The organism is Yoonia sp. 67-2, assembly GCF_035117555.1.
In the GTDB taxonomy this organism is placed as follows: Bacteria; Pseudomonadota; Alphaproteobacteria; order Rhodobacterales; family Rhodobacteraceae; genus Yoonia.
The window spans coordinates 1-54,982 of sequence record NZ_JAYKPK010000010.1 but is presented as its reverse complement, the minus strand read 5'-3'; the positions used below and the strand labels follow the sequence as shown (position 1 = coordinate 54,982).

The following is a 54,982-nucleotide window of genomic DNA, read 5'->3' as shown; positions in this document are numbered from 1 at the left end:
CGTTATCCAATGCGCCGCCCCGTTTGCCGGGCCATCTGCGATGTCGTCGTAAAACGGGGCGGTTTGGGTCATCAGGACAGGACGCCGGACAATTTCATCGCCAGACCCATATCGCCATCGACGGCCAGTTTGCCGGTCATAAAGGCGGTGGTCGGGTTCTGCTCGCCGTCAAGGATCGCCTTGAACACATCGGCTGTGGCGGTCAGGGTCACATCGGCCTCGTCATCGCTGGCGCGGGCGCCGTTGTGATCGATGATGATCGCACCTTCTTCTTCGATCACAAATTTGGCGACACCGTCGAAACCCGCGCCGCCCATCTTGGCGTTCAACTGGGTGACGGCTTCATTCACGACTTCGCTCATTGATCTAATCCTTTCGTGATCAGCTGCGGCAGGCAGGCTCTGGTGTCTGGCGCGTGATGCGCTACATTACCAATATGATGGCTCACGACTTTCGCTTCAAATGTATCGTTACGGCAATTGTGCTGCTGACCGGCTTTTCCGCGCCTGTCGTCGCACAGACCGAAAGGCTTGATCAGCTTTTCGCAGAATTGTCACAGGCTGATGAACAGAGTTCGCCGGGCATCGAAAATCAGATCATTGACGCATGGGGCAAAAGCGGATCGCCCGCGATTGATCTGCTGCTGCGCCGTGGCTTTGACGCGCTGGAAGCGGGCGCAGCGGATGCGGCGCTGGATCATTTTTCTGCCCTTGTCGATCATGCGCCGGAGTTTGCCGAAGGGTATTTTCAGCGCGCGACGGCCTATTATCTGCTTGATGAGGTCGGCCCCGCCATGGCCGATCTTGAGGAAGTGCTGGCGCGCAACCCACGGCATTTCGAGGCGATGCGCGGGCTGGCCGCGATCATGGAGGAAATGGACCGCCCGTCGGCGGCCCTTGACCTTCAGCGCATGATCATCGAAATCGTGCCACACTCCGCGCAGGCGAAGGCGGATATCGACCGCTTGGAACAACAATTAGAGGGTTTGGCGATCTGATCGCCACCCCAGACGGGGACGAAAATGCAAGGTTCCCGGATTACGGCCGTGCTTGGGCCGACCAATACCGGCAAGACCCATTATGCGATCCAGCGGATGCTGTCTTATCGCTCCGGTGTCATCGGCCTGCCGTTGCGCCTGCTCGCGCGCGAGGTTTATGACCGGATCGTCGCGATCAAGGGGCCATCCGTGGTGGCCTTGGTCACGGGCGAGGAACGGATCGTGCCGCCGCGTGCGGCCTATTGGGTCTGCACGGTCGAGGCGATGCCCGAGGGCATGGGCTGCGATTTTCTGGCTGTGGATGAGATCCAGCTTTGCGGCGATCCTGAGCGGGGGCATGTGTTCACCGACCGTCTGCTGCATGCGCGCGGGCTGCATGAAACGCTGTTTCTGGGGGCCGAAACCATGCGCGGGGCGATTGCCGCCTTGGTGCCCGGTGTGCAGTTCATGGCGCGCGAAAGGTTGTCAGAGCTGACCTATACCGGGTCGAAAAAGATCAGCCGGATGCCAGCAAGATCAGCCATCGTCGGGTTTTCGGTGGATAACGTCTATGCCATCGCCGAATTGCTGCGCCGCACCAAAGGCGGCGCTGCTGTGGTGATGGGCGCGCTGTCGCCCCGCACCCGCAATGCGCAGGTGGAAATGTATCAGAACGGCGATGTCGATTATCTGGTCGCCACCGATGCCATCGGGATGGGGCTGAATTTGGATATCGGCCATGTCGCCTTTTCCTCGCTGACGAAATTTGACGGGCGACGGATGCGGCATCTGGCACCCGAGGAATTGGCCCAGATCGCAGGCCGCGCCGGGCGGCATGTTGAGAACGGCACCTTTGGCGTGACGGGTGAGGCCCCGCCTTTGGATGATGCTGTGGCAGAGGCGATCTGCAATCACCAGTTCCGCCCGGTCACCAAACTGCAATGGCGCAACAGCCGGTTACAATTCGGCTCCATCAAGCGGCTGATCAGCACGTTGGAGGATCGCACCGACAACCCCTGGCTGACCCGCGTGCGCGAAAGCGATGATCTGGCGGCGCTCAAAGCGCTGTCACTGGATGCAGAGGTTGCGGCGCGTGCGACGGACGGGCCGTCGGTCAAACTGCTCTGGGACGTGTGCCGAATCCCTGACTTTCGCGGTGTTTCACCGGCGGAACATGCGGCCCTTCTGACGCAGATTTACAACGATCTGCATCAACTTGGGCATGTCTCGGCCAATTGGTTTGCGCTTCAGGTGCGGCGGATTGACCGCACGGACGGGGATATTGATACTTTGTCCAAACGGCTCGCCTTTATCCGCACCTGGACTTATGTGGCCCAGCGCAAAGGCTGGTTGGTTGACGATTTGCATTGGCGTGATGAAACGCGCGCTGTAGAAGACCGTTTATCAGATGCGCTGCATGGTGCATTGACGCAAAGATTTGTGGACCGGCGGACCAGTATCCTGCTTCGCCGGCTCAAACAAAAGGAGAGCCTGTTGGCCGAGGTGAATGAAAAAGGTGAAGTGACCGTCGAGGGCGAATTCGTCGGTCGTTTGGAAGGGTTCCGTTTCCGCATGGACAAGGCGGGCAGCCCGGACGAGGCGAAAACCCTGCGGCAGGCCTCGGTGCAGGCGATTGCGCCGCATCTGCATCTGCGCGCGGACCGTTTCTATAACGCGCCCGATACCGAGATTGATTTCACCGAACAGGGTGGCCTGATGTGGGGCGATCAGGCTTTGGGCAAACTGGTGGCGGGGTCCGATCCGCTTAAACCCGGCGTCGCGGTGTTCGTGGATGAAGAAGCCGGGCCTGACGTGACCGCCAAGGTGCAGCGCCGGTTGCAGCATTTCATCGACCGCAAGATTGCTGCGGGCTTTGAAGGCCTGCTGGCTTTGCGCAACGACGAGACGCTGACAGGGGCCGCGAAAGGCTTCGCTTTCCGCATGGCCGAAAATTTCGGCATCATCCCGCGTGGCGATGTTGCGGATGAGGTCAAGGCGCTGGATCAGGAGGCACGTTCTGCCCTGCGCAAACATGGCGTGCGCTTTGGTCAGTTCACCATTTTCCAGCCTTTGCTGCTGAAACCCGCGCCGACGCGTCTGCGGCTGGTGCTGTGGTCCCTGGCGAAGAACCTGTCCGAATTCCCCGAAAGCCCGCCCCCCGGTCTGGTGACTTTGCCAGCCGCGAAAGACGCTGTGCCAGGCTATTACGCGATGTCGGGCTACCGCGCTGCGGGCGAAAGGGCGATCCGCATCGATATGCTCGAACGGCTCGCCGATATGTTGCGCGACAAGGACAGCCGTGCGGGGTTCGAGGCGAATGCAGATATGCTGTCGATCACCGGCATGACCTTGGATCAATTCGCCGATCTGATGGCGGGCCTGGGCTACAAAGCCGAGAAAGCCGAACGGGTAAAGGTGAAAGCTGCGCGCGCCGATGTCGCTGGCAAGCCGCCAGTGGAAGTGCCAGTGCAGGACCCGGACACTGCACCAGAGCCGCCGGTAGAAGTGCCGAATGACGCGCCACCCGCTGACAGCCCTGCCGATGTGCCAGTCGAACTGCCCGATGATGCACCGCAGGAAATGCCTGTCGATGACCCCGCCGACGCGCCCGATGCGCCGCAGGAAATCCCGGTTGAAGCGCCCGAGATGGAGGCGTTTTATACTTTCACCTGGGGCGGTCGCGCCGTGCGTCCGGCCCGCCCGGCAGGTGGTGAACGCCCACGCGGCAATCCCAAGCCGAAGGGGAAAGGCAAAGGCAAGCCGCCCGCGCAGGCCAACAAGCCTGAAAGCTTTCAGGCTAAACCCAAGCGGGACAAACCGATTGACCCGGATAATCCCTTTGCGGCCGCTTTGGCGGGGTTCAAAAAGGCTTGACCGACGCGCCCCGGCAGGTGATCCGGCTTGATAAATGGCTCTGGCATGCGCGGTTTTTCAAATCGCGCAGCATTGCCGCCGGGATCGTCTCTGCCGGGAAAGTGCGGGTGGGCGGCAATCCGGTCAGCAAACCGGCCCGCGCTGTCGGGGCGGGCGATGTGCTGACCTTTGTGCAAGCCGAACAGACCAAGGTGATCCGTATCCTCGATTGCGGCACCCGTCGTGGTCCGGCACCCGAGGCGCAAACGCTTTACGAGGATCTGTCACCTGTCCCCGTGCCAACCCCGCAAGGACCGCTCAGCGACCGCAAGGGCCGGCCCACCAAAAAGGATCGCAGGGATATGATGACGCAGCGCGGAATGGATGACCCTTTCAGCCTTGAATGACCGCGCGATCCGCTTTAGCACACGTTCCGAAGCATTACGGATGATCCCATGACCTATATCGTCAACGACAATTGTATCGCCTGCAAATACACCGACTGCGTCGAGGTATGTCCGGTGGATTGTTTCTACGAGGGTGAGAACATGCTGGTGATCCATCCGGATGAATGTATCGATTGCGGCGTCTGCGAACCCGAATGCCCGGCCGATGCGATCCGTCCGGATACCGAGCCTGACATGGAAAAATGGGTCGAGTTCAACCGCAAATATTCGGAAATGTGGCCGGTCATCATCACCAAGAAAGACCCGCTGCCCGGTGCCGCCGAGATGGATGGCGAACCTGACAAGATGCGCCTGTTTTCCGAGACGCCCGGCGAGGGTGGCTGAGCTAAGCCATTGATAGAAGGGGATTTCATCCCGCTGTTACAGGACGCTTCCGAAGGGGGCGTTTTTGTGGTATGATTCCTCAATGACGCGAACGATTTGATCCCGCCTTGATAGGAACATCCCGCCGGTAGCCTTTGTTACCGACGGTTTTTTGTCGCCTGAGCCGCCGGATCGCCTTGAAAGGAAGATCATGACCAAGAAGAAAAGTGAATTCAGCCCCGACCAGTTTGTTGTTTATCCCGCACATGGTGTCGGCAAGATCGTTTCCGTGGAAACGCAGGAAGTTGCCGGTTTCGAGCTGGAAATGTTCGTGATTGCCTTTGAAAAAGACAAGATGACGCTGCGGGTACCGACACATAAGGCGACTGACGTTGGCATGCGCGCTCTGGCGACGCCCGATGTGGTCAACCATGCGCTGAAAACCCTGCGTGGCAAGGCCAAGGTCAAGAAAGCGATGTGGTCCCGCCGGGCGCAGGAATATGAGCAAAAGATCAATTCCGGCGATCTGATCGCGATTGCAGAGGTCGTGCGCGACCTGCACCGCCAGGACGACCAGCGCGAGCAAAGCTATTCCGAGCGTCAGCTATATGAAGCTGCCCTGGAACGCCTGACCCGCGAATTCGCCGCTGTCGCTGGCGATGACGAGAATGCTGCCGCCGCGCAGATTGGTTCTGTTCTGGTCGGTCGCGCCGCCTGATCCCTGCCTGTTGATTTGAAAAGCCGCGCCTAACAGCGCGGTTTTTTTACGGCTGTGTGGAGCGTCGCGTATCTTTGAGGCGATGTGACGGATTGTCTGAAATCTATCGGTGCGGCCCGTCAGCCAAGTGTGGCCCGACCGTCAGGCATTTCTGACCGAACTGGACCTTCGGTGCAGGGAGGTGGAAGGTCCGGTGAGCGGGATGGAGCGGACCTTCGATTTCAATCAACCCGCGGCGATGTAAAAGTCGTCTCGCAGGACCGGGGCGCAAGCCGAAACGTTCAGAGTTGCCGCAGTTTCGACGTCCTGCGGAAAGCCGCGTTCACATAACTCAACACCCGATACGGAGCGCATCAACCGGTCAAGCAATACGGGCCGCGAGGAATGAAAAACATCCCGTGCCACCGCAGCTTCTTGAGAGAGCGTCCCTGTCAATGCCGAGATGACTGCGCCCGCGCCAATCAGATCTTCGATGGCAGGTCGCAAACTACCGTCCTGCCAACGCTCACCGGCTGGAATAACTGCGAGTGTACCATCCTCCACCAAGCGCATGGCTTCTTCCGCGACGGCAGCGGCGTTGCGAAGACAACCAGCAAGAATGGGCTTTCCCTTCGCCGCGAAGGAGATGTGGGACCCGTTTGGAGAAGGGAGCAACAGACGCGTTCTCTTGGCGATACCCCGCAGGGTCGGGGCGGACAGGCTGAAACGTGCGGTCTTGTCGGACCGCCTGCCCGCCAGCACCGCATTTCGCCGATCAGCTTCCTGCTGCGCGGCCTCCTGATCGTGAATTGGGAATGGGAAAACGAGTGCCCCGTTGGCACAGGCTATGTCAACACATGTCGAAAACGATAGCACGTCTACAACAACAAAGGCATCCGCGCGGTCAATGAGAGATTCGACGCCTGATAGACCCCATTCAGAAATAACCTGCATTTGTCTGGCCTCCTACCGCACAACAATTTTTGCAAGACGCCTAATTGCCCCGTCGAACCAATGTCGACCATGATCTCGAAGAGGCGCCCTCGTGCTTCATGACCGGGATGCCCAGCTTGCGGGCCTTGTCGGCGAGGGGTTCGTTCCACCCGTTCTCTGCGATTTGCGCGAAGGTCCCGGTTTCTATTATTGGTCAGTTTATGACCTAAAGGTCAAAGTCATCTGACGTTCAACAGTCAACTTCAATTCTGAAACCCGTTCAATTTTGCAGTCCATTCAACTTTGCAACGCATTCAGCTCTACAGCGCCCGCCAGCCGATATCGGACCGGTAAAACCCGCCCGGCCAATCAACCCCATGTGCCATGGCATAGGCTTGTTCATGTGCCTCGGCCAAAGTCGCGCCGCGCGCGGTGATATTCAGCACACGACCGCCGTTGGATTGATAGTGGCCGTCCACCCGCTTGGTCCCGGCATGGAAAACCATGTGGAAACTATCCTCGGGCTGCGTGTCCAAGCCATTGATCACGCTGCCTTTTGCGTAAGCCTCGGGATAGCCATTTGCCGCCATCACGATGGTCAGCGCATGGTCATCGGCCCAGTTGACCGAGATTTCATGCAGCCGTTCCTCGGCACAGGCTTGCAGCAGGTCAAGGATTTGCCCGCCCAACCGCATCATCAGCACCTGACATTCCGGATCGCCAAAGCGGACGTTATATTCCACCAGCCGTGGCTGGCCGTTCTGGATCATCAGACCGCAGAACAGCACACCTTGGAAGGGCGTGCCGCGCCTGGCCATTTCATCCATCGTCGGCTGGATGATTTCATTGAGGGCTTTCGCTGTCACGGCATCCGTCATCACTGGGGCAGGCGAATAGGCGCCCATGCCGCCCGTATTCGGCCCCTGATCGCCGTCAAAGGCGCGTTTGTGGTCTTGGGCGGTGCCGACCGGCAGGATCGTCCTGCCATCGCAGAGGACGAAGAAGGAGGCTTCCTCGCCTTCCATGAACTCCTCGATCACCACGGATGCCCCGGCATCGCCGAAGGCACCATCGAACATATCGTCAATCGCCGCCAGAGCGTCGTCGAGGTTCATCGCGACGGTGACACCTTTGCCCGCGGCCAGTCCGTCCGCCTTGATCACAATGGGCGCGCCTTGTGCTTGCACATAGGCGCGGGCTGCATCTGCTTCGGTGAAGGTTGCATAGCCCGCAGTTGGCGCATTTGCCGCATCGCAGATGGATTTGGTAAAGGCTTTCGATGCTTCCAACTGCGCCGCGGCCTGCGATGGCCCGAAGACCAGCAAGCCTGCGCGCCGCAGACGGTCGGCAACACCGGCGGCCAGCGGGGCCTCTGGCCCGATGATCACGAAATCCACCGTGTTGTCCTCGGCGAAATTCGCAACGGCGTCACCATCGAGGATATCAAGATCGGCACATTCCGCGATCTGCGCAATACCCGCATTGCCCGGTGCCACGATCAGCCGGTCGCATTTGGGGTTCTGCTTGATCGCCCAGGCGAGGCTGTGTTCGCGCCCGCCGCTGCCGAGGATCAGGATGTTCATGGCGCTCTCCGCTTGGACTTTGGTCATGGGCGTTCTAAGGTCGGGGCAACCATATCACAAGAGCATCCGATGGACCTTTTCGACGATCCCACCCCGGCCGACAACACACCGGAATTTTCCGTGTCCGAGATTTCGGGCGCGGTCAAGAAAGCGATTGAAGGCGGCTTTTCCCATATCCGCGTGCGCGGTGAATTGGGGCGGATTTCACGGCCAGCCTCGGGGCATATCTATCTGGATCTGAAAGATGACCGTTCGGTTCTGTCCGGCATCATCTGGAAAGGCCGTGCTGCCGCGCTGAGCCACCGCCCGGAGGAAGGGATGGAGGTCATCGCCACTGGCAAGCTGACGACCTTTCCGGGGCAGTCGAAATATCAGATGATCATTGAGGATATCGTGCCTGCCGGGGCCGGTGCGCTGATGGCGATGCTGGAAAAACGCCGTGCGATGTTGGCGGGCGAGGGGTTGTTTGATGCGTCACGCAAGCAAAAGCTGCCCTATCTGCCCGAGATTATTGGCGTTGTGACCTCGCCATCGGGTGCGGTGATCCGCGACATCCTGCACCGGCTGCGCGACCGTTTCCCGCGCAAGGTGCTGGTCTGGCCGGTCGCCGTGCAAGGCCAGAAATGCGCAGCAGAGGTGGCGGCGGCGATCAACGGCTTCAACCTTTTGACCCCCGGCGGTGCCTTGCCGCGCCCTGATCTGCTGATTGTCGCACGTGGGGGCGGGTCGTTGGAGGACCTTTGGGGCTTTAACGAAGAAATCGTGGTGCGGGCTGCGGCGGCGTCGGATATTCCGCTGATCTCTGCCGTGGGGCATGAAACCGACACCACGCTGATCGATTTCGCCGCTGATGTCCGCGCGCCGACACCCACGGCGGCGGCAGAACTCGCCGTGCCGGTGCGGATCGAACTCTTGGCCTTTGTGGACGGGCAGGGCGCGCGGTTGGTGCGGGCCTTGTCCAACGGGGTGCAGAACCGCCAGCAGCGTCTGCGCGATCTGGCGCGGGCTTTGCCGCAGGTCGAGACGCTGACCGATGGGCCAAAGCAGCGGCTGGATTACTTGACTGACCGTCTGCCAGCCGCCTTGCGGCAAGCGGCGGCGAAGAAGCGGCTGCAACTCTCTGACGCTGCTTTGCGCCCCGCGATCCTGCAGCGCAAACTGGCAGAGGATCGGCGGCATCTGACCGCCCTTGGCGACAGGCTGGTGCCTGCTTTGCAACGGCGCAACCGCGATGCGGCGGCGACATTGGAACGGGCCGGGCGGGGATTGCGGGCGGATCTGTTGCAGATGCGGCTGGACCGGCAGGGCGACCGGCTGGGCATCGCTTTGCAACGCTTGTCAGACCGCGCGACGCGGCAACAGGCGGAGCGAGCAGCAAAGCTTGCGTCACTCGACCGGCTGCGCGAGACTTTGGGTTATATGGAAACGCTCAAACGCGGCTATGCGGTGGTGCGCGCGGGCGGCGATCTGGTGACGGATAGCCAGACAGCAGCCAAAGCGGGTGATCTGGAAATCCAGTTTGCTGATGGGCGGGTCAATGTCCGCTCAGGATGACAGATCATTGCAGATCAGCGGTTCATCCGCGTCCGTTTCAAAGATCACGGTGCCAAAGGCGCTGTCGGTTGACACGGCCCTGATCCCGCCGGGTTCATCATAAATCGCCCAGCATTTGGGGACCGGGTCGCCATCATAGCGAAAGCAGATATCGCCTTTGCTTTCGAACCAGACGCCATACATGCAGGTGCCTTCGAACGTGGACCACATAACGCGGCGACCTTGCAAATAAGCCTCGACCCCGAAAGCAGGGTTGGTATCGGTGCGGAAAGTGATCGTGCGCCCGGTGACATGGGCGTCGAAGGCGTCCGCATCCATCGTCTCTAGCGCCATGGCCGGGGTTGCGAGGCAGAGCAACAGCAGAAAACTACGCATCGCGCCACCGATCCGCCAGAGGGTCCATGATTCGCCGCCAAAGCGGTGGCACCAGCGCGATACTTGCCATCAGCGGCAAAGGGCGCGGCAGCACCGGCGCATCCGGTGGCAATTCCAGCGCAGGATAGACACGGGCAGGCCGCGCGTGATGGTCGGAATGGCGGGTCGCATTCAGCATCATGGCCGAGGAATAAAGATGCGGGCTGTTCCAGCTATGGCGGGCGGCGACAGGTTCGGCTTTGCCATCGGCGCGGGTTTTGCGCGTCAGACCGTAATGCTGGACATAATCCGACAGCAGCAATTGCATCTGCGCATGACCCGCCAGCGCGATGTAAAGCACCATGCCTTTGGCCCCGCCCAGCAGATAGGCCAGCGCGATGAAACCCGCACCGCCGCCCAGATAGACCCAATAAGGGTTACGCCAAGCGGCGCGTCCGATCCGCGCAAGGCGGTCTTTCTCTGCCCGGTAGCCGCCTTTGAACGACCCGGCCCAGGCGCGGATCATATAACGGTAAAACCCTTCACCTTTGCGCGATGTATTGGGGTCTTGGCGCGTCGCCACATGGCGGTGATGGACCAGCACATGCGCCGATGTGTGATGCCCGAACAAGAGCGAAATATAAACCCACATCCCCAGCCGGTGTAGCACGCGCTGCGGGCGATGGATCAGTTCATGCGCATTGGCATTGCTGACCTGCCCGAAATAAAGGCCTGCGGCAAAAAACAGCCCGACCTTTTCCAGACGGCTGATCGCGTCACCTGCCAAGGCCCAGACCACCAAGGGCACCAGTGCCAGATGCGCCAGCGCCAGGACGACCGCCAGCGCAGTGCCTGTCGCATCTTCATCGCGGCTGCGGTCCTCGGGCAGCAAGCGGTCTGCAAGGCTGGTGACCAATGTCAGCACCAGCACGGCGGCCAGAACCCAAGGCCCGCCTTGCACTGCGCCGATGCCGATCAATCCCGCGGGCAGCAGGGTGGCAAAGGCGAAAAGGGCGGTTTGTCTGCTCATCACCGATAGTCATAGCATGGGTTTATGGACAGATTAAGCGAAACTCTGGGTCTGCGCGCTTTGGCGCAAGGGTGTCGCTTTTGCGTGGTTTGCGGGCGGGGCAACGGCTATGCTGCCGCGAAAGCGGAGGGTTGCATGGCCGAAGACAGCAAGGATGGCATCTGGATTTCCGGCACAGGCAAAGGGCGGCACACGCCTAAGGGCCGCCAGCTTGACGATAAAGCCTGGGACGAGGTGCGTGCGCTGTTGGGCGATCACCCGCGTCGCCGCGATCTGCTGATTGAATATCTGCATCTGATTCAGGACCATTACGGCCATCTCTCCGCCGCGCATCTGCGTGCCTTGGCCGAGGAGATGCGGCTGTCACAGGCCGAGGTTTATGAAGTCGCGAGTTTCTACGCCCATTTTGATATGGTGAAAGAAGGCGAGGTGCCGCCGCCCGCGTTGACGATCCGCGTTTGCGACAGCCTGTCCTGCGAACTGGCAGGCGCACAGGCATTGAAAGCGGCGCTGGAAGACGGACTTGATCCCGCAGAGGTCCGCGTGTTGCGCGCGCCCTGCATGGGGCGCTGTGATACTGCGCCCACGTTGGAAATCGGCCACAACCATATCGACCATGCGAGTGTTGAAAAGGTGCAGGCAGCGATTGCGGCGGGGGATATCCACGCGCAGGTGCCGGAATATCAGACCCTTGCGACCTATCGCGCAGAGGGGGGCTATCTGACCTTGGCCGATCTGCGCGATCATGGTGACTGGGCTTTGGTGCAGGATAAAATCCTCGCCTCCGGTCTGCGCGGTCTGGGTGGCGCGGGTTTTCCGTCTGGCAAGAAATGGGGTTTCGTGCGCGCCCATCCCGGCCCGCGCTATCTGGCCGTGAATGGGGATGAGGGCGAGCCGGGGACCTTCAAGGACCGGCATTATCTGGAGCGGCACCCGCATCTGTTTCTGGAAGGGATGCTGATTGCCGCCTGGGCCGTCGCGGCGGACACTTGTTTCATCTACATGCGCGACGAGTATCCCGCGGTGCTGGCGATTTTGCGGCGTGAGATTGCGGCGCTGGAAGAGGCAGGGATCGTCAGCCCCGGCTATATCGACCTGCGGCGCGGGGCCGGTGCCTATATCTGCGGCGAGGAATCCGCGATGATCGAAAGCATCGAAGGCAAGCGCGGTCTGCCCCGGCACCGCCCGCCATTTGTCGCCGAGGTGGGGATATTTGACCGCCCGACGCTGGTGCATAATGTCGAAACCCTGCTCTGGGTCGCGCGGATTTGTCGCGAAGGGCCGGAACTGCTCAATCAGGTGGAAAAGAACGGGCGCATCGGGCTGCGATCCTATTCGGTTTCAGGGCGCGTAGCGCAGCCGGGGATCTATGTGCTGCCCGCCGGTTCGACGATCATGGATGTGATTGCGGCGGCAGGCGGGATGGCGACAGGGCATGTGTTCAAAGCCTATCAGCCGGGTGGGCCATCGTCGGGCATTTTGCCCGCGGCGATCAATGATGTGCCGCTGGATTTTGATACGCTGCAAGAACACGGCACCTTTATCGGATCAGCGGCGGTGGTGGTGCTGTCGGACCACGACCGCGTGCGGGATGCCGCACTGAATATGCTGCGGTTTTTCGAGGACGAAAGCTGTGGTCAATGCACGCCTTGCCGGGTGGGATGCCAGAAGGCGGTGATTCTGATGCAGGCAGATCGCTGGGACTGCGCGTTGTTGGGGGATCTCTGTGATGCGATGGCCGATGCCTCGATTTGCGGGCTGGGGCAGGCGGCGCCCAATCCGATCCGGTTGGTGATGCAGCATTTCGGCGATGAAATCTGATGCGCATGCGGCTTTGCCGCACGCGCGCCTCCGGCGTGGATATTTATGCTCGGACGATGATGGGGTGTGGTCTTTTCAATTGTTGGCGGAATGGCTAGGTCTTTGGGGATAGTCACGAAAGGCGGATCGCATGGCGTTTTTTAGCAAGCTCAAAGAGAGGATGTTCAAATCCTCGGCCAAGATCGATGCGGGGCTGGATGCGATTGTCACCGAAACGCCGGAGCCTGCGCCGAAACCCGGCCTGATCGGGCGGTTGTTTTCGGATGCCGATGTGCAGCGCCGCGCGCTTGACGATGCGATGCTGGAAGAATTGGAAGACCTGCTGATCGCCGCGGATATGGGGGTGGAGACCGCGCAGCGTGTCACCGCCAATCTGGCCGAGGGCAATCTGGGCAAGCGTTTGTCCGTCGATGAGGTCAAGCGCTTGCTGGCTGCCGAAGTGGTGCGGATCATGGAACCCGTAGCGCGGCCTTTGCCGATTTACGCCAAGAAACCGCAGGTTGTGCTGGTTGTTGGTGTCAACGGGTCGGGCAAGACAACGACGATCGGCAAGCTCGCCAGCCAGTTTCGCGCAGCGGGCAAGAATGTCGTGATCGCGGCAGGGGATACGTTCCGTGCCGCAGCAGTGGAACAATTGCAGGTCTGGGGGCAGCGCGCCGGTGTGCCAGTACTGACCGCACCCGAAGGGTCGGACCCGGCGAGCCTTGCCTTTGACGCGATGACCAAGGCACAAGCGGATGGGGCTGATCTGTTGATGATCGATACTGCCGGGCGGCTGCAGAACCGCGCCGATCTGATGGAGGAATTGTCCAAGATCGTCCGCGTGATCCGCAAGAAAGACCCCGATGCGCCGCATAACACGCTGCTGGTGCTGGATGCGACGACAGGGCAGAATGCCTTGCAGCAAGTGAAGGTGTTTCAGGAACTGGCCGCCGTCTCGGGTCTGGTGATGACCAAATTGGATGGCACGGCCAAAGGGGGTGTGCTGGTCGCCTTGGCCGATAAATTCGGTCTGCCGATCCATGCGATTGGCGTAGGTGAGCAGATCGATGATCTCGCGCCTTTTGATCCCGAAGAATTCGCCGCCGCTTTGGTCGGGCTGGAGTTGTAACCCTGCCAGACCTTGCCGCCTATCTGATCAGCATTGCTGGCACGCCGGAAGGCGCGCGGCTGGCCACATTTCTCGCGCTGATGTCGGCGCTGGCCCATGCGGTGTTCGGCGCTTTGCAGAAAGGCCGCCATGATCCTTGGTTGACGCGCGGTGCGATTGATCTGTGGCTCGTGATTTTCACCGCGCCCATCGCACTGTTCCTTGTGCCTTGGCCCAATGCGGCGACGGCGCTGATCCTTGCGGGCGCTGTGGTGATCCATTTCGGCTATAAGGTCGCGATGGCGAAGGCCTATGAAAAGGCAGCGTTCACAGTCGTTTACCCGGTGGTGCGCGGCACCGGGCCTTTGGTCACGGTGATCGCGGCGTCAATGTTTTTCGGCGAAAGCTATTCCGCCATGCAATGGCTGGGGGTGGCGTTTTTGTCGGGGGGTATTTTGCTGCTCGCGTTGCGCAATCTCAGCGAGGAGAAGCTGGATCTCAAATCCATGCAGACCGGGTTGATCTGGGCACTGATCGGCGGGATGCTGGTGGCGATCTATACGACTTATGATGCGTTCGGCATCCGCCAATCGCCGGACCCGTTCACCTTCCTTGCGTGGTTCTTCTTTGTCACGGCGCTGGATTTCCCGATCATCGCCTTCCTGCGCTATCGCCGAATGGAGAACCCACCCACGCTGACGCCCTTGATGTGGCGCGGGGTCATCGGCGCGCTGGTCGCCTGGGTCAGTTTTGGCGGTGTCATGCTGGCCACCATGGTCGGCAAAGTGGGCGAGGCGGCGGTGCTGCGCGAAACCTCCACCGTTTTTGCCGCATTGATCGGTTGGTTCATCCTGCGTGAAAAGGTAGGGCCACGTCGCTTGATCCTGATGACATTGGTTGCGCTGGGCGCCGTGATCGTGGAAATGGGGGGCTGAAGGAGACCGCAATGACCAAAACCATCAACCCGATCTTGAAACAGGTGCTGGAACTGGGGCCGACGCTGGCGTTCTTCCTGATCTATCTGCGGATCAAGGATGACACCTATCTGATTGGTGGCACGGAATATTCCGGGTTCATTATCGCCGCTGTCGTCTTTGTGCCGATCCTTTTGGTGGCCATGGGCATCCTTTGGGCGCTGACCGGCAAATTGAGCCGGATGCAGGTCTTCACCGCCTTCATGGTGATCTTTTTCGGTGGGCTGACGGCCTATTTCAACGATGAGCGGTTTTTCAAGATGAAAACCACCATCGTCTATGGCGTGATGGCCGGGCTTTTGGGGATCGGGCTGTTGCGCGGGCAAAGCTATCTGCAATTCGTGATGGAAGAATTCCTGCCGATGCAGCGCGAAGGCTGGATGATCTTTACCAAACGTCTGGCGATGATCTTTACCGTTTTGGCGATTGCCAATGAAATCATCTGGCGCACCCAATCGACCGAAACCTGGGTCAAGCTGGAAACCTTTGCCTTTCCCGCCGCCTTATTCGCGTTTTTGTGGTTTCAGATCATTGGTTTGCAGAAATACCTGATCGAGGACCCGAAAACCCCGGAAAGCTGAAAAAACCCGCCTGCGGTTTGCGCAGCAGGTTTTGCAGATAGGGCAAAGGCGTGGTGTCAGGCCGGTGCAGCATCGCACGGTAAAGCGCGCAGGCATCGCGGCGCAGATAGCCGGACCAATGGCAGATCGGCGCGGTTTTTTCGGCAAAGGCGAAACCGGCCTTTGTCAACACGCGCCGGGAATGGCCGTTGTCGATGCACAGATCCAGCAGGTTGCGCGCCTGCAAACGCCCGCGCCCAAGCGTCTTGCCCCAATGCGGCAGTGCCAGCCGCAGCAGGATATCGAACAATGTATTCGCGCGACTGCGGATATTGATGAATTCGGCCTGCTGCCCGGCGGGGCTTGCCATGGCCCTTGTCAATTCGCATTCAAAGGCGGCAGCGGTGATCAGGATGATCCGGTTCACTGACGCCGCAGGCAGCAGCGTCACCGCATGCAGCGCAACGCGCGCACCCAGCGAATGGGCGATCAGATGGATGGGGCGCGCCGGGTCGACATCCTTGATCCGCCGGATCAGATGCGCCAGCGGTGCCGCCGTGCGCCCGGCCCGCCGATGCGCCTGCCAGAGCGTGCCGCGTGCCCGCCAACCGTAACCGATCCCCAGCGCATTGGCCCCGCGCAGCCCTAGACGGCGCGGCCATGACACGATGCGCTTGCTCTGGCTCGCCGGATGCAGGGCGAAGATCTGTTGGAAGGGGTCGCGCAAGGGCAGGTCGGGATCATATTTCAGCCCATGCAGCATGATGACAACCGGCGCGCCTTGCGGCAGATCCGCCAGCGCGCGCGCCAATCTTTGCCGCGTCGGAACACGGTCTTCAGTCACTGCGATAAGTGCCATTTGCCTGTCCTGCCTGCTTTTGTCACCCTGATGCCATGCGGCGGGCACGGGCATGTGACAGGCGCATAAAGGTTTGATGACGCCCGCATTGGCTTGACGCGCCCGCAGGCGGGGATTAAGCCGAAATTCGTGGTGATTTGTTTTCCGGATTGCAGGCCACGTTAAACAGACTGCTAAAAAGGGTTGCGGGTTTCACCCCGATACCTTTGCCGGTGTCGGGGTTTTTGTTATGCGAGGGCAGAATATGACAAATTGGAACAAACGCACCAAAGCCGTGCATGAAGGCATCCGCCGCAGCCAATATGGCGAGGTCAGCGAAGCGATCTTCATGACCCAAGGTTTCGTCTATGACACGGCCGAGGCCGCCGAGGCGCGGTTCATCAAGACCGGCCCGGATGAATTCATCTATGCCCGTTACGGCAACCCGACCGTCGCGATGTTCGAGGCGCGGATCGCCGCGTTAGAAGGGACCGAGGATGGTTTCGCCACCGCATCGGGTATGGCCGCCGTGCATGGTGCGCTGGTGTCGATGCTGAAAGCCGGCGATCACGTCGTCTCTGCCCGCGCCTTGTTCGGCTCCTGTCTTTATATTCTGGAAGAGGTGCTGACCCGCTACGGGGTCGAGGTGACATTTGTCGACGGCACCGATCTGGCCGCTTGGGAGGCTGCGATCCGGCCTGATACCAAGGTCGTATTCTTTGAAAGCATCTCCAACCCCACGCTGGAAGTCATTGATATCAAAGCCGTCTCTGATTTGGCCCATGCGCAGGGTGCGATGGTCGTTGTCGATAACGTCTTTTCAACCCCGGTGTTTTCCGATGCGGCGGCTTTGGGCGCCGATGTCATCGTCTATTCCGCGACCAAACATATCGACGGGCAGGGCCGCGCCTTGGGTGGCGTGATCCTTGGCTCGCGTGAGGTGATCCGCGGCGTGATCGAACCTTTCATGAAACATACTGGCGGGTCGATGTCGCCATTCACCGCCTGGCTGATGGTCAAGGGGATCGAAACCATGGATCTGCGGGTGCGCGCGCAGGCGGCATCGGCGCTGCATCTGGCCAGCGCGCTGGCCGCTGATGGCAAGGTGCGGGTGATTTATCCCGGTCTGCCGGACCATCCGCAACATGCGCTGACCATGGCGCAGATGGGCGCGGGCGGCACAGTCATGGCGATCGATGCCGGATCGAAAGAGGCGGCTTTTGCCCTGCTCAACAAGCTGGAAATTTTCATCATTTCCAACAATCTGGGCGATGCCAAATCCATCGCCACCCATCCTGCGACCACCACGCATCAGCGGCTGCCCGATGACGTCAAACAGGTTTTGGGGATCACGCCCGGTCTGATCCGGCTCAGCATCGGGCTGGAAGATGCCGATGATCTGCTGGCCGATCTGCGCGCAGCGATTGGTTAAGCGCGGCAAGCCGCCGCAGGCTTTGCCCGAAACTGCTGGCGCCAGACTGCGATTTCCCGCAGATTGGCGCCGTGATCCTTGGGATTGCGCCTGACGTGGAGCCTGCCTCATGAACGACCCGCGCCGCGATTTGTCACATATCTACCATATCATCGCTGGACAGGCGGCGGATCAGCGCCATCTACGACAGGCGGATGCACCACAAGAGGGTCTCGATATGAATGTTCACGCGCGCGATATGGACCGCCAGCCAACCCGGTCCGAGGCGGAGGCTGCCCTTGCCCTTTTGCGGCAATGGGCCGGTGACGTGACACCGGAAGAGGTGGCAACACTCGACCCCTTGGTATCACGCCTGATTCCGGGGCAGGAAGTGTCGAATTACCCGGCTTTGGCCCGCGCCTACCCCGAGGATTTCGCGGTGGATGAGGCATATAAAGCCACAATGCCCGATCTGCAGAACGGCCCGTCCAGCCTGATCAAAGGCGCCAAACAGCAGATCCAGCATGTCGGTATTTCCAATTTCCGCCTGCCGATCCGGTTTCGCACCCGCGACAACGGCGATCTGACGCTGGAAACATCCGTCACCGGCACCGTGTCGCTGGAGGCGGAAAAGAAAGGCATCAACATGTCCCGCATCATGCGGACATTCTACAAACACGCCGAGGAAACCTTTAGTTTTGAGGTGATCGAACGCGCGCTGGATGCCTATAAATCGGACCTCGAAAGCTTTGATGCGCGTATCCAGATGCGGTTCAGTTTCCCGATGAAGGTGCAAAGCCTGCGGTCGGGGCTGCAAGGCTATCAATATTACGATATCGCGCTGGAACTGGTGGAAAGTGCGGGTGTGCGCAAAAAGATCGTGCATCTGGACTATGTCTATTCCTCGACCTGTCCCTGTTCGCTGGAACTCTCCGAACATGCGCGGCAATTTCGCGGCCAATTGGCCACACCGCATTCGCAACGCTCTGTCGCGCGGATATCAGTGCTGGTCGAGGATGGCCCCTGCCTGTGGTTCGAGGATCTGATCGACCGCGCACGCGCCGCCGTGCCGACCGAAACGCAGGTGATGGTCAAACGCGAGGATGAACAGGCTTTTGCAGAACTGAACGCCGCCAATCCGATCTTTGTCGAAGATGCCGCACGTCTGTTCACCGAACAATTGCAGATGGAACCGCGCGTGTCGGATTTCCGGGTGATCGCCAGCCATCAGGAAAGCCTGCATAGCCATGATGCGGTGTCGGTGCTGACCGAAGGACCGACCTTTGCGGCAGAGAGCCTTGATCCAAGGCTTTTCGCCTCGCTCTTCCACGTCGGTTAACCAGGAGGGTGGGTCAAGACCCACCTTCCGCCCGCCAGCCCTTGAAGCCCCCGCCGCCCGCGCATAATGTCAGGGGGAAGAATGAAGTCGGACATCCGTCCAGCAGAGAGGCATGAACATGCAAGATCCCGTCGCAACCTATATGAACCTTGTTCCCATGGTCGTGGAACAGACCGCGCGCGGTGAACGCGCCTACGATATCTTTTCGCGCCTGCTCAAGGAACGGATCATCTTCGTCAACGGCCCCGTCCATGACGGGATGAGCCAGCTTGTCGTCGCGCAATTGCTGCATCTGGAATCGGAAAATCCGAAGAAAGAAATCAGCATGTATATCAACAGCCCCGGCGGTGTCGTCACCTCTGGCCTGTCGATCTATGACACGATGCAATATATCAAACCCAAGGTCAGCACGCTGGTCATCGGGCAGGCGGCCTCCATGGGGTCGCTGCTGTTGACCGCAGGTCACCCCGGCATGCGCTTCTCGCTGCCCAACAGCCGGATCATGGTGCACCAGCCATCGGGTGGCTATCAGGGGCAGGCGACGGATATCATGATCCATGCCGCCGAGACGCAAAAGCTGAAAACCCGGTTGAACGAAATCTACGTTCACCATACTGGCCAGCCGCTGAAAAAGGTGGAAGCAGCGTTGGAACGTGACAATTTCATGTCACCGGAGGAGGCGAAGGACTGGGGCCTGATCGACGAAATCGTGGTCAACCGCGAAAAATCCACCGAATAAATACATGGGTTCCCACTGAAAAAGTGACCAAAGCCGTGGTCATTTTGACATTGTGGACCCGGGCGGGCTGTCCTAGTGTTGTTACAAGGCAGCCCGACAGGTTTTGACGGGCCGATAGGCCAAGAGGTTTGATATGGCGACCACGACCGGAAACGACAGCAAAAACACGCTTTACTGTAGCTTCTGCGGCAAAAGCCAGCATGAGGTGCGCAAGCTGATCGCAGGTCCGACCGTATTCATCTGTGATGAATGCGTCGAATTATGCATGGATATCATCCGCGAGGAAACCAAAGCATCCGGCCTGAAATCCGGCGAAGGCGTGCCAACGCCGCTGGAAATCTGCAAGGTGCTGGATGATTACGTCATCGGGCAGGTGCATGCCAAGCGGGTGCTGTCGGTCGCGGTGCATAACCATTACAAGCGCCTGAACCACGCCGATAAATCCGATATCGAATTGTCGAAATCCAACATCATGCTGATCGGCCCGACCGGCTGCGGCAAGACTTTGCTGGCGCAGACTCTGGCCCGCATTCTGGATGTGCCGTTCACCATGGCCGATGCGACGACGCTGACCGAAGCGGGCTATGTCGGCGAAGATGTCGAAAACATCATTCTGAAATTGTTGCAGGCATCGGAATATAACGTCGAACGCGCGCAGCGCGGCATCGTTTACATCGATGAAGTCGACAAGATCACCCGCAAGTCCGACAATCCCTCGATCACCCGCGATGTCTCGGGTGAAGGTGTACAGCAGGCCCTGCTGAAGATCATGGAAGGCACTGTCGCTTCCGTGCCGCCACAGGGTGGGCGCAAACATCCGCAGCAGGAATTCTTGCAGGTCGATACGACCAATATCCTGTTCATCTGCGGCGGGGCTTTTGCCGGTCTGGACAAGATCATTTCGCAGCGCAGCAAAGGCTCTGGCATGGGCTTTGGCGCGGATGTGAAGGACGTCGAAGAACGCGGTATCGGCGAGGTGTTTCAGGATCTGGAGCCCGAAGATCTGCTGAAATTCGGCCTGATCCCGGAATTCGTCGGCCGTCTGCCGGTAATCGCCACGCTGACCGATCTGGACGAAGATGCGTTGATCACCATTCTGACCCAGCCGAAAAACGCGCTGGTCAAGCAATATCAGCGGCTGTTCGAGCTGGAAAACACCAAGCTGACCTTCACTGACGATGCTCTGACCGCGATCGCCAAGCGTGCGATCAAGCGCAAGACCGGCGCACGCGGCCTGCGTTCGATCATGGAAGGTATCCTGCTGGATACGATGTTCGATCTGCCCGGCATGGATACGGTCACTGAAGTTGTGGTGAATGAAGAGGCTGTGAATTCCGACGTCGCGCCTTTGATGATCCATGACGATGTGAAAAAGAAAGAATCCGCTACTGCGGGATGATGATCTGCTGCCGGTGGCCTCCGATCTGTCGGAGCCTCCGGCGGGAGTATTTCGAACAAAGCGAGGGGCATGTGTCCTGAAAACGAGCGGGGCTTGCCACAGCCTCTGCTCTGGACCTTTCGCGCGCGATAGGGCATGAAACCCACAAGTTTTACCGGAGATGCAGCATGGGCCTTGGTCATACATTCAAACGTATCTTTACCTGGTGGGATGGGCAGACCTTTGGCACCCAGCTCTGGACCAGCCGCAAAGGCACCAAGGTGGGTGAGGATGCGCAGGGCAATATCTATTACCGCACGGCTGATGACAGCCGCCGCTGGGTGATTTACAACGGCGAAATGGAAGCATCCCGCATCAGCCCCGACTGGCATGGCTGGCTGCACCGGACTTGGGATCAGCCGCCGACAGAGCTGGCGCTGGTGCATAAGGCTTGGGAAAAACCACATCAGGCAAACCTGACCGGCACGATGGCGGCCTATGCGCCAGCCGGGTCGATCCGTCGCACGATGCCCGTGGCGCGGAAGGATTACGATTCCTGGAAACCTGAATAAGATCGTGATGCGCCTGACTGCCTGTCTGATCGCCTTGCTGATCGCGGCCCCTTTGGCCGCGCAACAGGTGATGTCCGGGTCGGGGGCCGAGATCCGTTTGCTGGACCGGTTGACCGGCGCGGTCACCGATCTGACCATGAACTCTGGTCAGTCAGAGAATGTCGGCGCCTTGTCGATCACTTTGACCGATTGCCGCTATCCGGCGGAAAATCTTGCCGGTGAGGCCTATGCCAGCCTGCTGATCCATTTCCGCGAAAGCGTGACGCCGATCTTTTCCGGCTGGATGCTGGCGTCATCCCCGGCGTTGAATGCGCTGGATCATCCACGCTATGATGTCTGGGTATTGCGCTGCACGACCTGATCGCCGGATGGCACCGTACCTGCAAATGACGCAGGCCGGGGCAGGGCCGCTTGCAACAACTGGTGATAGCGCGTGCGGGTGATTTCGACACCGCCAAGGCTGGCCAGATGTGGCGTGAGGAATTGCGTGTCAAACAAGGTGAACCCGCCCGCGCGCAGCCGGTCGACCAGATAGGCAAGAGCGATTTTGGAGGCATCTGTCGCGCGGCTGAACATGCTTTCGCCAAAGAACGCAGCGCCGATCCGGATGCCGTAAACCCCGCCGACCAACCTGTTATCCTGCCAGATTTCAACCGAATGCGCATTGCCCTGATAATGCAGTGCCAGATAAAGCGCATGGATCGTCGGGTTGATCCATGTCTCCTCCCGGTCCGCACAGCCATGCAGCACATCTTCAAAGGCCGTATCAAAGGTGACGCTGAATTGTTCGCGCCGCAGTTTGCGCGCCAAAGACCGGCTGATGCGAAAGCCATCCAGCGGAATGATCCCGCGCAGCTTTGGATCAACCCAGAAGATTTCGGGGTCATCGCGGCTTTCGGACATCGGGAACACGCCCTGTCTGTAGGCAAACAGCAACATATCGGGCGTCAGCGCTGTCACAGGGCTTTCCTTGGCTTACGGTGCAGATATCCTGCGTGACTAGGGTGTTTTGGCACAAGCTGCCAATGAAAAGGATGAGTGATGGGTTTTTTTGATTTTCTGCAAGGGATGCGCGCCTATCAGGACCGCGCGCAGGCCGGGCCACGGATGAACCGGCGGCATGATTTCCTGATCAAGGATTTCGCCAAGGATATCACCGATGCGCGGGTGCTGGATCTGGGTGCGCATGATGGCCGCTGGGCCTATGCCTTTGCCGGGGCAGGTGCGGCGGAGGTGGTGGGGATCGAGGCGCGGGCAGATGCTGTGGCAGGTTTCACCGCCTATCCTGATGCTGCGTTGCGGGCCCGTGTCACATTGCGGGTGGATGATGTTTTCGAGGGGCTGGAAAAGGCGGTGGCTGCCGGTGAAACCTATGACATCGTCGCCATTTTCGGTCTGTTTTACCATATCATGGATCAGTTCCGGCTGCTGCGCCTGATCCGGAAACTGGGGCCCCGGCTGATCATCATCGACGGGGAATTTTCGCAGCGCCCGAAACCTGTCCTCGTGCTGGATACTGAACGCAGCGACAATCCGATGAATGCAATCGCGCAATCTGACGGTCAGCAGATGGCTCTGGTGGCGATTCCCAGCTTTGCCGCGATGGAGCTGATGGCCGAGGCACTGGATTACAATCTGATCTGGTCCGACTGGGCCAGCTTGCCGGACAACAAACGCCGCGGCGTGCAGGATTACTTCCGCCCGCAGGGGCAGGGGAAAAAGCGCGCGACCTGTGCTTTGCGGCCGCGCGCGGGCTGATTATTTGGATAGGTTCTGCTCCAGCCAATGTTCCAGCCAGTGGATATTGTAATCGCCTGATTGCACCGCAGGGTCCGCCAGCAGCGCGTGGAACAATGGAATGGTCGTATCGACACCATCGACGATCAATTCACCCAAAGCGCGCGCGAGCCGGGCGAGCGCCTCTGGCCGGTCGCGGCCATGCACGATCAGCTTGCCGATCAGGCTGTCGTAATAGGGCGGGATGCGGTAGCCATCGTAAAGCGCGCTATCCATCCGCACGCCCAGACCACCCGGCGCATGATATTGCGTGATCGTGCCGGGGCAGGGCGCGAAATTGGGCAATTTTTCGGCGTTGATCCGCACCTCGATCGCATGACCGTTGATCTTCAGATCATCCTGCGTGAAGGACATCGGCAGGCCAGAGGCCACGCGCAATTGTTCGCGCACCAGATCGACGCCAAAGATCGCCTCTGTCACCGGATGTTCGACCTGCAGACGGGTGTTCATCTCGATGAAGAAAAACTCGTCATTCTCGAACAGGAATTCGATGGTCCCCGCACCGATGTAATTGATCGCGGCGACCGCATCGGCGCAGACCTTGCCGATCCGCGCGCGCAATTCGGGGGTGATGACGGGGCCGGGGGCCTCTTCAAACACTTTCTGGTGGCGGCGTTGCAGCGAACAATCACGCTCGCCCAGATGCACTGCATTGCCTTTGCCATCGCCAAAAACCTGAATTTCGATATGGCGCGGCGTGGTCAGGTATTTCTCGATATAGACTTCGTCATTGCCGAAGTTTGATTTCGCCTCGGCCCGGGCGGAATGGAACGCCTTTTCCATGTCATCCGCCGTCAGCGCGACTTTCATGCCGCGCCCGCCGCCACCTGCGGTGGCTTTTATGATGACGGGATAACCGACCTCTTCACCCACGCGCTGCGCGTCTTTCAACGTCGGCACGCCGCCGTCAGAGCCCGGCACGCAAGGCACGCCCAAGGCTTTCATGGTTTCCTTGGCGCTGATCTTGTCGCCCATGATGCGGATATGTTCGGCGGTGGGGCCGATGAATGTCAGGCCGTGATCTTCAACCGCCTGCACGAAGGCCGCGTTTTCCGACAGAAACCCATATCCGGGGTGGATCGCCTGCGCGCCGCTGATTTCACAGGCGGAGATGATCGCCGGAAACGACAGATAGCTTTGCGCCGATGCCGGGGGGCCGATACAGATCGCCTCATCCGCCATGCGCACATGCATCGCATCGCTGTCGGCGGTGGAATGGACCGCGACGGATTTGACACCCATTTCACGGCAGGCGCGCACGACACGCAGGGCAATTTCGCCCCGGTTCGCAATCAGGATTTTATCAAACATATTGTGGCCTATTCGATGATCACAAGCGGCGCGCCGAATTCGACCGGTGCGCCATCTTCGACCAGAATGCGCTTGATCGTGCCTGCGCGCGGGGCGGGAATATGGTTCATCGTTTTCATCGCTTCGATGATCAGGATCGTGTCGCCTTCGCGCACGGCTTGGCCGACGCTGACAAAGGCGGGGGCAGAGGGTTCGGGCGACATATAGACCGTGCCGACCATGGGCGAGGCCACGACACCCGGCAAGCTCGCCGGATCGGTATCGACGCTGACAGCAGGCGCAGCGGCGGCGGCAGGGGCCGCTGCGGCCATGGGTGCGGCGGGGCTGGCCTGCTGCACCATCATCTGCGTCTGGCGGCTTACCCGCACGTTCAGGCTGTCGTTTTCGCCATAATCCCGCTTGACCTGCAATTCGGTCAGATCGTTCTGCCGCAGCAGTTCTGCCAATGCCTGAATAAAGCTGACATCGCTGTCATGAGAGGTTTTGTTGCTCATTTGATCCTCGGCCTATTGCCCATCGTTTGTTGCCCGCAAAACACGGGTGCACTATTTCCATCGCGCTTATAGGCTAACCGGGCCAAGGTGGGAAGCGGCAGCGGCGCAAAATGCGCAACCTTACGTCAGCTTTGCCGGCTTCGGCGGGTGTCAAAGCTGTGACAGATGGCCTGTCAATCTTGTCAAACACCGCTGTCATCGTCACATTGCGCAAGGCCAAGCCGCGAAAGGATCAGATGAATATTCCGCCAATGACCGGCACCCGCATTCGTGAAAAGCGGGTCGATCTGGGGTTGCGACAGGCCAGTCTGGCGGCTGCTGTCGGGATTTCGCCGTCCTATCTGAACCTGATCGAACATAATCGCCGCCGGATCGGGGGCAAATTGCTGGCCGCTTTGGCGCGCGAATTGGGGATGGAGGCTGCGACCCTGTCTGATGGTGCCGATAGCCACCTGATCGACCAGCTGCGCGCTGCGGCCAGCCTGATCGGTGAGAAGGCTGAAATCACCCGCGCCGATGACCTTGCCACCCGCTATCCGGGGTGGAGCGCTTTGATCACCACGCAGGCGCGCCGGATCGCCGTGTTGGATGAACGGCTGCGCGCGCTGTCGGACCGGATGGCGCATGACCCGTTTCTGGCGACCGCGCTGCATGATGTGATTTCCGCCGTGACCGCGATCCGGTCGACAGCGGCGATTCTGGTCAGTCAGGAACAGATCGACGCCGATTGGCAGCGCCGGTTTCACGAAAATATCCATAATGACAGCCTGCGCCTTGGCAAAAGCAGCGAGGCGTTGATTGCCTATCTGGAAGCCCCCGATGACGCCAGCCAATCGCCCGAAACCCCGATGGGGCAGGTTGATGCTTATCTGGCGCAGAACGGCCATCATCTGGCCAGCCTTGAACAGCCCGGTGCCGATGTCCGCGCCATGGTCACAGCCTCGGGGCTGAAGGGGGCAGCGGCGGCCTTGCTGGGCGGGATCGGCAAGCAATATGCCGATGATGCCCGCGCCTTGCCGATGGGGCCATTCGTGCAGGCCTGCCAGGAACTGGATTATGATCCCGCGAAACTTTGCGCACGTTTCGGGGTCGATTTTGCCACAATTCTGCGCCGTCTGCCCTGCCTGCCGCCTGACGGGGGTCATCCGCTGATGGGGCTGGCGGTCTGTGATGCCGCAGGCGTGCTGATGTATCTCAAACCCGTGCCGGGCTTTGCGATGCAGGCCACTGGTGGGGCCTGTCCTCTCTGGCCTTTGTTCACGGCATTGAGCCGCCCCAGCCAGCCGCTACGCGCCATGGCAGTCCTGCCCGGCCCTGCCGCAGCCCCGCTGCTGTGCTATGCGATCGCTTTGCCGATCACCCAGCACCAGTTCGACATGCCGCCGGTTCTGCGCAGCTATATGCTGGTGCTGCCCGGCCCCGCTGACAGCACAACGCCCGCCATCCCTGTCGGCGTCTCTTGTCGGATCTGTCCGCGCGCCGCTTGCGCCAGCCGCCGTGAACCGGCCATCGTCGGGTTAAGTCCCGACGCAACCACGCTTTGACACCTTGGAATGAAAGGAGGATAGTCGCGCCAAGGGGAGCCCGCGCGCCAAGCGCGGTGCAGAATTTTGGGAGGCAACAGGATGGCCAAGCGTGTCCTGCTGATCGAGGATGAACCAAACATCATCGAAGCGATCTGTTTCATTCTGTCGCGTGACGGTTGGACCGTCCACACCCACGAAGATGGCGCGACGGCCATGGCCAAGGTGCTCGCCCTGCCACCCGATATGATCATCCTTGATGTCATGCTGCCCGGTCGCAGCGGGTTCGAGATTCTGCGCGAATTGCGCAGCACCGATGCCACCCGCGACATTCCCGTGATGATGCTGACCGCACGCGGGCAGGACAAGGACCGTGAACTGGCCCTGCGGCTGGGGGCCACGCATTTCATGACCAAGCCCTTTTCCAACACCGAAGTGCGCGAACACGTGCGCGCCATGATGGACGCATGACACCGCAAGGCAAACCTGCGGTTTTCCTTGAACGCGCCCACTACCGGCAGCGCAGGCTGGGCGATGCCGCGCGCTGCCTGCCGGTGCTGGGTGTGGTGCTCTGGCTGATCCCGCTTTTGTGGCAGACAAACGGCGATGCGGCGCAGTCGAATGCGGGCACCTTGACCTATATCTTTGTGATCTGGGTCGTGCTGATCGTGCTGGCGGCGGTGCTGGCACGGGTCCTGCCCGATGCCGACACGACACCTGATCCCACGCAGCGCTGATGGTTTCGTTCAACGTCCTGATCCTTGTCTCGCTGACCTATGTGGCGGCCTTGTTCTTTGTGGCCTTTCTGGCCGAACAACGCGCCGCCGAAGGTCGCGGCAACTGGCTGCGGTCGCCGGTCATCTACACCCTGTCGCTCAGCATCTATTGCACCGCCTGGACGTTTTACGGTGCGGTCGGCTATGCCGCGCGATCAGGGCTGGAATTCGTGACGATCTATCTGGGGCCGACTTTGGTCATGGTCGGCTGGTGGTGGCTGTTACGGCGTCTGGTGCGGATCGGGCGGGCGCAAAGGATCACCTCGATTGCCGATCTGATTTCATCCCGCTTCGGCAAATCGCGCCGTTTGGGTGTGATTGTGACGCTGATCGCCGTCATCGCCGCCACCCCCTATATCGCGCTGCAAATCCAGTCGGTCACTCTGTCGCTCGCGGTCTTTGCCGAGGCCGAAGGGGCGATCTGGACCGACAGTGATTTCGCGCGCGCCGCGATGTGGTTCGCAGGCGGTCTCGCGGTTTTTACCATCCTGTTCGGCACCCGCAATCTGGATGCCAATGAGCGCCACCACGGCATCGTCATGGCCATCGCGGTCGAGGCTGTCGTCAAACTGATCGCCCTTCTTGCCGTCGGGATCTTCGTCGTCTGGGGCTTGGGCGGCGGTCCATCCCAGATGATGGCGACAATCGATGCCGCCGATTTGGATCTCTGGGATCAGGATGCTGGGCGTTGGGTCGGGCTGATCTTTGTGTCCAGTGCAGCTTTCATCTGCCTGCCACGGATGTTTCAGGTCATGGTGGTGGAAAACGATGACGAAGGCCATCTGCGCTTGGCGAGCTGGGCCTTTCCCGCCTATCTTTTCGCGATGAGCCTGTTTGTCGTGCCGATCGCCGTGATCGGGCTGGAACTGATGCCGGCAGGCAGCAACCCCGATCTGTTTGTGCTGACACTTCCATTAAGTCAGGGCGCTAATGGTCTGGCAATGCTGGCCTTTCTGGGTGGATTTTCATCCGCCACATCCATGGTGATCGTCGCGGCAATTGCGCTGGCGACGATGGTGTCGAACCATATCGTGGTGCCTTTGTGGCTGGCGATGCGCGATGACAGCCAGGGGGCAATGTCGGGGGACGTCCGCCAGATCACGCTTTTGGCGCGGCGGCTGTCGATTGCAGGCGTGCTGGCCTTGGGCTTTGTCTATTACCGCCTGTCGGGCGGCGGCACGGCGCTGGCGGCCATCGGTCTGATCTCTTTCGCGGGGTCGGTGCAGGTCCTGCCCGCGCTAGTCGGTGGGATCTTCTGGCGCGGCGCGACCCGGCCCGGTGCGGCGGCAGCTTTGCTGACCGGGCTTCTGGTCTGGCTCTGGGCGATGTTCCTGCCCAGTTTCGGCCCCGGTGCCGTGATCCCGCAGGGGGTGATGGATGCCGGGCCTTTCGGCATCGCATGGCTCCGGCCGCAGGCCTTGTTCGGCATCACCGGGCTTGACCCTTTGGTGCATGGTATCCTGTGGTCGATGCTGCTCAACACCGGTGCCTTAGTGGGTGTGTCGCTGGTGACCTTTCCGACGCCGCTCGAACGGTTGCAAGGCGCGCAATTTGTCAATGTCTTTGACCATTCCACCGGCGCGCGAACATGGTCGCGATCCGTCGCCGATGCCGAGGATCTGTTGCTGATGTCCCAGCGCATCATCGGCAGCACCGAGGCGCAGCGCATCTTCGCCCGCGAAGCGATCCAGCAAGGCAAGCCCGGCCAATTGCCCGAGGCGACGCCGGATTTCATCGCCCGGCTGGAACGTGACCTGGCAGGCTCTGTCGGTGCCGCCACCGCGCATGCGATGATCGGGCAATTGACCGGCGGCAGCGGTGTCTCGGTCGAGGACCTGATCGCCGTGGCGGATGAGGCCGCGCAGATCCTTGAATATTCCAATAGGTTAGAGGCGAAATCAGCCGAACAAGAGGCGACAGCCCGCGCCCTGCGCGAGGCCAATGCCAAGCTGACGGCGATTTCCATCCAGAAAGATGCGTTTCTAAGCCAGATCAGCCATGAATTGCGCACGCCGATGACCTCGATACGGTCGTTTTCTGAAATCCTGCGCGATGCCGATATGTCAGCTGCAGATCACAGCCGCTATGCCGGGATTATCCTGGAGGAATCTATCCGCCTGTCGCGCCTGCTGGATGATCTGCTGGACCTGTCGGTGCTGGAAAACGGGCAGGTCGTGCTGCGGCCGCAGACCGGGCGTTTGCCGGCCTTGCTCGACCGGGCTGTGTCAGCCGCCGGTCTGCAAGGGCGCAACCTACATCTGCGGCGCGACCCGGCAGCAGAGGATATCGACATCACCACCGATCTGGACCGGCTGGTGCAGGTCTTTATCAACCTGATTTCCAACGCCGCAAAATATTGCGATGCTAAACAGCCCGAACTGACGATCCGCGTTAGCAGCGCCAAAGGCCAGCACCGGATCGATTTTCTGGATAATGGCATCGGGATCGCGGCGCAGAATCAGGATCTGATCTTTGAGAAATTCTCGCGCCTCGCCGACGAATCAAAGGCCGGTGGCGCAGGCCTTGGCCTTGCGATCTGCCGTGAGATCATGCACCGGCTGGGTGGTGATATCACCTATCTGCCCGGCACATCCGGCACCGCGTTCCGGGTGACTTTGCCACTGGCTGTTTAGGGAAAAAGTAACCTCTGCTGCGGTAAGGTCGCTCAAACCCACGGCAGGCGGATGACACAAAGCTCTCACATCTCCATTCTGCGCCGGATGGCGGGGCAGGCCGGTGACGCCGCGCCTGCCACCCCGCTGACGACGTCGCGTGCCATGCGGCTGGCGCTGGTCAAGGCGGCCAATGATGCTGTCGGGCTGGCGCTGGATGTGGTCAGCATCGGTGAAGACTCCGGCAGGCTTGATGACCTGCTGGCGCAGCTTGACGCCGGGCTGATGCTGGTCGGCCTGCACCGGCATGGCACGTTGGCCGGGTTTGTGGCGCTGGATATGCAACTGCGCGCGGCCATAGTGGAAATGCAGACCATGGGGCGGCTCAATGATCAGGCTGCTGACAACCGTCCTGCCACCGGCACGGACAAGGCGCTTTGCGATCCATTGTTGGCGGCTTTTCTAGCCTCTTTGCCTGCCGCCGTCAGCGGGACGCGATTTGAAGACTGGGTCGATGATCTCGCCCCAGGTGACAGGCTGGCAGACAGCCGCGTTGCGGGATTGCAGCTGCGCGACGGTGACTACCGCCTGTTGCATATGAATGTCGGTCTGGGGGCAGACGACCGGCAGGGGGCGGTGCTGCTGGCGCTGCCATTGCTCGCGCAGCCCGCCGATCCGGTCATGCCGGTCACCACATCTGCGGATTGGCATACCGCCTTTGCCGCGGTCGTGCAGGATGCACCTGCCAGCCTGACGGCGCGGTTGCACAGATTCACCCTGCCCTTGGGACAGGCGCAGGCGCTGAAAGTGGGGCAGGTGCTGCCCTTGCCGGGCTGCAGCGTTACATCGGTCCGCTTGATCGCAGCCGACGGGCGCAGCGTGGCGCGCGTGAAACTGGGGCAGATGGGCGGCAAACGGGCGGTACGGATCACGCTAGAGCAGATTGAAAAGATGCATGACCTGGTTGTCGATACCGGGGGCGACGTGCCGCTCGCTTTGCCATCTGACCTGCGGCTGCCGAACGAGGTGCCGGATGGCGGTTGAGCCGTGCCAAGGTCGGGAAACGCGCCACGGTGCTGCTGTCCGGAATGATTAAGCGTCTTTGACCGAAAGCACGTCGTCATCAGGAATCTTTATGCGGCCCGACGAAATGGCAACAGCCGTACCGCCGATCCGCACCTGACTGAGCTGCCCATCGGTCATTGCGACCACGGCCTTGATCTCTGACCTGCGGCCCATTTCGACCCCTTGTAGGACGCTGAACGGCGTTTCCTTGCCGGTGCAATGGCCATGATGCGCCAGAAGACCCGCAAACGTCACCACGGCAGAGCCAGTGGCAGGATCCTCAGGGATGCCGCCTGCAGGCGAAAACATCCGCGCCCGAAATCCATGCGTGTCGTCAGGCACGAAAAGCCAGGCGCTGATCGTCTGCGCCTGATCGGTCAGTTTCTCCCAATGGGCGCCCATCGGTCTGGCGCGCGCCAGCGCCGCGCGTGTCGCGACGGGGATCAGCAGGTAGGATGGCCCTGCCTCCCAGACTTCGGGAGTCGCCACGATAGCATTGCCAATCTCCCCGGCCTCAAGCCCAAGGGCGCGGGCTGTCAGCGCGATGTCGTCTAATGTTCGCTGCAGCTGCGGCAGAACAGGTGCGCAGAATTCGGCCGACACGACACCATTGACCCGCTGCACGGTGACCGGCACCGGACCTGCGGCCTCTTCCAGCACCATCTCGACCACGGAATCATCACGGCTTTCGGTCAGTCCTGACAGATAAATCGCGCAGCCGATGGTCGGATGCCCGGCAAAGGGAATCTCTGCTGTAGGAAAAAAGATCCGCACTTTCGCCCGGTGCGCTGGATTTTCGGGTGGCATCACGAAAATCGTCTCGGACAGGTTCAATTCGCGCGCCAAAGTCTGCATCTGGTCGGTCGACAGCCCCGCCGCATCTGGCATGATCGCCAGCGGATTGCCCAGAAACGGCGTATCGGTGAAGACGTCAAAGGTGATTATCTCGCGCAAATCACCGATCCTTTCGCAGATATGGCGCGGGTCGTGCCAAAGGTCATTTTTGCGCCAACCCATCCAATTGCCCGCGCATGCCTGCCAGATCATAGCCTGCCTTGGCGGTGGCTTCGATGATCGCATCTGTCGCCATCTGGCCTGCTTGCCCCAGCGACCAGACAATCGACGACCTTGTGCCGGAGGCGCAATAGGCCAGCACCGGCCCTGTGGCATCTTCCCAAGCGGCTTTTTGGACAGCGACCATGTCCATGTTCAGCGTCTGATGCGTGACCGGATTGACGGTAAAGCTGAGCCCGGCTGCCTTGGCTGCCGCTTCAATCGCAGCGGCCTGATGGCTGGGCGGCACTTCGCCATCGGGGCGGTTGCAGATGATCGCAGTGAAACCGGCAGCGGCGATGGCCGGGATGTCTTCTACCGCGATCTGTGGGGTCACGGCATAGTCTTGGGTGATGTGGCGGATATCCATGATCTTGTCCTTATGCGGGGGCCAAAGCGCGATCCATGCGCAGACGCAGGCCCGGTGTCAGTATCATACCTGCCAGCATCGCGACCAGAAAGACAAGACCACCGGTCCCGCCATAAGACAGCGAGGCCAGCGCCGGCCCGGGGCAGAGCCCGGCCAGACCCCAGCCCATACCGAACAGCGTCGAACCGATCACCAGATTGCGCCCGATCTTAGGTTCCGGCGGGGTCGGGAAATCTGCGGCCAGCACCGGCTTGCGCCCGATCGTGAACCGCCATGCGATGGCCATGGGGATGATCGCGCCACCCATGACAAAGGCCAGCGTCGGGTCCCAAGTGCCGAACACATCCAGCCAGCCCTGCACCTTGGTCGTATCGGTCATGCCGGAAATCAACAGGCCCAGCCCGAACAGGCTGCCGGTCAGGAAAGCAACGAAGGCGCGCATCAGATCACTCCTAAAATATGGCGGAACAGGACCACGGTCAGACCGCCCGCGCCGATGTAGAACACTGTCGCGACGATGCCGCGCAGCGACAGCCGCGAAATCCCGCAGACGCCATGGCCGGAGGTGCAGCCATTGGCGAGCCTTGTGCCGACACCTACCAGCAAACCGGCGGCGATGATCACCGCCCAATTGCCGGTCAGATTGGTCTGCGCGCCGCCCAGCGCCAATGCCGCCAGCGCCGGCACCATGACCAGCCCCGCGATCAGTGCGGCACGTTCGGCCCAATCATGCCGCCCGCTGCCATCGACCAGCCCGCCGATAATGCCCGAGGCCCCCATGACGCGCCCATTCACCAGCAGGAACAAAGCCCCCGCCAGCCCGATCAGCCCGCCGCCGATCAGGCCCATGATCCAATCGCTTTGCATCGTAAATCCTTGATATTCCGCTGATCACAGCTGGTTGATCGGCACTTTGAAATAGCGCGTGCCGTTATCTTCCGGCTCTGGCAGGTTGCCTGCGCGCATATTGGTTTGCAGCGATGGCAGGATCAGCCGGGGCATGCCCAATTGCGCATCGCGCGCCTGCCGCATCGACACGAAATCTTCCAGCGGCTTGCCCGCGCCGACATGCACATTCAGTGCCTTTTGTTCGCCCACCGTGGTTTCCCAGGCGAAATCATCGCGCCCCGGTGCCTTGTAATCATGGCCCACGAAAATCCGCGTCTCATCGGGCAGGGCAAGGATTTTCTGGATCGAGTGATACAGATCCTCCGCCGATCCACCCGGAAAGTCACAGCGAGCGGTGCCGAAATCGGGCATGAACAACGTATCCCCGACAAAGGCCGCATCGCCGATCACATAGGTCAGGCAGGCTGGCGTATGGCCCGGCGTATGCAAAACATCGGCGCGTAATTGCCCGATGTGGAACGCGTCACCATCGGCAAACAGCGCATCGAATTGCGATCCGTCACGCTGGAATGAGGTGCCTTCATTGAATATCTTGCCGAATGTATTCTGCACCACGGTGATATTGGCCCCAATGCCGATCTTGCCGCCCAGATGCTCCTGCAAATAAGGCGCGGCTGACAGATGATCCGCATGGACATGGCTTTCGAGGATCCATGCGACCTGCAGCCCCTGCTCTTTGACCCAGGCGATGATCGCATCTGCCGATGTCGTATCGGTGCGCCCGGCAGCGGGATCATAATCCAGAACCGAATCGACAATCGCGCATTGGCTGCCCTGCGGGGCGCGCACGACATAAGAGATTGTGTTGGTGGCCGCGTCGAAGAAGGCTTTGACTTCGGGTTTCATGTTGATTCTCCTTTGTAAGAAGACAATAAGTATTTCTGAAAACATTTCAATGTTGGAATGTATAAAAAAGACCTGTAGAGTGATGCCATGAGCCAAGCAATTGATTTCCAACTCGATCCGATGGATGCCGCCGCTGCGGAAGCGGCGGAATTGCTCAAGGCCTTGTCGAATCCCGGCCGCTTGCGAATTCTCTGCGCGCTGGTGCCGGGGGAAATGTCAGTGGGTGAGCTTGAAAAAGCCTTGGGCGCCAGCCAATCCTATGTCTCGGGTCAGCTGTTGCGCCTGCGCGGCGAAGGTCTGGTCGCCTGCACCCGAGAGGGGCGCAATATCCGCTATCACCTGTCGGATCCGCGGGTGCGGCCTTTGCTGGAACGGATTTACGAGGTTTTCTGCCCAGAGGCATAACCCGCCAGTTCCGCCCGCGCCACCTGCCTGCGATGCACCGCATCCGGCCCATCGGCCAGCCGCAAGGTGCGCAGATGCGTCCATTGCCGCGCCAGTGGCGTATCCTGCGACACGCCTGCGGCACCAAACATCTGCACCGCCATATCGGTGATCTTCAGCGCGACAGCGGGGGCCACCACCTTGATCTGGCTGATCCACGGGGCGGCGGCGCGTTTATCGCCCTGATCCATCATCCATGCCGCTTTCAGACACAGCAGGCGCGCCTGCTCAATCTCCATCCTTGCCGTGGCGATCAGATCGTAGTTTTCGCCCAGTTCCGCCAGACGTTTGCCAAAGGCGTCACGGCTGACGCTGCGTTCACACATCAGCGCCAGCGCCTTTTCCGCCTGCCCGATGGCGCGCATGCAATGATGGATGCGCCCGGGGCCAAGCCGGCCTTGCGCGATCTCGAAACCGCGCCCTTCGCCCAGCAACAAATGATCGGCAGGCACGCGGACATTGTCATAACGGAAATGCATATGGCCGTGCGGCGCGTCATCATGGCCGTAAACCTGCATCACGCGCAGTTTGACGATACCGGGCGTATCGGCAGGCACCACGATCATCGAATGGCGCTGGTGTTTGGGCGCGTCATCGCTGCTGCGCACCATCACGATATGCACGGCACAACGCGGATCACCGGCCCCCGTCGCCCACCATTTCTGGCCGTTCAGCACATAATCATCGCCGTCCCGCACACAGGTCATCGCGATATTGGTGGCGTCTGAACTGGCCACATCGGGTTCGGTCATCAGATAGGCCGACCGGATCTGCCCCGCCATCAGCGGTTTGAGCCAACGCTCCTTCATGGCGTCGGTGCCGTAGCGGGCGAACACCTCCATATTGCCGGTATCGGGGGCGTTGCAGTTGAACACTTCAGCTGCCAGATGGCTTTTGCCCATCTCCTCGGCCAGATAAGCATATTCGACGGTATTGAGGCTGGGACCATCACGGAACGTATCCCAGAAATTCCACAGACCACGGTCGCGCGCCTTGGCCTTCAATCCTTCGAGGATGTCAGTCTGGCGCGGGGTGAATTGCCAACGATCCCCGATATCCACCTCGGCCAGAAATTCCGCATCCAGCGGTGCGATGTCATCAGCAATCATCGCCTTGACGGCGGCCAGCACCGGTTTCAGCCGCGCGGTTTGTCCCAGATCCATGATGATCCTCCCGGCACTCATGGTGCATCCGGGCGGGCCTATGTCAATCAAAGGCTTGCCTAAATTGGCATCACATGGGCGTAATAGCACCATGACAGAGGCTGCCAAAGATCTGGGACTGACCCTTGCCGCGCTCGACAGCTATCTGTCCGGTGCCGTGCCGGGCTTTGCAGGCGCGCAAGAGGTCAGCAAATTCGGCACCGGCCAGTCCAACCCGACCTATCTGATCAAAGCTGCCAGTGGGCTTTATGTATTGCGCAGCAAACCGCCCGGCAATCTGCTGCCTTCGGCCCATGCGGTGGAACGGGAATTCCGCGTGATGCAGGCCTTGGCCGACACGGCGGTGCCTGTCCCGCCGATGCTGCATCTGGCAGAGGCTGACACATCCCCCAACGGGCGGGCGTTTTTCGTCATGGATTATCTGCCGGGGCGGATTTTCTGGGACCCGGCCTTGCCCGAGGTCACAAAGACAGACCGCAGCGCCATCTATGACGCGATGAACGCAGCCCTTGCCGCGCTGCATGATGTGGATATCGCGGCTGTCGGCCTGTCCGATTTCGGCAAACCCGGCAATTATTTCGCCCGCCAGCTGGATCGCTGGGGGCGGCAATATCTGGCCAGCGTGACCGCCCCTTCGCCGGAAATGGCGCAGATCATGGACTGGCTTGCGCAGAACATGCCCGGTGATGATGGGCAGGTCGCGCTGGTGCATGGCGACTGGCGGCTTGATAATATGATCTTTGCGCCGGACGCGCCCAAAATCAGCGGCGTGCTAGATTGGGAATTATCTACCCTTGGTCACCCTCTGGCCGATCTTGCCTATCAATGTATGCAATGGCGGCTGCCCAATGACGGCAAGATGCGGGGCTTGGGCGGAATCGACCGCGCGGCCATCGGCCTGCCCACGGAACAGGAATATATCGCCGCCTATTGCGCCCGCCGCAATCTGCCCGGCATCGACAATTGGGCGTTTTATCTGGTCTTTGCCTTCTTCCGGCTCGCCGCGATCCTCGCCGGTGTCGCGGCGCGTGCGCAGGGCGGCAATGCCTCCAACCCCGAACTGGCCCGCGCCTATGGTCAGGCTGTGCCTGCGCTTGCCGCATTGGCCTTACAGGTCACAAGCGACGGGCCTTAACCCAGCATCAACCCCAAGGCGACGGTCATCAACCCGAGGACCGAGACGAACAAAGCCCCGAGGTTGACCGGCAGCACCTTGCCCATCCGCGCGCGCAGATCGGCATCCGACAGATTGGCGCGTTTCGCGCGGACCACCATCACAATGCTGTAAACGATCCCCAAGAGGCCAATCACCGACAGGCCCGCCCCGATTGCAACGATGATATCCATGCGCTTCTCCGCTGTTTTGCCTGCCCTAGCGCGCGCCGCGCTGCGCTGCAAGGGTTGCGGGCCAAGGGACCACAAGCTAACAACCCCCAACCCGTCAGGAGAGCGTCATGAACGATTCAATCACCGAAACCACATCCTCTGTCGCCGCAGAAGAGCTGCGCCAGTTCATCGAACGCTTTGAGCGGCTGGAGGCGGAAAAGAAAGACATCGCCGACGCCCAGAAAGAAGTGATGGCAGAGGCCAAAGGCCGCGGCTACGACACCAAAGTCCTGCGCAAGATCATCGCAATCCGCAAACGCGACGCGAATGATCTGGCCGAAGAAGAAGCCGTGATGGACCTGTATATGTCCGCGCTGGGCATGTCGTAACCCCCATCTTCCGAGTATAAATATCCTCGCGCGGCGCGCATAAAAGTTTTCCGGCGCGACCCGTCAGCGGAACGGCAACAGCAACTCGACCCCCGGCATCGCGGCGATCACGTCCAGATCCTGTTCGTAAAGCCGGGTCAGATGGGCAACCATATCGGCATCAAGCTCTGGCAGATCGATCTCATCCTCGATCACCTCGGGCAGGGCATGATCGGCCCAGATCGCGGCGATCATGTCATGGCGCTGGGCCTCCGTCGCATCGGGGTTTTGCCCGTATCGCGCGGTCAGGGCGGTCAGCCCTTCGGGGGTCAGCACATTCGCCAAAAGATCCAGTCCGCCGCTGATCTGCGTCTGCGGATCAGCCCCTGACAGGCGGCGGATCAACTGGTCCCAAAGCAACGGCGTATCCTCATTGCACCAGATTGTCAGCGGCGTCTCGGGCGCGCCTTGCTTGATCCGGCGGATCACATCGGACCAGCGCAGGTCATCCGGGCCAAGAATGCCAAGATAATCCTCCAGCCTGCCCAGCTTCACCCGGCGCATGGTTTCCTGTAGGAAACTCGCCGGATTGCGGATTGCGAAAAACAACGCAATCTCATCATCGGGAAACAGCCGGTGCAGGGCGCGCACTTTGGTTTCGGCCTGCGGATAGACCATGTCATGGTCGAAAATCCTTGTCGGCACGCAGATGAAATTATCATTGCTCAGGACCAATCGCCGCAGGGTCTCTGTCTCCATGATCGCATCAAGCAGGATGTCGCGGGCATCGGGGTCAGGCTCGGTTCCGGCAATACTCTGGATCGCCTCGCGGATCAGGACACGGTATTTACTGGGGCCGGGTACGCCGATTCCCTGCTGCAACAGCACATCGGCATTCTTCAGCACGGATTTGAGCAAACGATCCTCGTCGGTGCAATTGGCGCCGATGTGAAAAGCAATCTGCATAGCTGGTCCTTTGGTTTGCGCTGCGATACAGCATAACGGGCATTCTGGACAGTGAAACCTGTTTCAATTATGGCAGTCAAATGTCCGATGAAAACCGTCAGATTTATACCGGCAGGCTGCAACGGCGATGGATTGATCCGTGGTCGATAGGGGCCGTGGCGATTGCTGTCATGGTGCTGGTGCCGATTGTCGCGGTGGTCTGGTTTGCGCTGACGCCCACGGAAAACATCTGGCCGCATCTGATCAGCACGACCTTGCCACGCTATCTGTCCAATACCGCTGTGCTGATGTTCAGCGTCGGCGCTTTGGCCGCTGTCGTCGGGACCGGGGCAGCCTGGCTGATCGTCATGTACCGCTTTCCGGGACGCAGCCTGTTGCAATGGGCGCTGCTGATGCCGCTCGCGGTGCCGGCCTATGTCGGTGCCTATGCGCTCGTGGATTTTCTGGAATATGCAGGCCCGGTGCAAACCGCCCTGCGCGACACCTTTGGCTGGCAATCACCGCGCGATTACTGGTTCCCCGCGATCCGCACCCGGCCTGCGGCAGCTCTGGTGCTCAGCGCCGCACTTTACCCCTATGTCTACATCCTCGCGCGTGCCGCATTCCGCGAACAATCCGGTGCGGCATTCGAGGTCGCGCGCGCCTTGGGGGCAGGGGCCTGGGGCCGGTTCTTCCGCGTCGGTCTGCCCTTGGCGCGCCCGGCGATTGCCGCAGCGGTGGCCATCGTGATGATGGAAACCGTCAATGATTTCGGCACGGTGGATTATTTCGCCGTGCAGACGCTGACGACCGGGATCTTCTCGGTCTGGCTGCAGGCGGGCAATCTGGGGGGGGCGGCGCAACTGGCCACCACGATGCTGACTGTGATCGTCCTGCTGGTGCTGGCCGAAAAGCTCAGCCGCCGCAAGATCCGGGTCTTCGGCTCGGCCCGCGGCACCCGCCCCGTCGCGCCCGAGGATCTGGCGGGATGGAAAGCCTGGACCGCCACCGCCCTTTGCCTGTTCCCGGTGCTGGTGGGATTCGTGCTGCCCGTCACCGTGATCATGAGCCATGCTTTTGATGCAGGCATGTGGGTTGCCCCCGGCCTGCGCCGCGCGGTCACCCATACGATCACGGTCGGCGGCATCGCGGCTGTGCTGACGGTGGTGGGCGGTGTGTTCATGGTCTACGGCGTGCGCCTGTCGCGCCGCGATCTGCCCCGGCTGCTGATGCCGGTGACGGCGATCGGCTATGCCGCACCCGGCGCCGTGCTGGGGCTGGGCATTCTGGTGCCGCTCGCGGCTTTTGATAACCGGCTAGCCGATGCCATGGTCGCGCTGGGCTTTGCCGATCCGGGGCTGATCTTTACCGGATCGGCCGCAGCATTGGTGCTGGCCTATGTCGTGCGCTTCTTTGCCATCGCGCAAGGCACCGCCGATGCCGCGCTGGGCCGGGTGCCGCCCAGCCTGCCAATGGCCGCACGATCCCTGGGGCGGACCGCGGGCGGCACGTTGCGCGCTGTGCATCTGCCCTTGGTCCGCGCCTCGATGGGATCGGCGCTGCTACTGGTCTTCGTGGATATCGTGAAGGAACTGCCCGCAACCCTGCTTTTGCGGCCCTTCAACTATGAAACGCTGGCCACACGGGTGCATGCCAAAGCCTCACTCGAAAACCTGTCAGAGGCGGCACCGGCCGCGCTGATGATCACGCTGGTTGGTCTCGCCGCCGTGGCGCTGCTGGCGCGCACCAACAGGTAAGACGGCAGGAAAAATAATTGCACGATTTGCGTCAGATCGGCATTGCCAGACCGCATTTCCCCCTGCTATATGCCCGCAACCGGAGCAAATCCCCGGCACCAGTGCCCCTATAGCTCAGCTGGTAGAGCAACTGATTTGTAATCAGTAGGTCCGCGGTTCGAGTCCGTGTGGGGGCACCAGAAAAATCATAAAAATCAATAGGTTAAGTGTGTGACGGTTTTTGTTCGTCCGACTGTCCGAATTGGTCCGAGTTGGACAGACTTCTTAAATGTGTATCTGTGGTGTCCGAAAGCGGCAGTTTGTCGCCGCCTTCGTCTGAGAAATAGACACATACTGTCCGGGAGTGACTGGGGCGAAATCATTGACTTTCTTCGAATGAATATCTGTGCGAAGAAAACAAGAACAAACGGAGGCCGATATGGGCGCGAACTCAAAGATAGAGTGGACAACCCACACCTTTAATCCTTGGTGGGGGTGTGTGAAGGTCTCCGAAGCGTGTAAGCACTGCTATGCTGAAAGCTGGGCTAAGCGGGTTGGCCAAGATGTTTGGGGACCAAAGTCCGACCGCCGAATGTTTGGTGACAAGCACTGGTCGCAGCCGATCAAATGGAACAGAGATGCGGCAGGCCTTCAGGAACGACCGCGAGTATTTTGTGCATCGATGGCAGATGTGTTTGAAGATCGACCTGAACTTGTTGAACCTCGTGCTCGACTATTTGAGCTGATAAAAGCAACCCCACATTTAGATTGGTTGCTGCTCACAAAGCGCCCGCAGAATGTTTTATCTCTCGCAGACTGGGGAGGGGAATGGCCTGACAATGTGTGGCTTGGCACGACGGTAGAGTTGCAGGCGCGTGCAGACGAGCTTTTGCCTTATCTAGCTGCTATTCCCGCAAAGGTTAAATTTATATCGGCAGAGCCGCTCTTAGGCCCCCTGATTATTGATCACTGGTTGGAGAGTTCGATTGATTGGGTCATTACCGGAGGCGAAAGTGGCCCCAAAGCCCGTCCGGCAACCCCAGATTGGTTCCGGTCTCTCTTAACACAATGTATGGCGAATCAAGTCGCTTTCCATTTTAAGCAATGGGGGGACTGGGCCCCAGGGAACGGTCTGAATTTACCCGCTGCCAAAAAAAGGATGGCTCAGGACGGAACAGAAATGGTTCGTGTTGGCAAAAAGCTGGCAGGCCGCGTATTGGACGGGAAAGAGTGGGACGGTCTTCCGAAGGTGAAAACAGCGTAAACAGCGAACCCACTAATCTTTTTGAGGGGGCCGACCTCGGTCGCAAGCCTACGAAAGTGTCGTCATTGATAGAGGGCGCGACAATTCCGCAGACTTGGCGAACACCACCACCGATACAGTCTAACGATAAAAGCCTATTGATAGCAGATTATTTGAAGAACTTTCAGAGGGTTACTCGCGGCGGATTGTATATAGATGGTTTTGCTGCGCCGCAGAGCAGAGAACATACATCAGCTTGGACGGCACGTCGTGTGTTGGAGATTAAGCCACCTCGACTTCGTCGCTGCTGGCTATGCGAAATGGACCCTGCAGGCTTGTTGCAACTGCAAGAACTGAAGCGAGCGCACCACAAAACATACAGTCCGCGACACGTCCATGTAATGCCTGGTGACTTCAATAAGACCGTACGGATGATTTTGCAGACGCCCTACATGACCCGCAAGACTGCTGTCTTTGTACTATTGGATCAGCGAACCACAGAATGTCATTGGGCCACGGTTCAAGCAATTGCTGGCCGAAGTGGTAGATACAAAATTGAAATGATGTATTTTCTAGGCGTCAGCTGGCTTCACCGATCATTGAAAAGCTCAAGCACACCGGCTCGCATCGCTGAAATAAATCAGTGGTGGGGTGGGGATGATTGGGGCGACCAGCTGCATCTTTCCCAAGTTGATTTTGCGAAGATGTTTGCCGGTCGCTTCGCCGAAGAACTTGGCTATCGATTTGTAAACTACTACCCTGTCTATCAAGATAAGGCAGCTTCACGTAAATCGTTCTATCTGATCCATGCAAGCGACCACCCTGAGGCTCCAAAGCTGATGGGCCGTTCTTATGTTCGCGTCATCAAGGATTTGCCTGGTCTCTCGGCCAATGCACAGCGCACGTTTGACTTATGATTTGTAATCAGTAGGTCCGCGGTTCGAGTCCGTGTGGGGGCACCATTTTTCAAACAGATATGCCCGTCCAATCAGCCTCGCGCCATTGTCAGCCTCTGTTGGCCTCGCCGGTCACCGGTCCCGACAGATCTGCCGTGCTCACCCGCGCGTCCCCCAAGGCGGGCGTGCCGGTCGACAGATCTGCGCACCGGCGCGGCAATCCCTGTGTCAGGGCCAGGGATAATCTGCAATCGTGATGCCATCGGCGGCCAGTTCCTGTGCCACGACGCGGCGGTAGGCGACCACATCTTCGATCGGGATCGCACGGCGGGCATTCACCTCGGCCTCGGTATAGGGGGCGGCGCTGCCATCGGAATATTGGGCGAGGATGAAATTCATCACCTCGGCAATCTCCGCATTGCTCAGGCTGGCCGAAATCACACCCGGCACATGCATCATATAGGTCCGGCCAATATCGCTGTTTGCAATATGGCCAACAGAATCCGGAAAGGCCGGCACTTCGCCATCCGGCGTGCCCAGCCCCGCCGTGCCGTGGCAGCCAGAGCAGCGCAGCACGAAATTGGTCTGCGCCGAATAGCTTGTCTCGGGCATGACGTCACGGGCAACAGGGCGGATGCCATTGCCGGACCAATTGCCGCGTTGGGCCTGCGCGGGCAGGGCGAGCGTGACGGTCAGGCCGACCGCCAGCGCACACAGCGTAAAGGATGATGTCATGGCTATTCCTCGGGTTTGCGCATCGCCAGAAGATCGGCGTGGCTTGGTGGATCGCTGCGCAGGGCGGCCAGTGTTTCGGGTGACAGGCTCTGATCCTCTGCGCCGAAACTGGCGAGAATATGATCGGCAATCGCGATGATCTCTGCATCCTCCAGATTGGCTTGCCTTGGCATCGAGACGCCGACAAAGGTCTGGCCATCCGCCTCGATCCGCCCGGCCAGCCCCGACAGGATCACGCCGCCCAGATAGGTCGGTGCGTCATCGCCCATCGCCTGCCAGAATGCGGGCCGGTCGAGTTTCGGCGCGAAGCCGGGGATGCCCTCACCTGCCGCGCCATGGCAGGCACCGCAGGCACCCGCAAAGATTTCAGCCGGGTCCGCCAGCGCGGGGAGTGCTGCGAAAGTCAGGCAGCCCCACAGGGCTGCCGTTGATCTTGCGTGCAATGTCATCAGGTCGCCTGCCCAACCACGACCGAGACGGTGCAATAATAACCCTGGGCATCGGTATTCGCCATGCACCAGTTGATGTCGTTATAAAGCCCCATCCGGTAACCGGGCCGTTCACGTTCGGACCGGAAACAGAAGGTTGCGGTGTTGTTCATCGCCTTGCCGCAGCAATCATTATAGCTGACGAGATAGTCACGCTCATCCTCTGGATTGTGGCAGGTCCCGACCCAGGAGACGGAGGAGGCTTCGGAGCCAACAGGGCAGGATGTCATCGATCCGCCGGTTTCTTCGCAAAGATACCCATCCAGCGCGCAATTGCGCCAATAGGCACAGATATCGCCGCCTTCGCCAGCGGCATGGGCGCGCCGGTCAAACGGCAGGATCGGGGTCACGGCCACGGCACCGACGATGGTGCCGCCAAGCCGGGCCAGAAAGCTGCGCCGTCCATGGCTGCGGGCCTGCGCCCGGCTGCCGGTTTCGGCGGCACGGTCCAGCCGGTTCAGGATTGTGTCGATCAGTTTTGTCATTGGCTTTCTCCGGTTCAGATGGGCTGGGGCAGGGGCTGCTGCATCTGCACAAGCGCCTGCACAGACGGCACGCGCATTTCAGCAGCGGTAAAAAGGCTTTCGAGTTGTTCGCGGTTGTTCACGAGACCTTTGGCGCGGATCTGGCCTGTCTCGTCGATCAGCACGGCGAAGGGCAGTTTGGCCACCTTGAACGTCAGGCCAAGGTCGGGCGACAGGACATAGGGAAAATCCGCCAGCCCTTCATTCGCGATCAGGTCGCGGTGTTTGGCGGCTTTCCCGTCCGAGGCCAGCACGATGTCGAGCCAGTCTTTTTCCGACCCTTTCATCGACCGCAAGGTGGGCAACAGCGCCTTGCAGATCGGGCAAGAGGTGGAAAGGAAAAAGAACATCTGGCTGCGACCGGGGGCGGATTTGCCTAAGGTTACCTCGGCCCCATTCAGATTGGGCAGGGTCAGATTCGGGACCTGCGTGCCCATATCGGGGCCTGCGTCGGAAATCATCGCACCGACCGGGGTGACCCGTTCAAACAGCACGCCGATCTGGCGCGACAGGGCCAAAGTGGCCGCGATCTGAACCAGCATCACGATCCAGAGCGCGATCACCAGAAATAGAAGAAGCGTTGTCATATTCAGCCTTTCTTTTGATTTTGTGCCGCGGCCCGGCGCATCTGGCCGCGGTTGGCGTCAAGATGTTCCATCACGAAGATCGCAAACCACAGCGTCAGGGCGATCAGCACTGCCGCCGCCGCCTGCATCGGCGCGACCTGCCCGGTAGGGACAGAGGCCACGCCAAGCGCGATCAGCGTCAGGGCGGCATTACGCCCCAGCGTGACGGCGGAAATCAGCTGTGGTGGGCCACCGCAGCCGCAATGGATGCTGGTTTTGCCCGCCCGCAATGCTGCGAACATCGCGAGCCCGTAGCCGGCAAACAGCACACCGGCCAAAAGCGCGCCGAAACTCCGGCTCAGCGGCAACAGCAAGAACAGGATGCTCAAAGCCTCGACCGTCGCAAGGAACCGCACGGCTGGCGCGGTCCAGCTTTCCGGGATCAGATCGTAGTCGCGGGCAAAGCCGACCACTTCCCAGAAGGCAGATGTCTTGTGCCAGAAGGCCTGCAGCAGGATCACCACGATCAGCGCCGTGCCCGCCAGCCCGAACAGGGCCGTGACATCAGCAAACAGCGTCATTCCGCTGTCGCCATCATGGAGATGGAGCCGATACCTTCGAACGTATCGACATGACGGGCGGCGAAACGTGCGCCGGGATCGATGTCATAGACATAGATGGAATCGCCACCCGCCCCATAAAGCCGTGGGGTTTCGCCCTGCGCCATCAGCAGCGAGTTTTCCCCGTTGGAATTCGAGCGATAGAGCAATTCGCGGGCTTCGAAATCATAGGCCCAGATCTCGGTCGATTCGTCCTTGTGCGACCCGTCATAGGCATCGCCATGCATCAGCACGAAGAGCGTGCCGGTGCCTGCGTGATAGGTGATCAGTTCAGAGCCGGTCGGTGCGAAATTGCCGTCGATTCCGTCTGTCATCGCGATTGTCTCAGTCAGCACCGGCACATCGCCGCTGTCATCGACGACAAACAGATTGCCCTCGTAAGAGGCGAAAACCATCATCTCACCCACGCGCGCACCATTGGTGAACAGGGCATCGCCATCAGGATCAAAGATCACTTCGGACCGGGCCGGGTCACCAAAGCTGCCATCCGCACCCCAGGTAAAGCTGGCGAAAGTGCCGTCGCCGCAGATCGTGGTAAATTTCGGCCCGGTCACCGCGGGGATCATGATCCAGCAGCCCGGTGTCGGAATTTCGGCCAGCACCTCGCCCGCCGCCAGATCAACGACCGTCACAGAGGTCGCAGGCGTGGCATTCTGCACCAGCAGGTATTTTTCGTCATCGACCAGCGACATCAGCCCCGGCTGCACCTCGACCATCGCGATTTTCGCGGGGATTTCGATTTCGCGGGTGACGCTGGCGGTCTGCACATCGAATTCCTGCACGACAGATGTGCGGGTGCCATAAACGATCCGTTCCAGATAGTTGGATGCGGAAAACAGCGTATCGCCCGCATCATTCAGCACCATCAGCGCCTGCATGCCGGGGCTGACATTGCCCTTCATCGCCAGATCATCGGCCCCGACGATGAAAATATTGCTCGCACCGCTCCAAGACGAATCCACTGCGAAAAGGTTCGGGCCGGGGGCGATTGCCTCTTCCACCGTCAGGGTCTCGGGCTCGATCGGGGCGGGCACATCCTGCGCCATGGCCTGCGCCGCAAGACCGGAAAGGGTCACGGTCAGCGCTGTTCTAAGAATCATCGTCTGTCTCCTGATTGGTATGGGTGATGCCAAGCTAGGCGGTGCAACAGACGGGCGGCTATCCAGCCGGACCCCCGAAATGCGCTGAAAATTTCATCAGTTTTGTGACAATCAGGACGCAACACCCTTGCCCAACTGGACTTCCGCCCTAGCGGGGCGGGTGATTGCTCCTGCATGGCAAAAGGATATCGCGATGGATGGTTTGATCGACCTGCAAAACAAGGCCAGCGACCGGCCCGAGATCCGCACCGGCCACTATCAGCATCATGTGCTGCAAGAAGATGCGTTATGCGGCTGGCAACAGGAATATCATCTGCTGCAAGGCGGCGCTTTCCATGGCGAGATCGCGCAGATCGATTTTGGCGACATCACGATTTTCCGTGAAAAGACCAACCTGCCACTGATCAACCGCTTTTGTCTGCCGCAGGATAAGGTCAATCTTGCCGCCGCACTGCCGGGCAGCGCCGATGCGATCAACCATTATGGCGAGTATCACAAAGGCGAAACCTTCCTGCTGCATTTCGCCGAAGAACGTGAAGTCATGGTCACCGGCCCGCTCGATATGATCGGGGTGACCTTCACGCCCCCAGCGGCACTGGCCGAAACCACGCATTACTGGCACCGCATCGCGGGGCAGACGAGCGATTTCATCACATGGATCGCGCTCTTGCTGGGCAGTTTCGCGCGCAGCAGTGACGTGACCGATCTGCACCGGATCGCGCCTTTGTTGATTGCTGACAGGCTCAGCTTTGTGATCGATGCGCTGGTGCCGGACACAGGCCGCGTCAGCAAGCCAAAGCGCAGTAACCCCGCCGCAATCGTGCGGGCCTGTCTGGATGGGATGCGACATATACCGCAATCGGACCTGTCGGTGGTTACTTTGGCGCAAAGGCTCGACCTGCCTGCCGCCGCCCTGCGTCAGGCCTTTCGTGACACGCTGGATCAGGACCTTGACGCGATGCTGGTGGCGCTGCGGATGTCGCATGTCCACCGTATTCTCGCCCGCGCGGATGCTCGCGCTGTCACCGTCTCGGCGGTCGCGGCCGATCACGGATTTCTGCATTGGGGGCGGTTCGCACAACGCTACCGGGCGATGTTCGGCGAATTGCCGGTGGCAACCCTGCGCCGGTCATCGGCCAGCAGCTAAAGGGGGCGACACAAAAGCACCGCCCCGTCTGGTGTCAGAGCAGCGCCAGCAGCTTTTCCGCCGCTTCCTCAGAAGAGGCGGGGTTCTGCCCGGTCACCAACTTGCCATCAACCACCACGAAAGAGGCCCAGTCGGGGCCTTTGTGATAGGTGCCGCCATTGGATTTAAGCATATCCTCGACCAGAAATGGCACGATATCGGTCAGGCCAACGCCGTCTTCTTCGCTATTGGCAAAGCCGGTGACGGTTTTGCCATCGACCAGCGATTTGCCGTCATTGGCTTTGGTGTGTTTGAACACGCCGGGCGCATGGCAGACCGCGCCAATCGGGCGGTCCTGCGCGGCAAAAGCTTCGATCAAGGCAATGCTATCGCGATCTTCGGCCAGATCCCACAACGGGCCGTGCCCGCCGGGATAGAACACCGCGTCATAATCAGCGGCTGACACGCCGGAAAGCGCGACGGTCTGCGCCAGCGCCTGTTGTGCATCGGCGTCTTCTTTGAACCGTTTGGTCGCCGCGGTCTGGCTGTCATCGCCGTCGCTGGCCGGGTCCAGCGGTGGCTGGCCGCCTTTGGGCGAGGCCAAGGTGATCTCGGCACCGGCATCCTTGAACACGTAATAGGGTGCTGCGAATTCTTCGAGCCAGAAACCGGTTTTCTTGCCCGTGTCGCCCAATTGATCATGCGATGTGAGGATCATCAGAATTTTCATAATGTTATCTTCCTTCTTGAATTTTATTTGTGATGCAGGGCATCGCTTGCTGTCTGCCCTGTCAACGCCCGCAACCGCCGCGCTGTTCCTGCGGATGTCGCAGCGTCGTACAGGTCTGTGGCCCCGGCATTGCAGCGGTCAATGTCGATATGCGCCTCGCAATCGGCACCGTGCTGGGTGATCTGCCCACCTGCGGCCAGCACCAGATGGCGGATACCGGTGTTTTCGCTGGCAAAGTAAAGATCCGCCGTACGCACCCCGATCCGCTGCGCCGCAGCCAATCCGTCAAGAAACAAGGCCCTGCCGAAACCGCGCCCCTGATAGGCATCCTCGACAGAAATCCCGATCTCGGCATGGGCATCCTTACCCGGAAAGATCTCCAGCACACCCACGACACGGCCATCCGCCTTGATCCCCAGCACGATATCGGGACCAGCCTGATCGGCGATCATGCGGATAGATTGATCCGGCAGGGCCGCCATGAAGCGGCGCTGGCGCGATGCGCGCCCGAGCCGCAGATAATGCGACCCCAACGTGCGCCGCCAGTCGACAAGCGTCCCCGCCAGCAAGGTCGGGTTTGGTGCTGCAATGACATCGGTCATCTGAGTTCTTTTCACCAGTGATTGTTTCTCATCCTCATATAATGCCGCATCGCGGCAATATGAGAGGGGCGGACGCAGCGTCAGCGCGGATTTTACCCCGTGCAACCAGATCAGTGTCGCAGCCCCGGCAGGGAACGAAGGCACCCCAGCGCGGGTTTCATTCTCAACGCCCTGCGCGCGGCCCAAAGGAGAACCGGATGAATCACCCTGATCTGCCCCGGCTCATCGTCGTCGGCGCCTCTGCTGGCGGTATGGATGCGCTCAAGACGCTTGTGGCGCAATTCACGGCTGACTTCCCCGCCCCGGTCCTGATCGTCAATCACATGAGCCCCGAGACGACAGGCGATATGCTGGTCCAGATCCTTGACAGGGCCGGGCCGCTGCACTGCCAGCACGCCGATGATGGGCTGCGTTTCGTGGCGGGCCATATCTATGTCGCCCGGTCGGACCAGCATATGATGATCGAAGGCGACAGTATCGTGCTGAGCAAAGGCGCGCGCGAAAACCGGTCACGCCCGGCGATTGATCCTTTGTTCCGCTCGGCGGCGGTGGCGCATGGCAACCGGGTGATCGGCGTGATCCTGACCGGCTATCTGGATGACGGCACCAGCGGCATGATGGCGATCAAGCGGTGTGGCGGCATCTGCATCGCGCAGGACCCCGCTGATGCGACCCACCCGGACATGCCGCAATCTGTCATCGCCAATGTCGGCGTGGATTACTGCCTGCCGGTGGCGCGCATGGGGTCGCTGCTGACCAAGCTGGTCCGCGAACCGCCGCCACCGCAGATCGCGCCGCCGGAGGATATCGTGATCGAATCCCGGATCGCCCGGCGGGTGCTCAGCGATCTGCCCTCGGTCGAGCGTTTGGGCGATCAGGTGCCGTTCAACTGCCCCGATTGCGGCGGCGTGCTGTGGCAGATCAAGGATGGCGCCTTCCTGCGCTACCGCTGTCATACCGGTCATGCTTTCAGCTCTGCCGTGCTGCTGGCGGTGCAATCGGCCAAGATCGAAGAAACGCTCTGGTCCGCGCTGCGGATGTTCGAAGAACGGCAGAACCTGCTTGCAACCATGAACACGCGGTTGGAAGGGAAATCCTCTGCCGCGCTCGTCGAACGGGGAAAGGATGCGCAGGTCCATATCGAACGGATCCGCGCGATGTTGAAAGCGATCGATACGCCTGTCGATGTGATGAAAGCGGCCCAACCCCACGATTGACCCCGCCTGTTATCGGCTAGCAGCGGTCTGATATTGCCTGAAATGGCAACCTGTCCTGAACTGACCCCGACAGGCGGGCATTGGGGTTCCGCCCTTATCTTATATGAGGATGATCGGATCATGCCGGATTTCGGTTTTGCGAACAGGTTTTTTGGGCGGCTTTGCGGTGTGGCGGCGGTGGCAATCGCTATGACCGCAATCGCCCCTGCCGCATGGGCAGTGAACCCCGCCTGCGGGGATGCGATCCGCATCGCGCCGGGCGATACATTGCAGCGCGTCGCGAATTACTGCGAGACCAATCTTTCCGCGCTGCTGGCCGCCAATCCGGACATCACCCGGCCAGACCGCATTCATGTCGGGCAATTGATCTATATGCCGGGGCGGAACGCCGCTGCCCCTGTCTATCGGCCGCCGGTGGCCGCAGCACCACCCGCGACATCCTGGGGGCAGGGGTCCTTTGCGCGCTGCGGCGCATCGGTGCAGGTCCGCCCCGGTGAAACCTTTGGCGGTATCGCGCGGCGCTGTGGTGTCAGCGTCGGGCAATTGCGCGCGGAAAATCCGCAGTTGCGCAACACCAACCTGATCTATTCCGGCATGACCCTGCGGGTCCCATCCACATTGGCCCCGCAGCCGGGACGGCCCGCCCCGGCGCCTGTCGCGCAGAGCCTGCGCGTCATCGGCACGATCACCGGCGAAGGGCGGAGCTGTCAGTCCCTGCGCGGCGATGACGGGACACTTTACACCATCGCAGGCACAGCGACCCGGCCTTTGCGCCCCGGTGACCGGGTCGAAGTCACCGGCACCCGCACCGGCAATTCCATCTGCGGGCAGGGGGTGGCCATCAGCGCCAGCCAGATCCTGCTGCTCGACAGTGGCGCGCGCCCGGTCATCGACGTGACCGGCACGATCACCCGCGAAGGGATCACCTGCACGGCGGTGCGCGGCGATGATGGCAGGCTTTACACATTGGCAGGCCAGACGGCGGGGTTTCAGCCCGGCGACAGGGTCCGCATCACCGGCGATCAGGCCCAGGCGTCTTTCTGTCAGCAGGGAACCACAATCAATCTGCTGTCGATCCGGTCAGCCTGGTAGGGGTCAGAATTCCGATCTGACCGACAAACCGGCAGACAGCGCATCGCGGGTAAAGCGGCTGACATTGCTGTCAGTCGCGGTCGCGGTGACCGACAGGACCGGGGTGAAACCGGCATAGCTGACCTGCGGAAACCCGATGTTCAGCGTGGCAAAAACGCTGGTATCCTGCCGCCCGCCGGGGACGGACAACAGCAGGCGATAATCCGGGTAATCCGCCCATGTCACGCCGCCTGCCATGCTCAGGCTGACGGGGCCCACGGGGGCGGCCATGGCATAGCTGACCTGTGCCGTCCAATCGGTCGTGATGTAATTGAGGTTGTCGGCGTCACTGCTGCCATAGCTCAGCGATGTGCGGATCAGGTCATCATTGGGCAAAAGGTAAGCCAGCGACGTGCCGGCATTGGTCCGGGTGACCCGCCCGATGCGGCGCAGATCATATTCGGTCCAGCTGCGCCCCAATGACAGGGTCAGTTCGGCCCTTTCACCCAGCGGCACGCGCCGGTCCAGATCGACGCCCCAGATATCGTATTTCTGCACCTCGGTCATCAAGGTGAAGGAATCCAGATCGCGGTAATCCACCATCGTATAGGATAACTGCCCGCTGATGCTGCCGCTGCCCAGTACACGGTCATGGCGCAGGTTGAGTTCGGCGACATTGGTCGACAAAGCCTCGTCCGGGACATCGACATCATCGGTGATCCGCACGCGGGCCGCCTGATATTGCGCGCCGATCAGCGTGCGGCTGGTCGCGTTTTCCTGCAACCGATAGGTCGCCCCCAGCGTCAGCGATCCGCGCCAGCCCGCCAGCGCCTGTGCGTCATCCGACAAGGTACCGGTCGGATTGCCGGGGGCCGAGGCGACACTATCCGCAGCCCCGCCATTGATGTTGGAGGATGGTGCCAAGGTTGCCCCAAAGTCAAACGACCACGGGTTGCGTTGCCGGACCAGCCTTGCATCGGCCAGCGTCTGCGTGCGGTCTTCGGGGGTCGGGGCGGCAATCAAGGCGCGGCGCAGCCAGAACGTCGCCAGGGTAAACCTTTCCTCATTCGCGGCGGCAAGGGCGGTCAGGCGCGCGGCCTCATATCTTTGGGCATCGGTCTGCGACAGCGCGAAAGCGCGCCCCCCCGCGATCCTGCCTGCGCGCGCATCACCTTGCTGCGGGGCGGCGGCAGCGACGATGGTCAGCGCGATGCGGTCATCCGGCGCTTGCGCCAGGATCGCCTCGGCAATGTCGCGCGCGAGTGTCGGGTCGCCAGCGAACAAGGCCTCCGAGGCAAGCGCGCGCGCATCATCCAGCGACAGGTCAAGCGTGGTTTGTGCGTTGGCTGTGGCGGCAAGTAGAAAAGCCGCCGCAGCGATTGCAGTCAGTTTAATCATTGAGTGTGTTGACGCTGTCACAGACGACAGGCGTGCTGCCGCATTGATCAAGAACGAAGATGCCATATTCTTCTTCTTTGTCGAGGCCGGGAAGGAAGTCCCCGGTCAGCCTTATCCCTCCGGCGACGCCCGCTGCATTGCTGCCGCCAAAGGTGCCGGCGTAGGTCCCGAGGCTGTCTTCTGCCCGGTTTTCCACGCCACCGGCAAACGAGCCGTTCGCCGCAATTGGTGCCGGGACCAAGAAGATGCTTGGCATCGGGTCGCCAGCGTCAAACAATCCCGTCACAGTATCGCCAAAGGTCCGGCCATCGACGATTCCATTGACTGCGCCATTCGTAAAATCGGCGTTCAAAAAGACGTCCCCGGTGACACGCACAGCGCGCCCCGGCAGGCGTTCGCCGGTTTGATCGGATGGCAAAGTCCCGTCGCGGGTGCCGATATTCAGCATGCCAACATAGGTCCCGGCATAGCTGGCAAGGCCTTGGGCAGGGGCGGTATAGGTCCCGGTCTGACCAAAGGTGGTTCCACCGAAATATTTGGTGAACTGGCCGCCATCCATGACCAGCGACGCCTGCACAGAACCGTCAGCGGAGCTGCGGTAAAACGCTGTGACGAACCGGTCCAACGGGTCGTCCTGTGTCGTGAAGGCAAGATAGCCCGGCACAAGAAAGCGATCATCACGGGCGTAAACCGCGTCCAATGTATTTGCGTCCAGCGTGATGCGGATAACCATCGTGTCAGTGGCGGCGGCATAGGACGCCGCTTTCAGATCGCCCGCGATGGCTTCTGGCACGATATTGACGGGCGCTGGCGGCGCTGCGCTTTCGTCAAGAACGCTGACAGCATCGCAAGCGGAAAGGACGGCCAATGCCATCATGGCAATAACAAGTCTGGTCACAGCATCGGCCTCTTGTTGTTTATTTTCCATGACCATTCTGCCGCATCGCCTGACTGTCAACGCCTGACCTGCACACGTCCTGATTGAGACTGCGCTATGAGGTTTTGCCACAACACCGCTTTGCCTATAGTGGCGCGATAGAATCCCCCGAACCGGAGAATAGAATGCCCATCACCCCCGACCAGCAGGCCGAAATCGACACTTTGCGTGCCAACCCACAGCCCACCCTGCGCGCCGTGGCGCCGGGGATGGAGGCGCATCTTTACAAGGCTTATGACGTGCTGGACCACGGCTTTGTCCGGGTGATCGATTACATGGGCGATGATGCTGCGATCTGTCAGGCGGCGCGGGTGTCTTATGGCCGTGGCACCAAATCGGTGCAGAATGATGAAGGGCTGATCCGCTATCTGATGCGGCACTGGCATTCCACCCCGTTCGAGATGTGCGAGATCAAGCTGCATGTGAAACTGCCGGTCTTTGTCGCGCGGCAATGGATCCGGCACCGGACCGCGAATGTGAACGAATATTCTGCGCGCTATTCGATTCTGGATCGGGAGTTTTATATTCCGGCACCCGAACATCTGGCCGCGCAATCGGTGATCAATAATCAGGGCCGGGGCGAGGCGCTCTCGGGGGAAGAGGCGGCGCGGGTGCTCGCCTATCTCAAGGACGATGCCGCGCGGTGTTATGATCATTACGCCGAGATGATTTCCGATGATGGCCAGCAGGGTCTGGCGCGGGAATTGGCGCGGATGAACCTGCCGGCGAATATCTATACCCAATGGTATTGGAAGGTCGATCTGCACAATCTGTTCCATTTCCTGCGGCTGCGCGCGGATGCCCATGCGCAATATGAAATCCGGGTTTATGCGGAGGAGATCTGCAAGCTGGTCGCCGATTGGGTCCCTGCGGCTTATGGCGCGTTCGAGGATTACCGGATGGGTGGGGCGACATTGTCGGGCAAGGCGATTGACTGCGTGCGGATGATGCTCAAGGGGGAAGAGGTGACACAGGAAACCTCCGGCATGAGCAAGGGGGAATGGCGGGAGTTTATGGGGGTTTTGGGTGAAAGGTAGTTTAAGTGGCGTTTTCGTTGAGAACACGGAGTGAAGTTTAATATCTACATTGACGAAAGCGGCGAGGCGGGCATCGGTAAAGTACGCGACGGCTCATCTGTTGGTGCGTCTCCGTACTTTGTCATGGCCGCGGTAGTTTGTCAGCCAACAGCGGAGGTTCTTGCAAAAAACGCCCTTTCTGACGCAAAAGATAAAATTGGCAAGAAGAGCTGGAAACACGCAACTGAACTTGGCCATACTCAAAAAGTATTTTTAGCCCGTGAACTGAATAGACTTCCAGTGCGATTTTTTGCTGTGATCTCAAGGAAGCAGACCCTTGGAAGTTATAAATCAGAAATCAAAGGAAATGCTCACAAGTTTTACAATAAGTGTGCCCAGTATTTGCTTGAAAGCATCTGTTCCTACCTAGGCCGTGTTGACAAAAGGGATTCACATCGGGCCGCAGGCATGATTCAAACTGGTATCTGCAATGGAGACCAGCT

General features: G+C 60.3%; 61 protein-coding genes, 1 tRNA gene and 1 riboswitch (1 of these 63 cut by a window edge). Of the genes, 34 read left to right on the top strand and 28 right to left on the bottom strand.

All coding sequences use genetic code 11. The features are described 5' to 3' along the window. Together VOY09_RS15205 and VOY09_RS15200 are read right to left on the bottom strand one after the other, a co-directional pair. Positions 1-72, bottom strand: the beginning of a protein-coding gene (locus VOY09_RS15205; RefSeq protein WP_322895127.1) for an alpha/beta hydrolase. Its footprint begins 867 nt before the window's first position; the window shows 72 of its 939 coding nt (coding positions 1-72); the start codon lies at positions 70-72; its stop codon lies off the left edge, out of view. Continuing rightward, complete coding sequence (locus VOY09_RS15200; protein ID WP_322895126.1) at positions 72-362, bottom strand: SCP2 sterol-binding domain-containing protein; 291 nt, start codon at positions 360-362, stop codon at positions 72-74. The genes VOY09_RS15205 and VOY09_RS15200 overlap by 1 nt, the downstream gene beginning before the upstream one ends. Before the next feature lie 77 nt (positions 363-439). Between VOY09_RS15200 and VOY09_RS15195 the strand changes: the two genes are divergently transcribed. From VOY09_RS15195 to VOY09_RS15175, 5 genes are all read left to right on the top strand, one after another. Beyond that, positions 440-997 (top strand): hypothetical protein, encoded by a 558-nt coding sequence (locus tag VOY09_RS15195; RefSeq protein WP_322895125.1) that lies wholly within the window; start codon positions 440-442, stop codon positions 995-997. 24 nt (positions 998-1,021) lie between these two features. After that, a complete protein-coding gene (locus VOY09_RS15190) occupies positions 1,022-3,850 on the top strand; it encodes a helicase-related protein (protein ID WP_322895124.1) in 2,829 nt (942 codons plus the stop codon). After that, complete coding sequence (locus VOY09_RS15185) at positions 3,847-4,236, top strand: RNA-binding S4 domain-containing protein (protein ID WP_322895123.1); 390 nt, start codon at positions 3,847-3,849, stop codon at positions 4,234-4,236. Before VOY09_RS15190 ends, VOY09_RS15185 begins: the two co-directional genes overlap by 4 nt. A 48-nt stretch (positions 4,237-4,284) precedes the next feature. Then, positions 4,285-4,620: a ferredoxin FdxA gene (gene fdxA / locus VOY09_RS15180; RefSeq protein ID WP_322895122.1), complete on the top strand. Its 336-nt coding sequence runs from the start codon at positions 4,285-4,287 to the stop codon at positions 4,618-4,620. Positions 4,621-4,810: 190 nt separating this feature from the next. Continuing rightward, positions 4,811-5,317 carry a CarD family transcriptional regulator gene (locus VOY09_RS15175; protein WP_040483067.1) on the top strand — a complete coding sequence of 169 codons (507 nt, stop codon included), beginning with the start codon at positions 4,811-4,813 and terminating at the stop codon, positions 5,315-5,317. 225 nt (positions 5,318-5,542) lie between these two features. On the opposite strand, the gene VOY09_RS15170 is transcribed toward VOY09_RS15175, so the two are convergent. Then, positions 5,543-6,250, bottom strand: coding sequence for a 2-phosphosulfolactate phosphatase (locus VOY09_RS15170; RefSeq protein ID WP_322895121.1), 708 nt, complete (start codon positions 6,248-6,250; stop codon positions 5,543-5,545). A gap of 299 nt (positions 6,251-6,549) precedes the next feature. Then, positions 6,550-7,812: a phosphoribosylamine--glycine ligase gene (gene purD / locus VOY09_RS15165; protein WP_322895120.1), complete on the bottom strand. Its 1,263-nt coding sequence runs from the start codon at positions 7,810-7,812 to the stop codon at positions 6,550-6,552. A gap of 69 nt (positions 7,813-7,881) precedes the next feature. Between purD and xseA the strand changes: the two genes are divergently transcribed. Beyond that, positions 7,882-9,366: an exodeoxyribonuclease VII large subunit gene (xseA, locus tag VOY09_RS15160; protein ID WP_322895119.1), complete on the top strand. Its 1,485-nt coding sequence runs from the start codon at positions 7,882-7,884 to the stop codon at positions 9,364-9,366. On the opposite strand, the gene VOY09_RS15155 is transcribed toward xseA, so the two are convergent. Both VOY09_RS15155 and VOY09_RS15150 read right to left on the bottom strand, forming a co-directional pair. Beyond that, on the bottom strand, positions 9,358-9,741 hold the full coding sequence (locus VOY09_RS15155) for a hypothetical protein (protein ID WP_322895118.1): 384 nt from the start codon (positions 9,739-9,741) through the stop codon (positions 9,358-9,360). The genes xseA and VOY09_RS15155 overlap by 9 nt on opposite strands. Then, positions 9,734-10,750, bottom strand: coding sequence for an alkane 1-monooxygenase (locus VOY09_RS15150; RefSeq protein ID WP_322895117.1), 1,017 nt, complete (start codon positions 10,748-10,750; stop codon positions 9,734-9,736). The genes VOY09_RS15155 and VOY09_RS15150 overlap by 8 nt, the downstream gene beginning before the upstream one ends. A 135-nt stretch (positions 10,751-10,885) precedes the next feature. On the opposite strand from VOY09_RS15150, the gene VOY09_RS15145 reads away from it, so the two are divergent. The 4 genes from VOY09_RS15145 (at position 10,886) to VOY09_RS15130 (ending at position 15,216) form a co-directional block, all read left to right on the top strand. Continuing rightward, complete coding sequence (locus VOY09_RS15145) at positions 10,886-12,571, top strand: NAD(P)H-dependent oxidoreductase subunit E (RefSeq protein WP_322895236.1); 1,686 nt, start codon at positions 10,886-10,888, stop codon at positions 12,569-12,571. A 130-nt stretch (positions 12,572-12,701) separates the two neighbouring features. Further along, positions 12,702-13,682 carry a signal recognition particle-docking protein FtsY gene (gene ftsY, locus VOY09_RS15140; protein ID WP_322895116.1) on the top strand — a complete coding sequence of 327 codons (981 nt, stop codon included), beginning with the start codon at positions 12,702-12,704 and terminating at the stop codon, positions 13,680-13,682. A gap of 2 nt (positions 13,683-13,684) precedes the next feature. Continuing rightward, positions 13,685-14,596, top strand: a complete 912-nt coding sequence (locus tag VOY09_RS15135) for a DMT family transporter (protein ID WP_322895235.1) — start codon at positions 13,685-13,687, stop codon at positions 14,594-14,596. Between the two features lie 11 nt (positions 14,597-14,607). Continuing rightward, the gene (locus VOY09_RS15130; RefSeq protein ID WP_322895115.1) at positions 14,608-15,216 is read left to right on the top strand and encodes an inner membrane-spanning protein YciB; all 609 of its coding nucleotides are present in this window, start codon (positions 14,608-14,610) and stop codon (positions 15,214-15,216) included. Here the strand turns inward: VOY09_RS15130 and VOY09_RS15125 are convergent. Beyond that, positions 15,164-16,054 (bottom strand): alpha/beta hydrolase, encoded by an 891-nt coding sequence (locus VOY09_RS15125; RefSeq protein ID WP_322895114.1) that lies wholly within the window; start codon positions 16,052-16,054, stop codon positions 15,164-15,166. The two genes, VOY09_RS15130 and VOY09_RS15125, sit on opposite strands and share 53 nt — an antisense overlap. A 119-nt stretch (positions 16,055-16,173) precedes the next feature. Beyond that, a riboswitch (SAM riboswitch) is annotated at positions 16,174-16,252 on the top strand. A gap of 46 nt (positions 16,253-16,298) precedes the next feature. Here VOY09_RS15125 and metZ point away from each other — a divergent pair. The 6 genes from metZ to VOY09_RS15095 all read left to right on the top strand — a co-directional run bounded on the left by metZ (position 16,299) and on the right by VOY09_RS15095 (position 21,833). Then, a complete protein-coding gene (metZ, locus tag VOY09_RS15120) occupies positions 16,299-17,465 on the top strand; it encodes an O-succinylhomoserine sulfhydrylase (protein WP_322895113.1) in 1,167 nt (388 codons plus the stop codon). Positions 17,466-17,682: 217 nt separating this feature from the next. Next, on the top strand, positions 17,683-18,783 hold the full coding sequence (gene folE2, locus VOY09_RS15115; RefSeq protein WP_322895234.1) for a GTP cyclohydrolase FolE2: 1,101 nt from the start codon (positions 17,683-17,685) through the stop codon (positions 18,781-18,783). A gap of 118 nt (positions 18,784-18,901) precedes the next feature. After that, entirely contained in the window at positions 18,902-19,522 is a 621-nt protein-coding gene (locus VOY09_RS15110) for an ATP-dependent Clp protease proteolytic subunit (RefSeq protein ID WP_322895112.1), read from the top strand. Positions 19,523-19,655: 133 nt separating this feature from the next. Then, on the top strand, positions 19,656-20,921 hold the full coding sequence (gene clpX, locus VOY09_RS15105; RefSeq protein ID WP_322895111.1) for an ATP-dependent Clp protease ATP-binding subunit ClpX: 1,266 nt from the start codon (positions 19,656-19,658) through the stop codon (positions 20,919-20,921). A 167-nt stretch (positions 20,922-21,088) separates the two neighbouring features. Beyond that, the gene (locus VOY09_RS15100; RefSeq protein ID WP_322895110.1) at positions 21,089-21,472 is read left to right on the top strand and encodes an NADH:ubiquinone oxidoreductase subunit NDUFA12; all 384 of its coding nucleotides are present in this window, start codon (positions 21,089-21,091) and stop codon (positions 21,470-21,472) included. Between the two features lie 7 nt (positions 21,473-21,479). Next, a complete protein-coding gene (locus VOY09_RS15095) occupies positions 21,480-21,833 on the top strand; it encodes a DUF2155 domain-containing protein (protein WP_322895109.1) in 354 nt (117 codons plus the stop codon). On the opposite strand, the gene aat is transcribed toward VOY09_RS15095, so the two are convergent. Continuing rightward, positions 21,800-22,411 (bottom strand): leucyl/phenylalanyl-tRNA--protein transferase, encoded by a 612-nt coding sequence (gene aat, locus VOY09_RS15090; protein ID WP_322895233.1) that lies wholly within the window; start codon positions 22,409-22,411, stop codon positions 21,800-21,802. The genes VOY09_RS15095 and aat overlap by 34 nt on opposite strands. 102 nt (positions 22,412-22,513) lie before the next feature. Between aat and VOY09_RS15085 the strand changes: the two genes are divergently transcribed. Beyond that, positions 22,514-23,230, top strand: a complete 717-nt coding sequence (locus VOY09_RS15085; protein WP_322895108.1) for a class I SAM-dependent methyltransferase — start codon at positions 22,514-22,516, stop codon at positions 23,228-23,230. On the opposite strand, the gene accC is transcribed toward VOY09_RS15085, so the two are convergent. Beyond that, positions 23,231-24,580, bottom strand: coding sequence for an acetyl-CoA carboxylase biotin carboxylase subunit (gene accC, locus VOY09_RS15080; RefSeq protein ID WP_322895107.1), 1,350 nt, complete (start codon positions 24,578-24,580; stop codon positions 23,231-23,233). It lies immediately after the preceding gene. A gap of 8 nt (positions 24,581-24,588) precedes the next feature. Next, a complete protein-coding gene (accB, locus tag VOY09_RS15075) occupies positions 24,589-25,074 on the bottom strand; it encodes an acetyl-CoA carboxylase biotin carboxyl carrier protein (protein WP_322895106.1) in 486 nt (161 codons plus the stop codon). Between the two features lie 236 nt (positions 25,075-25,310). On the opposite strand from accB, the gene VOY09_RS15070 reads away from it, so the two are divergent. From VOY09_RS15070 to VOY09_RS15050, 5 genes are all read left to right on the top strand, one after another. Beyond that, positions 25,311-26,618: a short-chain fatty acyl-CoA regulator family protein gene (locus VOY09_RS15070; protein ID WP_322895105.1), complete on the top strand. Its 1,308-nt coding sequence runs from the start codon at positions 25,311-25,313 to the stop codon at positions 26,616-26,618. 81 nt (positions 26,619-26,699) lie between these two features. Continuing rightward, on the top strand, positions 26,700-27,068 hold the full coding sequence (locus tag VOY09_RS15065; RefSeq protein ID WP_322895104.1) for a response regulator: 369 nt from the start codon (positions 26,700-26,702) through the stop codon (positions 27,066-27,068). Then, on the top strand, positions 27,065-27,334 hold the full coding sequence (locus tag VOY09_RS15060) for a hypothetical protein (RefSeq protein WP_322895103.1): 270 nt from the start codon (positions 27,065-27,067) through the stop codon (positions 27,332-27,334). The genes VOY09_RS15065 and VOY09_RS15060 overlap by 4 nt, the downstream gene beginning before the upstream one ends. Continuing rightward, positions 27,334-30,006: an ATP-binding protein gene (locus VOY09_RS15055; RefSeq protein ID WP_322895102.1), complete on the top strand. Its 2,673-nt coding sequence runs from the start codon at positions 27,334-27,336 to the stop codon at positions 30,004-30,006. The genes VOY09_RS15060 and VOY09_RS15055 overlap by 1 nt, the downstream gene beginning before the upstream one ends. A gap of 51 nt (positions 30,007-30,057) precedes the next feature. After that, positions 30,058-31,029 (top strand): FliM/FliN family flagellar motor C-terminal domain-containing protein, encoded by a 972-nt coding sequence (locus VOY09_RS15050; RefSeq protein ID WP_322895101.1) that lies wholly within the window; start codon positions 30,058-30,060, stop codon positions 31,027-31,029. A 48-nt stretch (positions 31,030-31,077) separates the two neighbouring features. On the opposite strand, the gene VOY09_RS15045 is transcribed toward VOY09_RS15050, so the two are convergent. Genes VOY09_RS15045 through VOY09_RS15025 form a run of 5 tightly spaced genes read right to left on the bottom strand, consistent with a single transcriptional unit; the run spans position 31,078 to position 34,228 of the window. Further along, positions 31,078-32,004, bottom strand: coding sequence for a PhzF family phenazine biosynthesis protein (locus VOY09_RS15045; protein WP_322895100.1), 927 nt, complete (start codon positions 32,002-32,004; stop codon positions 31,078-31,080). A 43-nt stretch (positions 32,005-32,047) separates the two neighbouring features. Next, a complete protein-coding gene (locus VOY09_RS15040; protein ID WP_322895099.1) occupies positions 32,048-32,473 on the bottom strand; it encodes a TIGR01244 family sulfur transferase in 426 nt (141 codons plus the stop codon). A gap of 10 nt (positions 32,474-32,483) precedes the next feature. Then, positions 32,484-32,915: a DUF6691 family protein gene (locus VOY09_RS15035; RefSeq protein WP_322895098.1), complete on the bottom strand. Its 432-nt coding sequence runs from the start codon at positions 32,913-32,915 to the stop codon at positions 32,484-32,486. Then, positions 32,915-33,340: a YeeE/YedE family protein gene (locus VOY09_RS15030; RefSeq protein WP_322895097.1), complete on the bottom strand. Its 426-nt coding sequence runs from the start codon at positions 33,338-33,340 to the stop codon at positions 32,915-32,917. The genes VOY09_RS15035 and VOY09_RS15030 overlap by 1 nt, the downstream gene beginning before the upstream one ends. 24 nt (positions 33,341-33,364) lie before the next feature. Further along, positions 33,365-34,228: an MBL fold metallo-hydrolase gene (locus VOY09_RS15025; RefSeq protein ID WP_322895096.1), complete on the bottom strand. Its 864-nt coding sequence runs from the start codon at positions 34,226-34,228 to the stop codon at positions 33,365-33,367. Between the two features lie 87 nt (positions 34,229-34,315). Between VOY09_RS15025 and VOY09_RS15020 the strand changes: the two genes are divergently transcribed. Continuing rightward, positions 34,316-34,633 (top strand): metalloregulator ArsR/SmtB family transcription factor, encoded by a 318-nt coding sequence (locus VOY09_RS15020; protein ID WP_322895095.1) that lies wholly within the window; start codon positions 34,316-34,318, stop codon positions 34,631-34,633. Here VOY09_RS15020 and VOY09_RS15015 read toward each other — a convergent pair. Continuing rightward, complete coding sequence (locus tag VOY09_RS15015; RefSeq protein WP_322895094.1) at positions 34,606-35,835, bottom strand: acyl-CoA dehydrogenase family protein; 1,230 nt, start codon at positions 35,833-35,835, stop codon at positions 34,606-34,608. The genes VOY09_RS15020 and VOY09_RS15015 overlap by 28 nt on opposite strands. Positions 35,836-35,926: 91 nt before the next feature. Here VOY09_RS15015 and VOY09_RS15010 point away from each other — a divergent pair, with 91 nt between their 5' ends. Next, positions 35,927-36,970, top strand: coding sequence for a phosphotransferase (locus VOY09_RS15010; RefSeq protein WP_322895093.1), 1,044 nt, complete (start codon positions 35,927-35,929; stop codon positions 36,968-36,970). On the opposite strand, the gene VOY09_RS15005 is transcribed toward VOY09_RS15010, so the two are convergent. Then, positions 36,967-37,182 (bottom strand): hypothetical protein, encoded by a 216-nt coding sequence (locus VOY09_RS15005; RefSeq protein WP_322895092.1) that lies wholly within the window; start codon positions 37,180-37,182, stop codon positions 36,967-36,969. The two genes, VOY09_RS15010 and VOY09_RS15005, sit on opposite strands and share 4 nt — an antisense overlap. A 107-nt stretch (positions 37,183-37,289) precedes the next feature. On the opposite strand from VOY09_RS15005, the gene VOY09_RS15000 reads away from it, so the two are divergent. After that, positions 37,290-37,550, top strand: a complete 261-nt coding sequence (locus tag VOY09_RS15000; protein WP_322895091.1) for a DUF2312 domain-containing protein — start codon at positions 37,290-37,292, stop codon at positions 37,548-37,550. Between the two features lie 63 nt (positions 37,551-37,613). Here the strand turns inward: VOY09_RS15000 and VOY09_RS14995 are convergent, their stop codons facing one another. Continuing rightward, positions 37,614-38,495, bottom strand: coding sequence for a hypothetical protein (locus tag VOY09_RS14995; protein ID WP_322895090.1), 882 nt, complete (start codon positions 38,493-38,495; stop codon positions 37,614-37,616). 80 nt (positions 38,496-38,575) lie between these two features. On the opposite strand from VOY09_RS14995, the gene VOY09_RS14990 reads away from it, so the two are divergent. The 4 genes from VOY09_RS14990 to tcmP all read left to right on the top strand — a co-directional run bounded on the left by VOY09_RS14990 (position 38,576) and on the right by tcmP (position 42,370). Then, positions 38,576-40,231, top strand: a complete 1,656-nt coding sequence (locus tag VOY09_RS14990; protein ID WP_322895089.1) for an iron ABC transporter permease — start codon at positions 38,576-38,578, stop codon at positions 40,229-40,231. A gap of 103 nt (positions 40,232-40,334) precedes the next feature. Then, a tRNA-Thr gene (locus VOY09_RS14985) sits at positions 40,335-40,410 on the top strand. A gap of 239 nt (positions 40,411-40,649) precedes the next feature. Beyond that, positions 40,650-41,474 carry a phage Gp37/Gp68 family protein gene (locus VOY09_RS14980; protein WP_322895088.1) on the top strand — a complete coding sequence of 275 codons (825 nt, stop codon included), beginning with the start codon at positions 40,650-40,652 and terminating at the stop codon, positions 41,472-41,474. Continuing rightward, positions 41,441-42,370: a three-Cys-motif partner protein TcmP gene (tcmP, locus tag VOY09_RS14975; RefSeq protein WP_322895087.1), complete on the top strand. Its 930-nt coding sequence runs from the start codon at positions 41,441-41,443 to the stop codon at positions 42,368-42,370. Before VOY09_RS14980 ends, tcmP begins: the two co-directional genes overlap by 34 nt. Before the next feature lie 207 nt (positions 42,371-42,577). Here the strand turns inward: tcmP and VOY09_RS14970 are convergent, their stop codons facing one another. The 6 genes from VOY09_RS14970 to VOY09_RS14945 are packed head-to-tail and all read right to left on the bottom strand — an operon-like array spanning position 42,578 to position 46,382. After that, positions 42,578-43,084, bottom strand: coding sequence for a hypothetical protein (locus VOY09_RS14970; RefSeq protein ID WP_322895086.1), 507 nt, complete (start codon positions 43,082-43,084; stop codon positions 42,578-42,580). 2 nt (positions 43,085-43,086) lie between these two features. Then, complete coding sequence (locus VOY09_RS14965; RefSeq protein WP_322895085.1) at positions 43,087-43,533, bottom strand: cytochrome c; 447 nt, start codon at positions 43,531-43,533, stop codon at positions 43,087-43,089. Beyond that, entirely contained in the window at positions 43,533-44,057 is a 525-nt protein-coding gene (locus tag VOY09_RS14960; RefSeq protein WP_322895084.1) for a methylamine dehydrogenase light chain, read from the bottom strand. The genes VOY09_RS14965 and VOY09_RS14960 overlap by 1 nt, the downstream gene beginning before the upstream one ends. 14 nt (positions 44,058-44,071) lie before the next feature. Then, complete coding sequence (locus tag VOY09_RS14955) at positions 44,072-44,683, bottom strand: redoxin family protein (protein WP_322895083.1); 612 nt, start codon at positions 44,681-44,683, stop codon at positions 44,072-44,074. A 2-nt stretch (positions 44,684-44,685) separates the two neighbouring features. Beyond that, positions 44,686-45,243: a MauE/DoxX family redox-associated membrane protein gene (locus tag VOY09_RS14950; protein ID WP_322895082.1), complete on the bottom strand. Its 558-nt coding sequence runs from the start codon at positions 45,241-45,243 to the stop codon at positions 44,686-44,688. Further along, positions 45,240-46,382, bottom strand: coding sequence for an amine dehydrogenase large subunit (locus VOY09_RS14945; protein ID WP_322895081.1), 1,143 nt, complete (start codon positions 46,380-46,382; stop codon positions 45,240-45,242). The genes VOY09_RS14950 and VOY09_RS14945 overlap by 4 nt, the downstream gene beginning before the upstream one ends. Before the next feature lie 193 nt (positions 46,383-46,575). Between VOY09_RS14945 and VOY09_RS14940 the strand changes: the two genes are divergently transcribed. Further along, entirely contained in the window at positions 46,576-47,529 is a 954-nt protein-coding gene (locus VOY09_RS14940; RefSeq protein ID WP_322895080.1) for a helix-turn-helix domain-containing protein, read from the top strand. Between the two features lie 34 nt (positions 47,530-47,563). Here the strand turns inward: VOY09_RS14940 and VOY09_RS14935 are convergent, their stop codons facing one another. Beyond that, positions 47,564-48,238, bottom strand: coding sequence for a type 1 glutamine amidotransferase domain-containing protein (locus VOY09_RS14935; RefSeq protein ID WP_322895079.1), 675 nt, complete (start codon positions 48,236-48,238; stop codon positions 47,564-47,566). 23 nt (positions 48,239-48,261) lie between these two features. Beyond that, positions 48,262-48,840, bottom strand: a complete 579-nt coding sequence (locus tag VOY09_RS14930; RefSeq protein ID WP_322895078.1) for a GNAT family N-acetyltransferase — start codon at positions 48,838-48,840, stop codon at positions 48,262-48,264. 197 nt (positions 48,841-49,037) lie between these two features. On the opposite strand from VOY09_RS14930, the gene VOY09_RS14925 reads away from it, so the two are divergent. Further along, positions 49,038-50,057, top strand: a complete 1,020-nt coding sequence (locus VOY09_RS14925) for a chemotaxis protein CheB (RefSeq protein ID WP_322895077.1) — start codon at positions 49,038-49,040, stop codon at positions 50,055-50,057. A gap of 189 nt (positions 50,058-50,246) precedes the next feature. Beyond that, positions 50,247-51,149, top strand: a complete 903-nt coding sequence (locus tag VOY09_RS14920) for a LysM peptidoglycan-binding domain-containing protein (RefSeq protein WP_323811291.1) — start codon at positions 50,247-50,249, stop codon at positions 51,147-51,149. 3 nt (positions 51,150-51,152) lie between these two features. Here the strand turns inward: VOY09_RS14920 and VOY09_RS14915 are convergent, their stop codons facing one another. Both VOY09_RS14915 and VOY09_RS14910 read right to left on the bottom strand, forming a co-directional pair. Further along, positions 51,153-52,526 carry a hypothetical protein gene (locus VOY09_RS14915; protein ID WP_322895075.1) on the bottom strand — a complete coding sequence of 458 codons (1,374 nt, stop codon included), beginning with the start codon at positions 52,524-52,526 and terminating at the stop codon, positions 51,153-51,155. Beyond that, positions 52,519-53,424 (bottom strand): hypothetical protein, encoded by a 906-nt coding sequence (locus VOY09_RS14910; protein ID WP_322895074.1) that lies wholly within the window; start codon positions 53,422-53,424, stop codon positions 52,519-52,521. The genes VOY09_RS14915 and VOY09_RS14910 overlap by 8 nt, the downstream gene beginning before the upstream one ends. Before the next feature lie 164 nt (positions 53,425-53,588). Between VOY09_RS14910 and thyX the strand changes: the two genes are divergently transcribed. Together thyX and VOY09_RS14900 are read left to right on the top strand one after the other, a co-directional pair. After that, on the top strand, positions 53,589-54,500 hold the full coding sequence (thyX, locus tag VOY09_RS14905; protein ID WP_322895073.1) for an FAD-dependent thymidylate synthase: 912 nt from the start codon (positions 53,589-53,591) through the stop codon (positions 54,498-54,500). A 30-nt stretch (positions 54,501-54,530) separates the two neighbouring features. Beyond that, the coding region (locus VOY09_RS14900; RefSeq protein ID WP_322895072.1) for a DUF3800 domain-containing protein at positions 54,531-54,982 on the top strand (452 nt) is incomplete at its 3' end.

Bases quoted from the DNA above. Each gene is read 5' to 3' on its own strand.
- VOY09_RS15175 (WP_040483067.1), top strand. From the start codon at position 4,811: ATGACCAAGAAGAAAAGTGAATTCAGCCCCGACCAGTTTGTTGTTTAT.
- VOY09_RS15050 (WP_322895101.1), top strand. From the start codon at position 30,058: ATGACACAAAGCTCTCACATCTCCATTCTGCGCCGGATGGCGGGGCAG.
- thyX (WP_322895073.1), top strand. From the start codon at position 53,589: ATGCCCATCACCCCCGACCAGCAGGCCGAAATCGACACTTTGCGTGCC.
- clpX (WP_322895111.1), top strand. From the start codon at position 19,656: ATGGCGACCACGACCGGAAACGACAGCAAAAACACGCTTTACTGTAGC.
- VOY09_RS15155 (WP_322895118.1), bottom strand. From the start codon at position 9,741: ATGCGTAGTTTTCTGCTGTTGCTCTGCCTCGCAACCCCGGCCATGGCG.
- VOY09_RS15200 (WP_322895126.1), bottom strand. From the start codon at position 362: ATGAGCGAAGTCGTGAATGAAGCCGTCACCCAGTTGAACGCCAAGATG.
- VOY09_RS14960 (WP_322895084.1), bottom strand. From the start codon at position 44,057: ATGACAAAACTGATCGACACAATCCTGAACCGGCTGGACCGTGCCGCC.
- VOY09_RS15195 (WP_322895125.1), top strand. From the start codon at position 440: ATGGCTCACGACTTTCGCTTCAAATGTATCGTTACGGCAATTGTGCTG.
- VOY09_RS14945 (WP_322895081.1), bottom strand. From the start codon at position 46,382: ATGATTCTTAGAACAGCGCTGACCGTGACCCTTTCCGGTCTTGCGGCG.
- VOY09_RS14970 (WP_322895086.1), bottom strand. From the start codon at position 43,084: ATGACATCATCCTTTACGCTGTGTGCGCTGGCGGTCGGCCTGACCGTC.
- VOY09_RS15025 (WP_322895096.1), bottom strand. From the start codon at position 34,228: ATGAAACCCGAAGTCAAAGCCTTCTTCGACGCGGCCACCAACACAATC.
- VOY09_RS15130 (WP_322895115.1), top strand. From the start codon at position 14,608: ATGACCAAAACCATCAACCCGATCTTGAAACAGGTGCTGGAACTGGGG.
- VOY09_RS15030 (WP_322895097.1), bottom strand. From the start codon at position 33,340: ATGCAAAGCGATTGGATCATGGGCCTGATCGGCGGCGGGCTGATCGGG.
- VOY09_RS15000 (WP_322895091.1), top strand. From the start codon at position 37,290: ATGAACGATTCAATCACCGAAACCACATCCTCTGTCGCCGCAGAAGAG.
- VOY09_RS15150 (WP_322895117.1), bottom strand. From the start codon at position 10,750: ATGAGCAGACAAACCGCCCTTTTCGCCTTTGCCACCCTGCTGCCCGCG.
- VOY09_RS14925 (WP_322895077.1), top strand. From the start codon at position 49,038: ATGAATCACCCTGATCTGCCCCGGCTCATCGTCGTCGGCGCCTCTGCT.
- ftsY (WP_322895116.1), top strand. From the start codon at position 12,702: ATGGCGTTTTTTAGCAAGCTCAAAGAGAGGATGTTCAAATCCTCGGCC.
- VOY09_RS15015 (WP_322895094.1), bottom strand. From the start codon at position 35,835: ATGGATCTGGGACAAACCGCGCGGCTGAAACCGGTGCTGGCCGCCGTC.
- VOY09_RS15190 (WP_322895124.1), top strand. From the start codon at position 1,022: ATGCAAGGTTCCCGGATTACGGCCGTGCTTGGGCCGACCAATACCGGC.
- accC (WP_322895107.1), bottom strand. From the start codon at position 24,580: ATGTTTGATAAAATCCTGATTGCGAACCGGGGCGAAATTGCCCTGCGT.
- VOY09_RS14980 (WP_322895088.1), top strand. From the start codon at position 40,650: ATGGGCGCGAACTCAAAGATAGAGTGGACAACCCACACCTTTAATCCT.
- VOY09_RS15170 (WP_322895121.1), bottom strand. From the start codon at position 6,250: ATGCAGGTTATTTCTGAATGGGGTCTATCAGGCGTCGAATCTCTCATT.
- VOY09_RS15040 (WP_322895099.1), bottom strand. From the start codon at position 32,473: ATGGATATCCGCCACATCACCCAAGACTATGCCGTGACCCCACAGATC.
- aat (WP_322895233.1), bottom strand. From the start codon at position 22,411: ATGTTGCTGTTTGCCTACAGACAGGGCGTGTTCCCGATGTCCGAAAGC.
- VOY09_RS15085 (WP_322895108.1), top strand. From the start codon at position 22,514: ATGGGTTTTTTTGATTTTCTGCAAGGGATGCGCGCCTATCAGGACCGC.
- fdxA (WP_322895122.1), top strand. From the start codon at position 4,285: ATGACCTATATCGTCAACGACAATTGTATCGCCTGCAAATACACCGAC.
- accB (WP_322895106.1), bottom strand. From the start codon at position 25,074: ATGAGCAACAAAACCTCTCATGACAGCGATGTCAGCTTTATTCAGGCA.
- VOY09_RS14995 (WP_322895090.1), bottom strand. From the start codon at position 38,495: ATGCAGATTGCTTTTCACATCGGCGCCAATTGCACCGACGAGGATCGT.
- purD (WP_322895120.1), bottom strand. From the start codon at position 7,812: ATGAACATCCTGATCCTCGGCAGCGGCGGGCGCGAACACAGCCTCGCC.
- VOY09_RS14940 (WP_322895080.1), top strand. From the start codon at position 46,576: ATGGATGGTTTGATCGACCTGCAAAACAAGGCCAGCGACCGGCCCGAG.
- metZ (WP_322895113.1), top strand. From the start codon at position 16,299: ATGACAAATTGGAACAAACGCACCAAAGCCGTGCATGAAGGCATCCGC.
- VOY09_RS14935 (WP_322895079.1), bottom strand. From the start codon at position 48,238: ATGAAAATTCTGATGATCCTCACATCGCATGATCAATTGGGCGACACG.
- VOY09_RS14915 (WP_322895075.1), bottom strand. From the start codon at position 52,526: ATGATTAAACTGACTGCAATCGCTGCGGCGGCTTTTCTACTTGCCGCC.
- VOY09_RS15100 (WP_322895110.1), top strand. From the start codon at position 21,089: ATGGGCCTTGGTCATACATTCAAACGTATCTTTACCTGGTGGGATGGG.
- VOY09_RS14990 (WP_322895089.1), top strand. From the start codon at position 38,576: ATGTCCGATGAAAACCGTCAGATTTATACCGGCAGGCTGCAACGGCGA.
- VOY09_RS14955 (WP_322895083.1), bottom strand. From the start codon at position 44,683: ATGACAACGCTTCTTCTATTTCTGGTGATCGCGCTCTGGATCGTGATG.
- VOY09_RS14920 (WP_323811291.1), top strand. From the start codon at position 50,247: ATGACCGCAATCGCCCCTGCCGCATGGGCAGTGAACCCCGCCTGCGGG.
- VOY09_RS14950 (WP_322895082.1), bottom strand. From the start codon at position 45,243: ATGACGCTGTTTGCTGATGTCACGGCCCTGTTCGGGCTGGCGGGCACG.
- VOY09_RS15145 (WP_322895236.1), top strand. From the start codon at position 10,886: ATGGCCGAAGACAGCAAGGATGGCATCTGGATTTCCGGCACAGGCAAA.
- VOY09_RS15110 (WP_322895112.1), top strand. From the start codon at position 18,902: ATGCAAGATCCCGTCGCAACCTATATGAACCTTGTTCCCATGGTCGTG.
- folE2 (WP_322895234.1), top strand. From the start codon at position 17,683: ATGAATGTTCACGCGCGCGATATGGACCGCCAGCCAACCCGGTCCGAG.
- VOY09_RS15055 (WP_322895102.1), top strand. From the start codon at position 27,334: ATGGTTTCGTTCAACGTCCTGATCCTTGTCTCGCTGACCTATGTGGCG.
- VOY09_RS15125 (WP_322895114.1), bottom strand. From the start codon at position 16,054: ATGGCACTTATCGCAGTGACTGAAGACCGTGTTCCGACGCGGCAAAGA.
- VOY09_RS15065 (WP_322895104.1), top strand. From the start codon at position 26,700: ATGGCCAAGCGTGTCCTGCTGATCGAGGATGAACCAAACATCATCGAA.
- VOY09_RS15095 (WP_322895109.1), top strand. From the start codon at position 21,480: ATGCGCCTGACTGCCTGTCTGATCGCCTTGCTGATCGCGGCCCCTTTG.
- xseA (WP_322895119.1), top strand. From the start codon at position 7,882: ATGGACCTTTTCGACGATCCCACCCCGGCCGACAACACACCGGAATTT.
- VOY09_RS15010 (WP_322895093.1), top strand. From the start codon at position 35,927: ATGACAGAGGCTGCCAAAGATCTGGGACTGACCCTTGCCGCGCTCGAC.
- VOY09_RS15060 (WP_322895103.1), top strand. From the start codon at position 27,065: ATGACACCGCAAGGCAAACCTGCGGTTTTCCTTGAACGCGCCCACTAC.
- VOY09_RS15070 (WP_322895105.1), top strand. From the start codon at position 25,311: ATGAATATTCCGCCAATGACCGGCACCCGCATTCGTGAAAAGCGGGTC.
- VOY09_RS14930 (WP_322895078.1), bottom strand. From the start codon at position 48,840: ATGACCGATGTCATTGCAGCACCAAACCCGACCTTGCTGGCGGGGACG.
- VOY09_RS15020 (WP_322895095.1), top strand. From the start codon at position 34,316: ATGAGCCAAGCAATTGATTTCCAACTCGATCCGATGGATGCCGCCGCT.
- VOY09_RS14965 (WP_322895085.1), bottom strand. From the start codon at position 43,533: ATGACATTGCACGCAAGATCAACGGCAGCCCTGTGGGGCTGCCTGACT.
- VOY09_RS15035 (WP_322895098.1), bottom strand. From the start codon at position 32,915: ATGCGCGCCTTCGTTGCTTTCCTGACCGGCAGCCTGTTCGGGCTGGGC.
- VOY09_RS15005 (WP_322895092.1), bottom strand. From the start codon at position 37,182: ATGGATATCATCGTTGCAATCGGGGCGGGCCTGTCGGTGATTGGCCTC.